This is a genomic window from Priestia endophytica DSM 13796, assembly GCF_900115845.1.
GTDB classification, from domain to species: Bacteria; Bacillota; Bacilli; order Bacillales; family Bacillaceae_H; genus Bacillus_I; species Bacillus_I endophytica.
The window spans coordinates 1-53908 of the sequence record NZ_FOXX01000015.1 but is presented as its reverse complement, the minus strand read 5'-3'; the positions used below and the strand labels follow the sequence as shown (position 1 = coordinate 53908).

Below are 53908 nucleotides of genomic sequence, written 5' to 3'. Positions count from 1 at the left end.
AGGCTCAAGCTCAGCAACAAGCCCAAGCTCAGCAACAAGCCCAAGCTCAGCAAGAGGCTCAAGCTCAGCAACAACAACAGCAACAACAACAGCAACAACAGCAGCAACAACAACAGCAACAACAGCAGCAACAACAACAGCAACAACAACAGCAACAACAGCAACAACAACAACAACAAGCAACTGCATCTAAAACAATTACAGCTACAGCTACAGCTTATACAGCTGACTGTTCTGGATGTTCAGGTGTAACAGCAACAGGAATTGATCTAAAAAGCAATCCTAATCAAAAAGTAATTGCTGTTGACCCAAGCATTATTCCATTAGGGTCTAGAGTATGGGTTCAAGGCTATGGTGAAGCAATCGCTGGAGATACAGGTGGCGCTATTAAAGGTAACCGTATTGATCTCTTTATGGCTGATCAACATCAAGCTAAAAACTGGGGTTCAAGAACTGTTCAAGTTAAAGTTTTAAACTAATAGAATAATAGAAAAAGAGAATATGAATATCATATTCTCTTTTTCATGTTTTATTTCCTTTGCATTCCAAAAATTCTCTTGAAAAATCCTTCTTTCCGGTTATCCTCTTGCACGGTTTTTATTACACCCTTTTTTTTGGCTGCTTTTAGCCACAAAGGAAACTCGTTTAATAATTGATCATAAAGTTCACGGTCTGAGGTGCTTTCAATATCTTCAATGTGTATGAAATTTGCATTATCTACAATGCGATCCTCTAGCTCATCTAGTTTTTTTAAGAAGTCAAAGTTTCCATTACCAATACCAACAAATTGCCAAAAAATTGGCTTTACTGCGCTTTTTTCAATAAGAGATTTAATATTTTTCTTACACCCTCCATCATTAATAAAGACAAGGAAAGTTGGATAATCACTTTTTTCCTCTTCTATGTATTTTTTAATAACATCTTCCATAACAGGTAATTCATTGTTTCGGCCAAATTTATGAATGAGGTCGTCTTCTAAAATCACTCGATTTACGTAATCTTCAAAGTCTAGTTCAGTAACAGACTTGAGTCTTGAGAATTCGTTATCATACACCCATACATCTAAAACCCCATCATCATCAAACTCGTGTGCTACAGCTAAGATACGTTCTACAACTTTCTGCACTGTTCCATTTTTATAAAGTGCTCTCATTGATCCTGTAATGTCTAATACAAGACCTACACGAGCTTTGACGCCTCTTATATTCTTTTTCTCTAAAACTTGTTTTACATTTTCTTTCTATAAATCAATTGTTACCATTTATACTCCCCTCTCCCTTTCCTTTTTTTTCATTATATCAAAACTTTATTTTTATTCATGTAAAAAAGCTGTTCTCCTAGGAGAACAGCTTTTGATAGATAGCTTATTTACTTAAAGCACTTTTTCTTGAGCCTTTTACAAAGATAGACATTAATAATGCTACGAAAGCAAGAACTGCGGTAACAAGGAATGCCATGTTGACCCCATGAATTTGAGCCATCATCTGATCAGCTGTCTCCGCATTTTTACTTGCACTACTCATCACTGTAATTAAGACAGCTGTTCCAATTGCTCCTGCAACTTGACGCATTGTGTTATTCATAGCTGTACCATGCGTGATAAGCTCTCTTGGCAGCTGATTTAAGCCAGCCGTTGTTAGAGGCATCATAACCATTGCCATCCCAAGCATTCTGACTGCATACATAATTGTAATAAGTGTAATTGATGTATGATCATCTAATATTACAAATGGGAGTGTACCAATCGTTAGAAGCGCTGTTCCCACAAGAGACAATCCTCTCGCTCCTACTTTATCAAAGATTCGTCCTGTAATTGGTGACATAATTCCCATTAGAATAGCTCCCGGGAGAAGGATAAGCCCTGATCTTAAAGCACTATAGTGCAGCATTCCTTGGATGTAAAGCGGTAAAATTGTTGCGCCACCAATCATCGCTGTGAAAACGATCATTGCAATAATTGTTGTAAGCGTGAAAATCGGATTTTTGAACACTCTAAATTCTAAAATTGGTTCTTTTAATTTAAACTGACGAACAATAAATAAAACAAGTGTTACGATTCCAACAATGAGCGGGGCTAAAACAGATAAACTTCCCCATCCATTTGATCCTGCATTACTAAATCCAAACAGCAAGCCTCCGAAACCAAGCGTAGATAAAATAATGGACAGAACATCAAGCGTTGGATTTTTACGCTCTGTCACATTTTTAAGCGCAAAGTACGCGAAAATAATATCTATAATTGCAATTGGGAAAATGAGATAAAATAAATAGCGCCATGAGTAGCTATCAACAATCCATCCAGATAGTGTTGGTCCAATAGCTGGCGCAAAGGCAATAACAAGTCCAACCATTCCCATTGCACTTCCGCGTTTTTCAATTGGAAACATTAAAAGTAAAATTGTTTGCATGAGTGGTAACATAATACCAGCTCCTGCGGCTTGTAATACACGTCCTACAAGCAATAAAGAAAATGTCGGGGAAATAGCAGCAACTCCCGTACCTATAGCAAATAGGCCCATTGCTGTTAAGAATAATCCTCTTGTTGAAAATTTCCCGATTAAAAATGCTGTAACAGGAATCATAATCCCGTTAACTAACATAAAAACTGTTGTTAGCCATTGTGCTTTTGTTGCATCAATTTTCAAATCAGCCATAATATGCGGCAATGCTGTTGCCAACAGCGTTTGATTCAAAATAGCGACAAAGGCGCCCGCAAGCAATACTGTCATAATCACTTTTACACTATATTCGTGATGTTTATGTGTTGAAGTTTGCTCCATGAATGTCTCCCTTTCTTTTTAAATTGTTAACATATTAGTTTTGCAAAGCTCTTTACCATTTATAAACTTTTCTATTTACTAAAATTTCATAAAGTGAAATTATGTACGTATGCGTACACTTATCCTCTTCCCGTTTCTTAACCTAATTATGCTAGGGAAAGACTTTCTATTTGTAATAGATAAATGTATGGTGCACTAATATATTCCGTCTTTTATCATAACATATATTGCTATGAATTTTATTATAATACGCTTAGAACTATGTATTTCATTTCTAAAATCTTTCTTATCATATGTGGTTAGAATCTTCCCTATGCAAGGAAGAAAACTTATATAAAAGAAGCCGGGGATTTAATTCCCCAGCTTCTTTTATTCACCCTTCAAATTTTCATAATGCTGTACAATTTCTTTCATAATAGGGCCATCTTCATTAAGTTCACTAATTTGTTCTAGTACTGCTACAATCCCTTGTTCCTTAAGCAGATTTTGCAACTTCATTGCTTCTTCATCTTCTTTTGGAGCAAAGAGTAATGCAGCTGCGATAGCCTTAGCAAGATGGGTATAAGAAAGACCCGCTTTCTTTGCTTCAACTGCAGGTCGCACTAACCGATCTTGAGGACCTAATTTACGAATTGGAGAACGTCCTACTCTTGTTACACTATCATTAAGGTATGGATTTTCAAAGCGACCAATAATCTTCTCGATGTATGCACTATGATCTTCTTTATCTAATCCATATGCTTTCACTAGATAAGCCCCTGTTTCTTGTAACGTTGCCTTCACTTCTTCATGTATAGTGCTGTCTTGTAATGTCTCATGAATCGTTTCTTTTCCTTTTAGATATCCTAGATAGGCAATGACAGCATGTCCTGTATTAACAGTAAACAGCTTTCTTTCAATGAAAGGAGCAAGCTCTGGGACAATTTTCATTCCTTCTACAGGAGGGATCTCTTCGCTTGTTTCTACAACCCACTCATAGTACGGTTCAACTAAAACATCTAAAGAACCTTGCTCTGTTTGGATAGGTACAATACGATCAACAGCTGAATTAAAGAAACTTACTTTTTGAATAACAGCTTCTTTTTCCTCATTTTCTAGTGCATTTAAAATATGCTCCTTCAGAATATCTGTTGCTGAAATTTGATTTTCACATGCAATAACATACACTTTTTCCTCATTAGACTTTACTCGCTCAGCAAGAGCTTTTGCAATAAGTGGAGCAATTCGTGGCAAGATATTTGGCCCTATTGCTGTTGTAATATATGTTGCTTCTTTAATTTCTTCTATAACTTCCTGTTCTTGCTGAAGATTATTTAAACCTGAAACATTCTCTACTGTGATAACTTCCTGCGGTTGTGCAGCCGTTTTTACTTGATAACTTTTATCCCTATTAAGTTGTTCAATAATTTGCTCGGCAATATCAACAAACGTAACATGGTATCCTGATTGAGCAAATAAAGCACCTATAAATCCTCTTCCAATATTTCCTGCACCAAAGTGAACTGCCTTTTTCATCTTTATCATTCCTTTATTAAATTATTTTGGAGATATTCATAAAATGTTTCTTCTAACTTTTGACGAATAATGTTTTCATTCGATGAAGAAAAAATCATCATTGCTTCTTTATCCTCAATAAGTGTTGTGCTAATAAGACTTAAGATTTCTTGCTGACGCGTACTTAAATTCTCTGGAGCTAACATGAATAACATGTTCCATACCTCCATGTCTTTACCATCCATCCCTTTAACAGTACATGCCTCTTCAAGATGAGCAATTTGAAAGCTTAGAGTAGCAATAGAAGAATGTTTAGTATGGAAAAGAGCCATTCCTGTTTCAGGAATACCAAGCCCACCTTTTTCTTCTCTCTCTTTTAGCTTTTTTACAACTTCATTCTTCTGAGATAGCAGGCCTTTATCTTCTTGCTGTTGAACAACCTTTTTTATAATTTCCTTATGATTAGAGAAGGGTGATTTAAAATGGAGTACTGTAAAATGATTAAGAATAGCTTCCATACTCCTATAAACATCTTCTAACTCTTTTAATACGTTACGAAAAGGTTTTTTCAAACGAGATGAAAAGTTTGCTTCATCATAATGAATAGTGGCATAGCTTTTATTTTTGGTTAAGTCCCCGATATGATTTTGCAAAAACTGATGAATTGATGAAACATCATCATCATTTAGAAGAGGGGTGACTAAAATATAATCAAGATTTGTGAACGGAAGTCGCACAGTTGAAATAATCACATCATACTGAGATAAATCTCGATTCTGAATCTCCATTAAAGATGAGATTTCAACAGACTGAATTTCAATGACTTCTTTCTTCACTCGACTTGCAAGCATCTTAGATGTACCTATCCCTGTTGGGCAAACAATTAAAGCTTTCAAAGCTATTGCTTCTTCACGCAGAACAAGTGCTGAGCCAAAATGGAGAACTAAGTACGCTACTTCGTCATCAGGAAATGATACTTCTTTAAAATGTTTTTCAAGGCTATTCCTTACAGCCATAAATAAAACGGGATATTTCCTGCGAATATCTTCTGTAAGAGGATTAAACAAAGCCATCTTTTGTTGAATTCTGAATAGTGATGGTTCCATATGAGCAAGCAAACCTTGAAAAAGTGAAAAATCATCTTCAAGATTTACATGAAGCTGATCCGAAACCTCTTCAATCATTTTTTTAATTAAGCTACTAAGGATAATACTGTCATTGTAAATATAATAGCCTTCTTGAAGTTTGGAGCCTTTAAAAATAATAGTTAAAAAGCAAAGATCCTTTTCAGTTAATGCTTCTTGATGATTATGAATGAAATCTGAGCAAATCTCCTCAATCAGTTTATATTCATGTGAAAATCGGATTGAATTGTCATATTCCTCTTCTAATAAAAAACCGTCACTTGTCCTTTGTATCGCAATACAAATATGAACGATTAGTCCAATATAATCACTATCTGCAAGTTTTGAAATGCTAAGCTGCATTGTTCTATTAACAGCTTCTTTTATTTTAATCAGATGTGGAACCTTAAGGTAGTGCAATACTTCTTTTTTATCATTTCCAAGGTTCTCAGTATGAAATAAATCTTGAATCAATTCTTCAGCAAAGTATATAAGCAAATAAGCGGCTAACATTTTACGCTTACTTTCTTCACTTCCATGGAGACTAACTCCTACACCTCGTTTTCTTAACAATGTAACTTTAAAATCTTTAAGCCATTCTGCTAATTCATCTAGATAAGAAGATAAAGTTGTCGTACTTACCCCTAGCTCTCGCGAAAGCACTTGAAGCTTAAGAGATTCTTCACCTCTTATTAAAGATAAAAGCAAAATTAACTTGCGCTGTTGTGGTGATTGATCAACAGGTTCAATGTGCATTAACGCTTGAACTAATTTAAAAACACGTTCATTCTTTCCAATAATCATTAGCCCATTATCGCTTGTTCGTTCAAGTGTTAAATCAAAGTTTTTCAGAACTCTCTCAATAGCTCTCAAATCTCTATGAACTGTTCTTACACTAACATTTAGAAATGTTGCAATTGAAAATGGCGTATGTTTACCTGATGTTTTAATAATCAGCTCAATAATTTCCTTTTCTCTTGAGGTTATAAACAAAATATCAGCTCATTTCTTATAACGTGAAATGTAGTACAGAAATGCATAAATAGAAAGGCACCTAGATGCCTTTCTATTTTATACATTAGCTTGAAGTCCCTTCACCGTTTAAAAGCTCCATTAGTTCTTCAGCTGTTTCAGCTTTTACCATTTTCTCGATGTTTGCCATATCAGAGCAAGTAATTGCTATCCCTGATAAAATTTCAAGGTGAGTTCCATCTTTCCCAGCAATACCAAAGATTAAGCGAACCTTTTCGCCATCAAAGTCCACTCCTTGTGGAACTTGAAGAACGGTGAAACCAGATTTTAATACTGCTTTCTTCGCTTCCTCTGTACCATGTGGAATAGCAACATCATTACCCATAAAAGTAGATGTCATATTGTCACGCTCAATCATAGCTTCAATGTAACTTTCTTCAACATATCCGCTATCAACTAAAACACGTCCTGCAAATCGAATAGCCTCTTCCTTATTAGCAAATTCCTGATTCAAGAACACATTTTCTTTTCTTAATAAGCTATCATCCTGCTCAACTGGAGCAGCTTCTTTTTCTACTTCTTCCACTAACTCTTCAGTTGGTGTATCATGATCATTTTTCAACTTATCAATGAGCTTATCATATTCTGGACTTGATAAGAAATTATCAACAGAGATGTGATAAGCATCTGGTAGTTTATTTTGAGCACGCGGTGTTAGTTCTTCTTGTGTAATAACAATTTGGGCATCATTCGGTAGATTGCTAATAGCTGTGTTTGTAACTGAAATAGACAATCCTGCTTCTTTTACTTTCTTGCGAAGTAGTGAAGCACCCATTGCGCTAGAACCCATACCAGCATCACATGCGAAAACAATCTTTTGAACGTTGTTTGGCATAGCTCCTTGGTTGGTTGTAAGGGTATTTGCTACAGAGCTCTTTTTCCCTTTCATCTCCTGCATTTTTTTAGATGCTTCTTCAATGTCTTCTGCTTTCTCTTTTCCAGTTTTTAAAATTAGTGATGCAACTGCAAATGAAACGATAGTAGCAACAAGGACACCTGCAATGTTTGCCATATAGGCGCCACCTGGTGTTGCTGCAAGAATTGCTAAAATGCTTCCTGGAGATGCAATAGCTTGTAACCCTCCACCAAGTAATACAAAGGTGAATACTCCACTCATGCCTCCTAAAATAGCTGCAACGATTAATAATGGACGCATTAAGATGTAAGGAAAATAGATTTCATGAATCCCACCAAAGAAATGAATAATAGCTGCCCCTGGTGCAGATTGTTTTGCTAATCCTCTGCTAAAGAATGCATAAGCAAGGAGAATTCCTAAACCAGGCCCTGGATTTGCTTCGAGAAGCAGTAGAATAGACTGGCCATCTGTACGAATTTGCTCAGCTCCAATTGGAGAGAGAATTCCATGGTTAATTGCATTATTCAAGAACAATACTTTTGCAGGTTCAATAAGAATACTTGTTAATGGTAAAAGACCGTGAGCAACCATCCAGTCTACACCAGCCATTAACCAGCCTGTAAAAGTATCAACAGCAGGTCCAACTCCTAGAAATGCTAAGATAGCTAAGATACCACCAAGAATCCCCGCTGAAAAGTTATTAACAAGCATTTCAAAACCAGTTTTAACTTTCCCTTCAATTGCACGGTCAAACTTTTTAATAACATAACCGCCAAGCGGTCCCATAATCATAGCACCGAGAAACATTGGGATACCAGAACCAACAATAACCCCCATTGTTGCAATAGCTCCCACAACTCCTCCACGCTGCTCGTGAACAAGCTTACCTCCTGTGTATCCAATTAATAAAGGAAGTAAATACGTGACCATTGGATCAACTAACTTGGCAAGGCTTTCATTCGGAAAGAAACCCTTTTCAATAAATAGTGCTGTAATAAGCCCCCAAGCAATAAATGCACCAATATTCGGCATTACCATTGAGCTTAGAAAGTTACCGAACTTCTGTACAGCAACTTTTATATTTGATTGAGCCATGTGCTCTCTTCCTTTCTTTGTGTATTAAGACTTATAATAACTACAGCTATAATGTTAGGATATGAATCGCTTTCATTCAACAAAGAAGAAAACTAACTTTGTCGCAGAGAAGAAGACAAAGCTTTTGTAATGGCTCTCAACTACATAATCTTCTTCAAATTCTATCTTTTAGGAGGAAAATTATGTTTAAATTAACAAAGTTAGATTTCTTAAAAATAATTCCCTTTTTAAATAAGAATCCTCTCTCACCAACATTTGCTTATGCTGTTGCACACGGTGTCATAGAAGGAGACATTTTTGTTAGTAGTTGTTCCACAATTGATATGTTCTTACTCAAAACTCGTTCAGGGCTTTATTTTGCGGATGGGGATTTAAATCATTCACTTTTTTGTTCGTGGTTTAAAGATTATCTCTCTCAAAAAGCCAAGGATAAAGTAAATCGGCTTACTTTCTTTTCTCCCAACAAAATTTCAGATCAAAAAATACGCGATACAATCGGAGGTCATTGTAAAGAAATACAGCGATGCTCTTTTGACTTTGACCCTTGTGCGTATAGTTTGGATTTTCCTTTTTGCCCTTCCTCTTCTTCCATTAAAGAAATAAATTACTACTACATCAGAGAGCACAAGGAGTTCCATGAAGCCTACTATAAGGAGTATTGGGGATCTGTTCATAACTTCTTGCATAACGGTTTTGGATATTGTGTAGTTGATCATCATCAAAATATTTTAAGCACTTGTACGACTATTTTTCGTGGAGGAAAATTTGCTGAAATAGATATTTCAACATCTCCGCAACATCAAGGAAAAGGGCTAGCAACTAAAGTGGCTCATTCCTTCATTAAGCACTGTTTAAAACAGAAACTCACGCCTCGTTGGGATTGTGATCTTAACAATGAAAACTCTAACCACCTCGCTAAAAAGCTTGGGTTTCACACGCCTAAAACTTATACGGTTTTTGCGAGAAAATAAAAACATGCTCAAATGTTTGAGCATGTTTCTATTTCTATGCTTGAACTTCAAACGGTAGTTTCTCCCCTTGTATTCCAGCAACTAAATTTTCTGCAGCCATCATAGCCATTTTCTTGCGAGTTGCAATACTCGCACTGCCAATGTGAGGCACTGCTGTTACATTAGGAAGAGAAAGAAGCGGATGAGAAGCAGAAATAGGCTCCTCTTCAAATACGTCGAGGCCAGCAGCCCAAATTCCCCCTTCTTTTAATGCCTTATACAAGGCTTGTTCATCTACGTTCGTTCCACGCGAAACATTAATAAACACAGCACTTTTTTTCATTAACTGAAACTGCTCTGTACCTATCATATGTCTTGTTTCTTCAGAGCCTGGAGCTAGCAATACAATGAAGTCGGACGTTTGAAGAAGATCTGTAAGCTCGCAGTATGTAATACCTATTTCCTCTTCAATATGAGGCTTTTGATTTCGGTTATAATACACAACATCCATATTAAATCCAAGAGCTCGACGGGCAACACCTTCACCAATTCTTCCCATACCAATGATACCAAGTCTCGCTCCATAAATGTCTTGTCCTGTTAACAGCATCGGTCCCCAGCTTTTCCACTTTTCTTCTTTTATATAGTCTGCTCCCTCAACAATGCGCCGACCTGCTGCCATAAGTAATGTAAAGGCTAAGTCTGCGGTTGTTTCATTCAAAACAGAAGGCGTATGACCAACAGCAATTCCTCGTTCTCTAGCATATTCCATATCAATGTTATCAAAACCAACAGCCATTGTGCTTATCACTTTCAAATGCGGCGCACTTTCTAAAAGCTCGCGATCAATCTTATCTCCTACATTTGTATAAAGAGCATGAGCATTACAGACTTCTTCTTTTAATCGTTCGTAAGGCATTGCTATTTCTTCTTCAGGCCATATATATAATTCTCCATACTTTTTCATAATGTCTAACGATTCATCAGGAATTTTTCGTGTGACAACAATTTTATATTCCCCCATATTTTCTCCTCCCCTATTCCCATTATTGTTTCTTCTTTTACTATACAGTGCCCTTTAAAAGTGATTCAACAAAATAGCGTCTTGAACCTTCCCTTACGTCACCCTTTACACTCAATAATAAAAGAGAAGAAAGGATGAAAAACAATGAACGTAAGAAGAAAAGAAAAAGTCATGGTACAATTAATGCTTGGAACTTCCCTTATTTTAGGGTTTATTCCACCACTTATTATGTTTCTTGCCTCTAGAAAAAAGAAGGCTTTTTATAGAGAAACAAGTCGTAAAGCTTTAAACTTCCACCTAACTATTTTCCCATTATTTTTAGTTAGCTATATTCTTCCCTCTTCATTTAAGTCATTTTCATATATCATTCTCATAATTGAATCATTTTTTATTTTAAATGCCATGATTTCCATATTAATTCATAAACCTTACAAGTATTGGGCTCTTCCATATTTAAAGTAAAGAAGGTGATAAAGATGTTAACAATTGGGGAACTTGCAGCTAAAACAGAGGTAACTATTCGAACATTACGCTACTATGATAAGATTGGTCTTCTTAATCCACGCCATTATAAGGAAGGCGGACATCGGCTCTATCAAAAAGAAGATGTCATGCGTTTACAGCAGATTCAATCTTTAAAATTAATAGGCTTTTCCTTAAAAGAAATTAAAAGTCTATTAGATAAGAGCTCTGTTGAACAAGAAACCTTGCATATAGCAATTGATTCTAAACTAGCTCACCTTAAAGAGGAACGAAATTCAATTGAGAAAACAATTTCTGCCTTGTATCATATTAAAACAGTAACATCCAATCATCAGAATATTGATCTTCGCTTATTTTGTTTTGTTCTATATTCTTTACTTTGGAATGAAAGAGAGAAACATAGTCAGAGTGAGCTTTTCATCCAAAGCTTTACAGAAGAAGAAAGAAAAAAGCTTGATCAGCAGTACTTTACTCTTTATACAGAACTAAAATACCTAGCAGCAAAAGATCTTTCTCCTTCTTCCTCACAAGCCAGACAGCTGTATTCTAATATACAAGACCTTATAAGTAGAACAATTATAGAAGATAAATTCTCTCCAACTTCTCTTGCCATTTCTAATGAAATTTTTAACCCTTTTACTGAAAAGGAGCTGAGATTTTTGAAGTCTTTGCCAGAACATCAAACAGACCAGTCTTAAAAGACTGGTCTTCTAAGCTTTCCTTATTAATAAATAAAGAAAATACGGTGCCCCAATTACCGCTACAACAAGGCCAACAGGGATTTCCGAAGGGGCCAAAATATTTCTTGCTAATGTATCTGAAACAAGCAGAAGTAATGCTCCTATCAAGGCTTTCACTGGTAAAAAACGCTCATGACGTGGACCTACTAATCTTCTTCCTAAATGAGGAGCTACAAGCCCAAGAAAAGCAATTCCTCCCCCAACTGAAACAGAACTTTCTCCTTGGGCAACCGCAACAATAAGCAAAGTTCTACGCTCTTTTTCAACTTTTGTACCAAGCCCTGTGGCTACTTGATCCCCTAAATTCAACACGTTTAAATAGCGTGATTTGTACAATGCGAAAGGTATGAGAAGAACAATACATGGCAAAATGGCCAATACAAATGTCCAACTTGTTCCCCAAATACTTCCTGATAGCCAAATATGAAAACCTATCAACAAATACAGAAAATTAAAAAAAGATGATATAATAGTGAAAACTTAGCGAAAAGGTCGTGATATCACACATCTATGATTTTCTACTCACCAAGATTTAGCTTTTTTTGCGTTTAATTTTCAAATGATATTGAAAGGTGCTAATTTTATGAACAATTTAAATCGCAATATGGGTACTTTTTCGCTTATCATGGTTGGGCTTGGCTCAATCATTGGTTCAGGTTGGCTTTTCGGAGCTTGGAGAGCTGCTCAAATAGCAGGCCCAGCCGCTATTTTCTCATGGATTATTGGTATGATTGTTATTGGTATGATTGCTCTTTCTTATAGTGAACTTGGTGCAATGTTTCCTGAAGCTGGGGGGATGGTCAAATATACACAATACTCACATGGCTCTTTCCTAGGATTTATCGCTGCTTGGGCAAACTGGATTGCTATTGTTTCTGTTATTCCTGTTGAAGCAGTTGCTTCAGTTCAATATATGAGTTCATGGCCTTGGGAATGGGCACAGTGGACAAGCGCTCTAGTAAAAGAAGGAACACTTACAGGTAAAGGATTACTTGTTGCAACAGCCCTTTTACTTGTGTACTTCTTCCTAAACTATTGGACAGTTGGTTTGTTCTCTAAAGCAAACTCAATTATTACCATTTTTAAAATTGTAATCCCAGGGCTAACAATTGGTGCTCTGTTGTTTGTTGGATTTAATAGTGGAAATTTCACAGCGGGAGACAGCATTGCACCTAGTGGATGGGCTAGTGTTCTAACGGCTGTTGCGACATCTGGAATTGTATTTGCTTTTAATGGTTTCCAAAGCCCTATTAATATGGCTGGCGAAGCTAAAAATCCAGGTAAATCTATTCCGATTGCTGTTATTAGCTCTATCTTAATTGCTACTGTAATTTATGTACTTCTTCAAGTAGCCTTTATCGGCGCTGTTGATCCTTCAGCAATTGTAAACGGATGGAGTCACTTGAACTTCAATTCACCGTTCGCCGATTTAGCAATTGCGCTGGGAATTAACTGGCTTGTTATTGTACTATATGCTGACGCTTTTGTGTCTCCTTCAGGTACAGGAATTACGTATACGGCGACAACAGCTCGTATGCTTTATGGAATGGAAAAGAACAAATACTTGCCAAGCTTCATTGGTAGATTACATCCCCTTTATGGAATTCCTCGTCAAGCGATGTTTGTGAACTTAGGCATATCTTTAATTTTCTTATTCTTATTCAGAGGATGGGGAGTGTTAGCTGAAATTATCTCAGTTGCAACCCTTATTTCATATCTGACAGGTCCAATTACTGTTATGACGTTGCGAAAAATCGGTAAAGATTTATACCGTCCCTTGCGTTTAAAAGGATTAAGCATTATTGCACCACTTGGTTTCATTTTTGCTTCCTTAACTCTTTATTGGGCACGTTGGCCGTTAACAGGACAAGTTTTGTTTATTATCTTAATCGGCTTTCCAATTTATTTTTATTATCAAGCCAAAAATAACTGGAAAGACTTTAAGAAGAATTTCAAAGCTGGAGCTTGGATGGTTGTTTATCTTCTCTCAATGGTAGTCATCTCTTGGCTGGGAAGCGAGAAGTTTGGTGGACTAAATGTTATTAAGTACGGATGGGACATGCTTCTAATTACTGTACTTTCTCTTTTCTTCTACGCTTGGGCACTTAAGAGCGGAATTGAAAGTGAATCTTTAGATGAAGGGCGCAAAGTGAATGACGCCTTACGTGCAGCTCAAAAAGAGCGTGTGAATGAAAAATAAATAGATAGTTCATCTTATTGATTATTATACTATTGAACTGTCAGGAGATTCGTTTTCTTCTTACCTTCTTTTCTCTAAGGGAGAAAAGAAGGTTTTTTATTAGGTTAATATTATTCTTCTCCTCTATATTTGTTATCACCAGAAAGACTTTTAATATGCTTCCAAGCTAAGATAGCGTCTTCTCTTCCCCTACCCTTATTTTTTGGATCGGCAAAATAGTCTCTAATAAACTGATTGTACTGAAACTGAGATCCAATCTTTGGTCGATAAGTTGGCTCTTTTTTACGCTTCTCCTCTTCCAACCAAGCTTCTATTACATCTTGATATGTCTTTCCTACATTATTTTTAAAGTAATTTTGTATGTAAGTAGAAAAGTGGAAGTTCGAAATGTGAAGCTTAAAAAATGCCCTCACTTTCTGACTACACCTATGATGTTCAGTAATGACCGTTTCAAGATATAACTCTTCATCTAATGAATGTATTGTTCTTCTCTTTCTTGGCTTTATAATTCTCCCTTCCCTCAGAAATATGCCTATACGCTCTGTTATCTCGTCTTTCGATCCTGATGTACTTAATCCATTATCACGGCAAAATGACTGTAGTTCTTTTTTAAGCCAATAAAAATCTCTAAATTTATGTTCTGGTAAACCTTTTACTAAAGGTGGCCTTTCCATGCTATCTCTCCTCTCTCTCTACCATTATAGAACAAATGTTCCCTTATGTCGGTTTTAATATGGAAAATTTATCTTTTCAAATCTATAATTTGTCTTATACACTATACTTTTTTAAATGGAGGGAAAATATGAAAATCACAAAAGAGAAACAAAAACTTTGGCAGCTTCTTGGTGATCTGCCTGAGAAAAGCAAAATCTCTGTTACAACCCTTTTTGAGCGAGAGATGGAGACCTATATTGTAGAGGAACTTTTACTCTCTATAAATAGCAGAGAAGACGTTCCTGCTTATTTTGTTAAACCCAAAAACAAGACCAAGAAAAGACCAACTGTGCTGTTTAATCATTCACACGGAGGCCTGTATGACATGGGAAAGAAAGAACTCCTGAAAAGTAGTCCATATTTATATGAAGAAGCATTTGCCAAAACATTAACAGACTTAGGCTACAATGTGCTTTGCCTTGATATGTGGGGATTTGGAGAAAGAGCGGGAAAAGCTCAAACTGAGATTTTTAAGGAGATGCTTTGGAATGGTGAATTCTTATGGGGAATGATGATCTATGACAGCATAAGAGGGATTGACTACTTATTCGAACGAGAGGATGTTGATTCTACTCGCATTGCAACAATGGGTATGTCAATGGGTGGATTAATGGCATGGTGGGTTGCTGCCTTAGATGAGCGTATTTCAGTTTGTATAGATATTACAGCACAAGTTGAGGCTAGAACACTAGTAAAACAGAGACGGCTTGATTCCCATGGCTTCTACTCCTATGTTCCTGGCCTTCTTAAACATTTTGAAACAGCTGAGATTCAATCTTTCATTGCACCTCGACCACACTTAAGTCTTGTAGGAGAACATGATCTGTTAACTCCTTATGATGGACTTTCTATTATTGACGAAGAGTTAAAAAAAATTTATGAAGAGATGGGGATAGCTCACCATTGGAAAATGAGTTGTTATCCCTGTGGTCACATTGAGACAGCTGGAATGCGTGCTGAAGCTTGCGACTTTTTAAAGACGTATTTGTAACAAAACGAAAGCAGCCTTATATAAGGCTGCTTTCGTTAAGCAAAGTCTTTATAAAGAGCAATAAAGGCCTCTCTCGAACGTTCAATCTGGTCAAGAGATACACTAAAAGATAAGCGGAAATACCCTTTTACCCCGAATCCGCTGCTTGGGACAACTAAGATTTTGTATTTTTCAGCTGCATGCTGACAAAATGCTACTTCATCTTCAATTGGCGATTTGGGGAAAACGAAGAAACCACCTTTTGGCATCATAAAGTCAAAGCCTGCTTCTTGCAGAATATCTACAATTAAATCACGACGTTTCTTATATTCGCTTGCATCTACTGTTAAGTTATCCATGCTTGCAATTGCCCGCTGCATTAAGACTGGAGCATTTACAAACCCAAGTGTACGGTTGCAGTATACAAATGCAGCAGTAAGAAGGTCTACATCAGGTGTATTGTTATCTAGAACAAGATAACCTAAACGTTCACCAGCAATTCCTAAATCTTTACTGAAAGAGCTGGCTAAAATGATATTGTGATATGCTTTAAATGGATCTGCAAGCTCTTCATCATAAATAAGCTGGCTATAAGGTTCGTCAAATAAAACGTAAATGCTTTGACTGTTTTCTTTTTCACACGACTTTAAAAGCTTGCCTAGCTCATTAACATTTTCTTGTGTCAGAGCTGTTCCTGTTGGATTATGCGGGGTATTTAAAATAAGCCCTTTTGTTTTTGGAGTAATGGCTTTTTGAACAGCTTCAATATCAATCTCAAATTTCTCTGTTAATGGACAGCTAACTACCTTTCCACCGTTGTTTTCAATGTATGCTTTGTACTCAGCAAAATAAGGAGCAAGAACAATGACTTCTTCACCTTCATTTAAAATACTTCGTAAAGCAACATTTAAAGCGCCTCCTGCTCCCACGGTCATCACAACGTGCTTTGATGAGAAGCTACCAGAGAAACGTGAACTGATAAACTCAGCTACTTTTGCTCTTGCTTCTACAAGTCCTTGGTTTGGTATGTATCCGTGTCCTCCTTTTTTCACTTCTTCACGTAGCGCTTCTGTAAATGATTTTGGTGGTTCAACAACTGGATTACCTAATGAGAAATCAAAAACTTGGTCTTCCCCAAACTCTTTCTTTAAACGATTTCCCTCATCAAAAAGCTTACGAATCCATGAGGAGTTTTCTAGATTTGCCACAATTCGTTTTGATAAATCTGCCACTCTAATCTTTCCCTTCTGCTTAAAATCGTTCTTACTTAAAAATAGCTTAAATTTCCTTTTTCCACAACAGACCCTGTAACTTTTTTGTAAAGCTAGCATCCCTCTATACTTCATTACGTTGAAAGGAAATAAGCCTACTTTGTCGATTAATAGACAAACAGAATGAGTACGTTAATAAATATTAAATAAGAAAGGAGCTGTCCACTTTGTTTACCCTTATTCTAAAGTTAACCATTTCCTTTTTTGCCGTTATGAATCCATTAGGAAACATGCCTATCTTTATCTCACTTACAAACGGCTATTCTCTTGAAGAAAAGCATCGTAATGCACGAAAAGCTGCTATTATTTCTTTCATCATTCTCACTGTATTTTTACTTCTTGGAAACTTTATTTTTTCAATGTTCGGCATCACAATCCATGCATTCCGTATCGCTGGAGGCATTTTGATTTTTGGAATTGCTTACAACCTTCTTCATGCTAAAACTTCTAATGCTCAAAGCCCTCACCAAACAGAGCAAAGGGAAGCTGAAGCTAAAAATGATATCTCAGTGACCCCTCTCGCGCTGCCAATTATGGCTGGTCCAGGGACAATTGCAACTGTGATGTCACAAAATTCACATTCACTCAAACAAATAGTGAGCGTCTTTATTAGCTACACATTAATTCTAGCTGTTACATTTTTCTTATTTTATTATTCTTCATCCACCATCAAGAAACTTGGACAAAATGGCGTCAATGTGATTTCAAGACTTATGGGGATTATTTTAGCTGTAATGGCTATTCAAATGATTGCAGAAGGAATCAAAGGACTTTTTCCTTCTCTTTAAAAAATAGAAAATTTATGATCTACTTCTTGAAATTTACTTAAATTTCAAGTAAGATAAAATAAAGTTTTCCTTAGGGCAACTTTTTAAAATGAAGCAAACATACTTTCCATTGTCAAAGTAATATATATGATCTATTTCCCCATAGCAATAAAAAAGGAGAAGCAGCCGGGAACTGCTTCTCCTTCTTTTTTATTTTACTTGAAGCTCAGCTATCATATCTTCCAACCGTTCTTTCTGAGCCTGAAGCTCTTCTACTGATGGTTGATAAGAGAGCTGTTGACTGCCGCCAAATGAATTCTTTGGCTGAACAAGGCGCTGCAATTGCCCGCCATTTTGCTCATAAAGACGGTATCCTACAGCTCCCACAACAGTTCCTGATACAAAACCCATTAGAAAATCACGGTTAATCATATGTTTATTCCCCCATTAATTTTTTATATATGAATTCATACAAAGAGTATGAATAAATATCTAACTTACGGTATACAACGGTCTTGTTTGCTTTTTCTGTTTTTCATGAAGAAGTTCAAGAACATTTACAATCCACGTAATCATGGCAACATAAAGCATGTTAGACGGACCTAGTGATAGCAGAGTGATGATTCCTGTTAAAATATCAGGGTGTCTAATCTTATTGCTTGTGCCATGTGATAAAACGGTATACCCTGTTGCTGCAACTGCCCCATACACAAGAGCATCAGGCTTATAAAAAGAAGATTTACGAATCCCTGCAAGCAGGAGCAATCCTCCTGAGAAAAGAGTGCGAAGCCAGTCATTTCGCATAGCAGGATCCATTTGAATCATAATATCGTCAAGTGGATCTAATCTTGTTTGTTGAAAGAAAACAGAGATATAGCGTAATAAGGTACTGCGAGATAGATAAGCAACTTCGTAATGAATAAGCATTGTTTGAATAGAAGGCTCAATCCTAACTGACGACACCCCTTTTAAGGAACAAAACATATGCTCAATTTCCTTGTAGTTTGTTTTATCTCGCAACGAGGGAATTTGCAGTCTCATTCTTCCTGGAATATCATGCAGCACGTAAAACTTTGCATTCATTCCACTCTCCTCCAATCCATAGAATGCGCGCACTGTTCATCACTACGCCAATTGTAGCTGCATTATGAATAGCTGCCCCTATAATTGGCGAAAAGATGCCACAGGCACCAAGCACAATAGCAAGCCCATTGATAAGGAACGTTGCTGCGAAGTTTTGTTTAATAATCCTCATTGTTCTTTTGGAAAGTCCAATGAGCTCTGATAACATTTCAGGATTATCTGAAGTAATGACAATATCACTTGCTTCTGAAGCAATATCCGTTCGTTTTGCTCCCATTGTTACTCCTACATTCGCATAGGCAAGAGCAGGCGCATCATTGATTCCATCTCCGACCATCATGACAGCTCCCCGCTTGCCATACCGCTCTACATAGCTTGCCTTCTCTTCTGGTAAGGCTTCTGCATGATACCAATTTAGCCTTAGTCTTTTAGCCATTTCTTTTGCTACATGACGTTTATCTCCTGTAAGCATAATAATGTCATCAATACCGTGCTCTCGAATGCTGTGAATGGCTCTATGCATACCTGCGCGAATCTTATCAAAGATGCTTACTACTCCAATAAGTGCTTGGTCATAGGCAACGTAAATCACGTTTTCGTCACTTTCTATATTCTTAAAGAATCCTTCTCCTTTTATCTTTAGTTCATTCATAAAGCGTAGACTTCCAACAACAACGCGTTTACCGTTCAAAACAGTGCTAATGCCTTTCCCTACCACTGTCTGTACTTCAGCTCCTTCATCACGTGAAGGAATTCTAATATTCCAGCGTTTTGCTTGATTCATAATGGCATCTGCAATTGGGTGTGAAGAACTTTTTTCTACCGCTGCAGCAAAGGTAATTACGTCTTCCTTGCTATAGCCATCACACGGTAAAACATGCTGAACAAGTGGTGCCCCTTCTGTAATTGTGCCTGTTTTATCAAGAATCAACGTACTGATGTTTGCCATCTCTTCAATATGATGACTTCCTTTTACAATAGCTCCCTCTCTTGCTGCTCTGCCAATTGCCGCATACAAAGCAGTAGCAGTAGAAAGCTTAATGCCACATATAAAATCAATAACAAGCATGTTCATTGCCCTATTTATACTTTTGGTAAGGAGAAAGGTTATAAAGGAGAGCGCAAATGACAGAGGTACCATTTTCTCAGCTAGCGCATCTGCCATATTTTGAATAGGAGCCTTCGTTTCTTGTGCCTTTTCAAGTAATTTCACAATTTTTGAGAGGGCTGTTTCACTCCCAACTTTGTCAACTTTCATAGCAAGATGACCATTTTGCAGGATGCTCCCAGCATAAACGATCTCTTTTTTACTTTTTTCTTTTGGCATATATTCTCCTGTAATAGAAGACTCATCAACAGTTCCATATCCTCTCATAACTGTTCCATCTACCGGAATTTTCTCTCCCGTAAAAACAAGTACCGTATCTCCTTTTTTAATTTCTTCTAAGGGTACTTTTACTTCTTCTCCCTTTTCGTTTACTCTCCATGCATAAGAAGTATCTAGCTCTAAAAGAGAATGAATGTATTCTTTTGTTTGCTCTGACGTATGGTCAGTTAACATCTCACTTATCGTAGACATCATTGTAATAACAAGAGCTGAGCCTGGATTTCTGATATATAGGGAAGCTAATATAGAAGCAGCTGTTAATGTATTTGCGTTTCCTTTTCGTTTCCGTACAATGTGTGAGATTCCATCTCTTATCACATCGAAAGATGTCGCAACAGCTGTTACCACTGCACCAAAGTGAAAGAGTTTCTTCCACAGTAAAGTAAAAGGAGACCTTTGCACATAAAAATTGGCTGTAAACATTGCAAGGCAGCCTGCAACAGGGACAAGCTCTTTCCATAATGTTTTTTTCTCTTGTTCTTCCTTCTTTAAGAAAGAAACAATAAAATGTTTTAATTGTGGAGCCGACATCTTTTGTTGATGATATACTAGCAAACTCCCTGTTGTTGATGTATAAAGAGCTGAAATCACACCTGGCAATGTTCGCACAAAAGTCTCAATTTTACAGGCATTCACTTTAGTTAATAGATATAAACGAGTTCGTCCAGGTAACTCATGTGCAACATGAACGATGTTCATCCATTTTATTCCCCCTTCCGTTTAATAATGCTGTATGACCAATAAAGTAAACTAGCTGAAAAAGCAGGTGCACTACTAAATGACTGCACGCCTTTCCCAAGCAAAAATAGGACAAATAAACTATCAAAATCAGCAAGACCATTTGTTTGTTTCTTAATACCTCTATCAACAAACCCAAGCGTATTTTTCATTCCATTCATTAATTGTGATTCCTTCTGTAGAATGGCCTCTGAAGCAATATTAACAATTGTAGTTATAATCTCATCAAGCTCTTCTTGACTAATATGGGATACAACAAATTGAAGGAGAAGACTTCCTGTAATTTCAGAAGCTTTTGCGGTCAAAATAAGAGGATGCTGTTTAACTTGAGCATTTAACATATCTGCTACAACTTTATGTTTCCAACTGCTGCATTGCAGGCGCAAGCGTCCAGGCAATGCATGAACAACTTTTACTTTTTGATCTCGAAACTGTCCCATTATTTTAGGTGCCAGGAACGAAGCTCCAAGCCCAACGAGAGTAGGTATCACTATTCATCGCTCCTTAGATGTAGAATCTCTGTTTATATAAAGCGTCCATTATATCAAACCATGACTGAAGTTCCTTCATATCCCCAACATGTGAAGCATCGTATGTAATAAGCAAACTGCCGGTTCCTTTTGTAAATTGAGCATCATAAACTAACACTTGCTCTTTTAATTCACAAACTAGTATATGAATTAGATCATCATCTTCCTTCCATAGAGAAGATTTAAGTCGGAGTCGTCCTGGAACAAAGTGCACAAGCTGAATGTTATACTTTCTAAGCCTCTTTTCAACATGACTTAGCATCACTTTTTCTGTTATCTTTCCAATCATAAAGCTCCCTCCTTTTTAAAAGCCAATATGTTACAGGCTTGTAAATAGCACACCTTGATTATTTACAGACCTATCATTTTCTTCACATGTACTTAATAATTCTCCTAATATATGCAAATACCTTCCAAACTAGAAGGTAATTTTTCTCAATTAAACAAGTATCTTTTTTCTTTCTCAGTTCATGAAAAAATGCTCATAACAAAATGTTATGAGCACCTTTTATACCTAAAGACAATCGCATGGTAAAGAAAAATGTATGAAAGGACATCCAACTTATACCTTATATTGTCTATTTTTTCTTTTAATATTTTCTCATGTTTTACATTACTTCCAGCATACTATGAATAAGGAATTTTTTTACGCGACTAATTGATAATGGATTGAGAAAGTGGACAAATTAGCACAATTTTATAGAAAGCGTTTTTATAAGCTATATAAGCGCTTTTTTCGCCCTTTTTTCAAACTCCTTTTCTTGACAATACTTGAATATAACATTAATATACCCGAGTAGTCTATAAAATTTTTTCAGCAAAAAACAGGGCTGTTTTTTTAGCTATTAGAACAATACAAGCACTATTTTTAGGTTACTTACTATTATAAAAAGGAGCGAGGAAATATGATAGCAAGGGAAGAAAATCTCGTTACAACAGAACAACGAACTTCTTGGACGATCCTAAAGCAGACAGTGAAAACTGGAATTATTAAATCAAATTTAATTACAATGCTTGCTGGACTTACATTAGCTCTCTCTACGTACAATCTCACGTTAATTGATAAGTTACCAGAGCTTTTGTTTGCTTTGATAGGATCCATCTTTGTTATGGGTGCTGCGGGGGCTTTAAACAACCTCTATGACCGCGATATTGACTCTTTAATGAAACGTACTCAAGATAGACCAACTGTAACAGGTGAAATTAAGACAGGCACAGTATTATGGCTCGGCATTTCTTTAGCTGTACTTGGATTAATAGCTTTAGCGTTAGCAACACCAATGGCTGCTCTTTTCGGCTTTCTTGGACTGTTTTTCTATCTTGTACCTTATACAATGTGGAGCAAGCGCAGAACAATTTACAACACAGAGATCGGTAGTATTTCAGGTGCAACTCCTCCATTAATTGGTTGGGCTGCAATTAGTCAGGACGTAACAAATCCAGCCATTATTGGACTTTTTGTGATTACACTTATTTGGCAAATGCCTCACTTCTATGCGATTGCGATACGTAAGCATGATGATTATAAAGCAGCAAATGTTCCAATGCTTCCAGTTGTAAAAGGATTCAAAAGAACATATGTGCAAACAAACGTATATCTTGTTGTCCTTATAGCAACAAGCTTTCTCTTCCTGCCATTAAGCTTAGGGCTTACAATTGTCTCTCTCATTTTAGGACTTTTATGGCTAGGACTAAGCTTGTTTGGTTATAAGAAAATGAACGGAGAAAAATGGGCAACATCAATGTTTATTTTCTCTCTTGTTCATATGACATTGTTATTCTCAACAGTTATTGTTTACTCATTAATTGGAATGTTTGTCTAATACATCTTCCTACCTTTAGATATGTTTTCTAACAAGTAAGCTCCTCCTTATCTTCCTAGGAAGATAAGGAGGAGCTTACTTGTTTTTTCATATACAGGAACTTCCATATCGTGTAAAAACAGAGCGCCCAGACCCACTTTTTGTGAAACAGCTTCAAGAAGTTTTAGGGAGATTCCATTGCCCTTCAGTATTTGTTTCAAGGTTGGAGTATACGAAGAAATGGAAAATATAAAGATTTACGACCAAATACTGTGTAAATAAAAAAGCGTGGAAAACATTGTTGTTTTCCACGCTTTTTTACTTTCCTATTATGTCTAATGCAACTTCTTCCCCAACATTAATGACCGAGTAATCGGTTTGAAACTTGTTTATTGTTACTGAGTATGATGAATTTCCTTTTTGAACAAGAAGTGCTTCGCCTTTGACAATAGAATAGCCATGCTCTTCTAAGAGAGTAAAGAAAGGAGTAAGATTATCTCCTTCTACAAGAAATTCTGTATCGTTATTAATATTTTTCATAGCACTAATTTCCTTTCCCTTTAACTCTAGTTCATACAGGGAATAAAGAGCTTCAAGCGGCCTTTTATTGCCAAAAACCTCATTCCAGTTGAACCAAACTAGAAGAGTAAACACAGGGATAAGGATGATAAGTAATGTTGTTGCTAAAATGCTTAGCTTAGCTATTCTTTTCACTTATATTCTCCTTTAACATTTCTTTGAATTCTATAATATTGTCTACTTTAATAGCTACTCTTTTATAGTTTTTTTTCATTCCTAAAAATAATGTTGCTTGAACTGGCACAGCCAACTCTAACACAAGGTTTGGATAAACTTTTTCAAAATCATTCGCAATAAATTCAATGGTGTCTTTGGTCACTTTCTTCTCTAACTGTTCTCTTTCTTCTATTACACGAACAATAGTGTGAAGAGGAACCTTCATTCTTCTCATAAGACCAAGTGAAAGGTAGATGTTATCTTTTCCAATGTGTACAGGGTTAAATCTTATAGCTTGCAAATCACCTATAAAAAAGACGAGGGAGTAAATATTTAAAAGCAGAAGAATAACAGAGAGCATAACGGACTTTTCATGAAGCCACCAATGAATACCAAGGGTCTCAATTACAATTGCGTGAATCATCATAATTCGAAAAGGAATCAAACTGGACTTTCTATAGATCGTAAATTGATTTTCTGTATATGTGGGTGTTTTTCTCCAAAAGAAGAAGGCATAATAAAACATAAGCAATTCAGAGAAAAGGATGTGAACAATTGGATTTCTTCCTCCACTTCTCTTTATTTCATAATCAAAGGAAGCAAGAAATGGAAGTACATGTTTAGACGCTGATGAGAAAATTCTAGGGGTGTTTTTTAAAAGTTTTGCAATCAAAAAGAATTCAAAGAGAATCAAAAGAATTTCTATTCCTAAACCTATTTCAGTTACTCGCCCGAAGGAACCTAAGTACTGAACTGGAATCAGGAGACGGGCTACAATTAATCCTAGTGGAATAACAATTAAAAGATGTTTAATATGTCTTTTCTTGATTAAGAAGAAAACTAACAATGGAGCGATAATGGTGAGATCAATTAGAGAGCCAAGAACTGCTCCATTAATATTATGCTGTAACACAGACAAACCGAATTGTGACTGATATAACAAAAGATTTGATGTGATAACAAGCAGTAATAAGCTAAGTAAAGCTTTACGCCTCAATGGCGATTGAATAACCATAAAGCATGCCTCTTTTCTACATGTAAAGTTAGGGGATTAACGGTTTCTTACTACTATGCCATACGTCATTTGAACAGCAATAAGGATAATGGTCATTAAGACGATAGAAAAAATTTGTGAGTGCCCTGAGACAGCGGTATAAAACACAGAAGCCATAATGCACATATACAAAAAAGGAATAAGTAGTTGATATACCTTATGCAACCCTTCCAATACAACAAATTTCTCTCCATCATCTAACACATCCAACATGTCTTCAGAAGTACTTGGGGGCTCACGATCAGGATATACTTTTCTTCCGCTCGAAAAAGCTAAGTTAGCTACAACAAAACTTCCAATAAGTAAGAAAAATGCGTTTAAAGCTAACCACGGATCTGAATCTCTAAACCATATAAATCCTAATCCAAAAGCAAGAACAGATAAAGATATGGAAACATTAGAGCACACTATCATATCAGAGAAAACACGATATTTCTTCACTTCTCTTTCATCCTCTTGCTCTTCATTTAGTGAAACTACAGGTAAGTTCTTCATTTTTATAAACTGAAAAATAACCACACCAATAAGAACTAGATTTAGTGCTAGAAGGGTATACATTACATTTTCTTCAGAGCTCCATAGCCTTTCTACAATATGTTCGTTATCCGTAAAGTATAGAACAAAAAAAGCAACAAGCCCAATAGGAAAAATGCTAGATGCAATCATACTGATTCCTTTCACAACTCATCCTCCTCAAATATAAAAATATTTTCAATTGGCTCTCTAAAAAGACGAGATAATCGAACGGCAATAAGCAAAGACGGCATATATTCTTCACGTTCAATAAGACTTACAGTTTGGCGTGAAATTTTAGCTCTCTTTGCAAGCTCCGTTTGATTCCACCCTTCTCGTGCCCGAAGTTCCTTTAAACGACTTTTCAATTGTATCTTCCTCCTCAAACTCAATATATAACATATTTTTCCTTTTGACAAGTATAATAGTCAAAATTATAAATATCATAGTCAAAATTCATAATAAAAAATCCTGTATAAAACTTTATACAGGATTGACTATGGTATTAATTTTTCCAATATCCCTGAACTCTTCTTTATTTTCAATCACATGTGTTAGCTCATGACACTTTATAATTTTTCCATTAATTAGTGTAAAGATAGCAATAACTTCTACCTTTCCTTTTTCACCCGTTTTCTTCTCTACGTTAACGTCGTATCTTAATGTTGCAGCTTCTTCTTCTTCATCATATAAAAAGTGATAAAAAGGTGATTGAGAAAGAGATTTCACAATGCTTTTTAACGTAAGTAAGTGGTTTAAAAACTCATTTAAGTTGGACTGTAATCCATCTGTTACTTGGATATAATCTGGTGAGAAATACTGGGAAACTTTATTAACATTTAAATCTAACAAGACGTCTTTATACATGTTCGACAAAAACGTATATACTTCATTTTTATTCATTTTCTATTCTCCTCACTAATTGTTTCTGTCCACCTTTTTAAGAACTTTGTAATCACAGTAAGCTCTTCTTTATTGAATTCCTCAAACAAATCATAATATCTTTGTTTTGCTTTCATATGTAGCTCTTCATGTAAAAGAGCTAGCTTTTTTCCTTCATCTGTTAAATAATAATAAACAGATTTCCGATCGCCTTCTTTATGCTCTCGAATAATCATCTTTTTATCTAGTAACGGTTTTACTGCTTTTGTGACTGCAGGCTTTGTAATATGAAGATTTTTAGAAAGAAAGGTGTTGTTTGCTTCTGTTGGATAAGATGAAATAAGTGCTAAAATATGAAGCTGAGTGAGTGTCCATTTTCCTTTTAATTCATCTATTCCAGTTGAAGACTTCGCTGCTTTTTCTTTCTGGATAATAAATTGTTCAATGGCTTTTAATGATTCTTGTTTTTCTGTAGAATTCATTTTTCTCCCCCTAAAATAATTAACTGGTTAATAATTTTAGTTTACTGGTTAACTTTAATGAAGTCAATTTTAATATGAAAAACCAACTCCTTATTTGGGGATTGGCCGTTTGTCTCATATTACTTATAATTATATTATTGTTATTTCTTCTAATAAAAAAAGACGCCTACTGTAAAAGTAGACGTCTTTTCTCTCTAATTATGAAGTAAATGCAGACAAAAATCTAAGTCCTTTTGCAAGTGACTCCTCATCAGTTCTGCTGCTTTATCCATTTCTCGATTCCTAATTGCTTGATAAATCTCTTCATGTTCCTCAATAAGGAACGGTCTGTCATAAGAAACAACCGTTCGGCGGAAAAGATAGATGATAGACTGCATCCGATCAATTGTATCAATTATGACCTCATTTCCACTTTTTTGAACGATAATTTGATGGAAACGTTCATTTGCTTCCATAATTTCTTCATATGAACCGTTCTTTCCTGTTTCGACGCATCGAAGCAAAGCATCTAGGTCTTCTTGTGAGGCATATGTTGCTGCATTTTTAGCTGCATGACTCTCTAGGAGCATGCGTACCTGAAAAATATCGCGTAAGTTCTTTTCCGTCGGTTTTAGAACTTTTTTCTTCACAATAAGCCCTTCATATTCTAATCTTCTAATGGATTCTCGAATGGGGGTACGGCTAAATCCTAAATCATTAGCCAGTTTTTCTTCGGTGATCTTTGTACCGCTCGCTAATTCACCACTCAATATCTTATCTCGAATAAGTTCATATGATTGATGATTTGCTTTCTTCTTTTCATTCATCAATGTTAATCCACCTTTTGTTTATAAGAAATTCCCTTCACTCATGGAATGGCTAGTTTCCTTAATCATACCAAAAATAAAGTAAAAGACAATCATATCCCTTCCTTCAACACCAAAAAAGAATACGAAATAAAAATAAATGTATACATTTTTAATAAAATTGTATACGAAAACAAAGTTTTATGATTAAATAATTATTGAAAACGGATACAACAAAATGAACTAAGTTCGGAGGTTGTTAAAATGAAAAAGCAAATTGGGTTTATCGGTTTAGGCATCATGGGAAAACCGATGGCACTTAACTTATTAAAAGCAGGACAAACGGTTATTGCCTACGATATAAATAAAGAAGCAGTCCAAGAAGTTGTTAGCTTAGGCGGAGTAGACGCTACATCTCTTGAGGAAGTGGCAAAACAAAGTGATGTAATTATTACAATGCTTCCAAGTGCCAAACACGTTAAGGAAGTTGTACTCGGGGAAGCGGGACTTATTCATTATGCAAAAGCAGGAACAATTGTGATTGATATGAGCTCTCTATCTCCCGTAGACAGTCTTGAAATTGCGACAGCTCTTGAGCAGAAAGAGATGGCTATGCTTGATGCACCTGTTAGCGGTGGAGAACCAAAAGCAATTGATGGAACACTTTCTATCATGATCGGTGGAAAGCCAGAGCATTTTGAAAGCGTTAAACCTATTTTTGATGCACTAGGTGAAAATACAATCCTAGTTGGAGACAATGGAAGCGGTGCTACAGCAAAGCTTGCAAATCAGGTTATCGTAAACTTGAACATTGCTGCTATGTCTGAAGCACTTGTGCTAGCTACAAAAGCAGGAATTGACGTTAGAAAAATGTATGAAGCTATTCGCGGCGGTCTTGCAGGAAGTGCTGTTCTTGATGCTAAAGTTCCGCTTATTTTAGAACGAAATTTCGTACCAGGTGGACGAATTGATATCAACATGAAAGACATTACAAATGTAATGGATACTGCTCATAGTATTGGTGTCCCCCTCCCACTTACAAGTCAGCTTCTTGAGATTTTCCATGCCTTAAAAGTAGATGGAAAATCAAGAGATGATCATGGGGGCATTGTTCAATATTATGAAAAGCTAGCAAATGTAGAAGTTGGAGGGAAGAACGTTGAAAGTACAAAACTCTAAACAATTAAGAGAAGTAAAATCTACTTTGAACAATATTCCATCTCTTGAAACATCCAAAGTACAAGAATGGCTTCAAGACGAGCTTTCTACATTAAACAAGAAAATCATTGTCCTTGATGATGACCCAACAGGTGTTCAAACAGTAAACAATATTTCTGTCTACACAGATTGGTCAGTAGAAAGCATTAAAAAAGGTTTTTTAGAAAAAAACAGCATGTTTTTTATCCTTACAAATTCACGAGCTTTTTCCGCTTCTAAAACAGAAGAGGAACATCAAAAGATTGCTGAACATATCGCAACAGTTGCGCAGGAATTAAATAAGGAGTTCATCATTATAAGCCGTGGTGATTCAACCCTTCGTGGTCATTACCCACTTGAAACTGAAATATTAAAAGAAACAGTTGAAAACAAAACAAACCTGACGTTTGATGGTGAAGTTATTTTCCCTTTCTTTAAGGAAGGCGGCCGCTACACTATCGACAATATTCACTATGTTCAAGATGGAGAAACTCTTGTACCTGCTGGTGAAACTGAATTTGCTAAAGACCGCACATTTGGCTATAAAAGCTCTCATCTAGGAGAGTGGATTGAAGAAAAAACGGAGGGCAGATTTATGGCAGAAAACGCAACATATTTAACATTAGAACATATTCGAGCATTGGACATTGACTATCTTACAGAACAGCTCCTCGAAGTAAAAGACTTCAATAAAGTTATTGTAAATGCTGTAGATTATGTTGATGTAATGGTCGTAACAATTGCCCTTATTAAAGCTATGAAAAACAGCAAAAATTATATGTTCCGCACTGCTGCTGCCATTACAAAAATTATTGGTGGTGTAGCTGACCGTGGTTTACTGACGAAAAGTGAACTTGTTGAATCATCTGAACATGGTGGCCTTATTTTAATCGGTTCTCATGTACAAAAAACAACTCAGCAACTTGAGCAGTTAAAACAATGTGAGTTCATCGACTTCATCCAATTTGATACACATCTTGTCTTACATCCTGAAGAATTTGAAAAAGAACGAGACCGTGTTTTACATCAATGTGAACAGCTCATTGCTGATGGAAAGACAGTAGCTGTTTATACACGAAGAGAACGACTTGATCTTGGAGAGAACAAAAAAGAAGAGGAGCTTGAGCTTTCTGTTAAAATTTCAGAAGCTGTCACAAGCATTGTCAAACTCTTGAAAGTGAAGCCTCGATTTATCATTGCTAAAGGTGGAATAACGTCTAGTGACATTGGAGTTAATGGTCTTTCTGTACAGCGTGCTACTGTTGCAGGTCAAATTAAACCAGGTATCCCTGTTTGGTTAACAGGTGAAGAAAGTAAATTCCCACACATGGCTTATATTATCTTCCCTGGAAATGTTGGAGAAGTTTCTACATTAAGGGAAGTTGTCGAAATGCTTTCATAATGATAAAAGGCGTCTATTAGGCTGCTAGTTTAATTGATGCCATATCTTACAACTTAGGAGGTACAACATGCCTATTGTTATCATCTGTATTGGAGTAGCTTTACTTCTACTTCTTATCACAGTTTTCAGATTAAATGCGTTTATCTCCCTTATCATTGTTTCCATTCTGGTTGGAATCATGGAGGGAATGGCTCCTCTTGAAGCACTAGAATCTGTAAAAGATGGATTAGGGGCAACGCTTGGGGATTTAGCCCTTGTGCTCGGCTTTGGAACAATGCTTGGGAAGTTAATGGCTGATTCTGGTGGGGCTCAGTGTATTGCAGATACGTTGATCGCTAAGTTTGGGGAAAATAGAGTTCAGCTTGCGACCGTTATTACTGCATTTGTTGTTGGTATCGCTTTATTTTATGAAACCGGATTCATCGTGCTCATTCCACTTGTTTTTACAGTTGCTATTAGCGCTGGATTACCTGTTTTATATATTGGGATGCCAGTTGTAGCTGCTCTCATTACGGTGCACGGATTTGTTCCTCCACACCCAGGACCGACAGCTATTGCAGTCATTTTCCACGCAAACATTGGCAAAATGTTGCTCGTTGGCATTCTGACAGCCATTCCTGCTGTGTTAATTGGTGGCGTTTTATATACAAAAATGTTCAAAAAGGAAAATCTACACTGTAATATTCCAAAAGAGCTTTTCAATCCCAAAAAGCTTACTGATAAAGAAATGCCTGGATTTGGAGTTAGCGTTTTCACCTCTCTAATCCCTGTTATTTTAATGTTTATCCATGCATTTGTTGAGATCTTTTTCCCAAAATCTCCTTTATTACACTATGTCGGTTTTATCGGAGATCCAGCTATTGCTTTATTAATTGCTGTTCTTCTTGGAATCTTTACCTTTGGACTTCATAAAGGGAAAACAATGGACTCTGTCATGAAAACGGTAACAGAATCTATCACATCCATTGCCATGATTCTGCTTATTATCGGTGGAGGTGGAGCCTTTAAACAAATTTTAATTGATAGTAAAGTTGATCAATATATTGCTCATCTTATGGAAGGAACGAACCTTTCTCCTCTCCTGCTTACATGGTTAATCGCAGCCATTCTTCGTGTTTCTCTTGGTTCCGCGACGGTAGCAGGCCTAACTGCAGCAGGAATTGCGGCTCCACTTGTAAATGTTTCAGGAGTTAGCCCTGAACTTATGGCATTAGCTGCTGGAGCCGGTAGCATTACTTTTTCACATGTAAATGATGCAGGCTTTTGGATTTATAAAGAGTACTTTAACTTATCCATTGGACAAACGATTAAAACATGGTCTGTTATGGTTACGATCATTTCACTCGTTGGATTAGGGTGTGTGCTCCTGCTAAATATATTTATGTAACTTCATAATAAAAAGGCAGCTATCAAGCTGCCTTTTTATTTTATCCAATAAACCAGACTCCTCCTGCTCCTAATATAAGGAGCAGACCAAATAGAAAGGCCACTGACCTAAAAACCATCTGGTAGCTTCTTGATTTAAAGACTTTTTTACAACACCAGAGGAGAGCAACGGATGGTAAAGTTAAAAGAGTTAATGCTCCCCCCTCCCATAATAGAGTATTGAAAAACTTATCATCAAATCGTTTGGAAAGAGCATCCGAAAAAGCTGGGTAACTTAAAGCAAGCAGTAAAAGGCAAATGACTAATTTTACAAACATCAACAAATCTTTCTCTTCTCAATTAACGTTCTATTTGTGAATCAAAAGACACTTCCGCTGCTTCTTTTGGCGTGCGAAAGGCGATGAAAAACCACATAAAGTTAACCATAAAAGATAAGATACATGTTGCAATAATTTCAATTAAATACGGAAAAGGAGAAGTTCCTAAGCTCATCACAAGTACAGAGGCAATAACGACAATATGAATTAGGATTCCAATGCTACAGAGAATAGCCATAACAATGGTCATTCCTTTAATATTTATGATATATAACAAAAGAGGAACAAGATATAAAGCAAGAATCATACCAATAGCTGACCACATTCCTGCTGTTCCGAATTCATTAGCATGCTCTCCAGTATCAGATAAAGGTGACAGTGAAGTAAAAACGATGAGGAGACAATACAAAACGGCAGAAAGGATTGTTGTAATAATAACTCCATTTTTTGAAGACTTTTCGATCATTAAAAGCTTCTCCTTTTCTATTATTAATTTTAAATATCGACTTATTTTCTTCTTACTATTACTTACGAATGAAAGGCAAAGTTGTTTCAATAAATATCCTTTTTATCCAAACAACTGTAAATAAGTTGAATTTTTAAAAGAAGATAGAAAAAGAGCTGTCTTTTTACAAAAAGACAGCTTAACTTACGACAGTGCTACAATGACCTGCAACAACTTGAAGTGACCCATTTTGCTCTTTCCAAATTCTTGAATAACTCATCTCGTGATTGATTTCTTCCTCTCCTACTGTTACTTGAAGGAATGCTTTGGTAGAGGTAACAGCGACATCTCCTAAAAGCTTGATCACTTGCTCTCCAATCTCAATATTTGAGAATTTTAGGATTTTAGAACGGTGAGCAGTCAGGTCATCTTATTTTGTTAAAAATTGTCTAAAATGATTTACAAATACTAATTCGTCAGCAAGAAGAGCCTCAAGACTTCCTACATCCCCTTCAACCATAGCTACTCGTAGTTTTCTTCATACTGCCCAGCTCTAGCCTTGTTCATTATTTCTTTCGTCATAAACATACTATAGGGATCTTCTGTATACTGTGCAAAAGGAGCACAGTAACGAAACCCAAAGTTTTCATAAAGCTTTCTGGCTGGAGTAAAGGCCTCCATTGCTCCTGTTTCCAAACTGACTCTACTATAGCCTCTTTTACTTGCTTCCGCTAGAATATGCTGAAGCATTCTCTTTCCTGCACCTTTTCTTCGATGAACAGCTGCTGTTCGCATTGATTTAATCTCTCCATGAGTCTCATCAAGCTCTTTTAATGCTCCACACCCAAGCAACTCCCCATTTTCCCAGATGCTCCAGAATGTAATATCGTTTGTTTTTAATTTCGCGACATCTAAAGCATGGATACTTTCGGGTGGAGAATGCTCTGTCATATTGTTCAGATGTTCTGAAATAAGCTCTTTGACCCTAACATCTTCTAAATCATCTTTCTTGATATCCAATTCCTCACTCCTTACCGCACAGAAGGACTCGTTAAAAGTAGATTATATAACTCATCAAGCTTTGCGATTTCGTATGTTGGAACAATTCCTTTATTATGTTTTCCATCCCGATTAAACCAACATGTATCAATCCCGGCTGCAAGCCCGCCTTTAATATCTGCACTCAGTGAATCACCAATAATTAACGTCTGCGCTAAATTATGTCCTTGTATTCTTTTAAATACATAGTTAAAGTATTCTTTCATTGGCTTCTGAAATCCTGTATCTTCAGAAACAAAAATATCTTTAAAAAATGGATAAAGCTTCGAGTCCTTGAGCCGTTTATACTGGGTTGAAGAAATGCCATTCGTAACAACGTACAAATCGTAGTAATTGGAGAGTTTTTCAATTAAAGAAAAAGCTCCATCAATCAGGTCGTGTCCTTGTTCTAAATAACTTTTGTAACTCTCTTGTAGACGTGCTCCATCAGCTTCTTTTCCGTACTCCTTTAACAAAAGTGAGAACCTTGTGTTGACAACTTCATCACGTGCTAATTCTCCGCTCTCATATGCTTGCCAAAGGCGGTCATTAATCTCCTTATAGCGAACTTTTACGTCTTCTGTTAAAGGAAAGCCTTGTTCTTTGAAAAGAAGAGATAGCGCCTGTTTTTCAGCTGCTTTAAAGTCTAACAGTGTTTCATCTACATCAAATAAAAGTGTTTTATATGCCTTCATGTTCCCATCTCCAGTTTGTTTATTATGTACTCTCTTATTAGAACAGAAGATAAAAGTTTTGAAAACTATAATACCCCTCCCTTTAGAAAAGAGGGGTATTATAGTTTCTTATTAATATGGAAAATAAGCTGGAATAGGTGTATTTAACATCGGAATTGGGGTTTTAAGTAAATCCCTATACCCAATATGATCATTCTCTTTTAATTCATTTACTTTTAATAAATCTTCTCTTAAGATGCCACTCGATGAACTTCTCTCAATTTTAAAGGCTGACTATTTAAATGTGGATTATGTTGAGAGAAGGCCTGTAAAAAAACAGACTAGACGCTTTTGTCTAGTCTGTTTTTCCCTTATTCAAATCCCTTTGTTAATGTGTCTGGATGTGATCCAGCACGACTGTCTTGGTTTAAGCGATCAATCTTCTCTACTTCCTCTTGAGAAAGCTCAAAATCAAAAACATCAGCGTTCTCAATAATTCGATGCTCTTTTGTGGACTTTGGAATAGTAATAACTCCATGTTGAAGATCCCAGCGCAAAATAACTTGTGCAACAGACTTGTTGTACTTCTCTGCAATTTCTTTTAATAAAGGCTCATCAAGAAGCTGTCCCTGTTTTAAAGGTGACCATGCTTCAAGGGCAATTCCTTGTTCTTTACAAAAAGATAGAAGCTCTTTTTGAGTCAAATGTGGATGAAATTCAACTTGATTAACCATTGGTTTCACTTCTGCTTCACTCATTAAATCTTCTAAATGGTGAACTTGAAAGTTACTTACACCAATAGCGCGAATTTTTCCGTCTTTATAAAGTTTCTCAAAAGCTTTCCATGTGTCTTTATATTTATCTTTTCCAGGCCAGTGAATCAAATAAAGATCAAGATAATCAAGACCAAGTTTTTTCATACTTGTCTCAAAAGCTTTTAATGTCTTCTCATACCCTTGCTCACTGTTCCAGAGCTTTGTTGTTATAAAAAGATCTTCACGAGGAATTCCAGATTCCTTAATGGCTTTTCCGACTCCTTCTTCGTTTCCATAGATAGCTGCTGTATCAATGCTAATATATCCATTCTTTAGCGCCGCTTTTACAGATTCTACAACTTCTTCTCCTTCTTCTACTTTGAAAACTCCAAGTCCCATCCACGGCATTTTCACACCGTTATGTAGTGTTGTTGTGTCTTTTAAGCTATTTGGCATCTTTTATTCCTCCTAGATTTTTATATTTTTCTTTACCCCAAATTCTTACAAGTTAACATATTCCACACTTCTGAATCTCCTCACCTCCTATAATAAAATTTACAAAGTTATTTCCATACTTTATCATAAAGGAAAGAATAGCTTGAAACATCATAAGACTAGAACTAGCAAGTACAATACCAACTATAAAAGAGGTAGAATACAATGCCAAATGTTCAATCCGTTGAACGAGCTCTGACTATTTTAAATAAACTTTCTGAATATCCAGAAGGAATTCAAATCACTCGCCTAGCTGAACAAGTGGGATTAACTAAAAGTACGCTTCACCGCCTTCTGGCAACCTTATCTAACTTGAACTACGTTGTGAAAGATGAAGAAACAGATAAGTATAAGCTTGGACTTCAAGTACTCTTTCTTTCTCGAAATTTACTGAACGATTCAAGCATTGTGAACGTTGCAAGACCTTATCTAAGAAAACTCGGTCAGGAAGTAAATGAGACCATTCATTTATGTATAGAAGATAACGGAGAAGTTCTTTATATTGATAAAATTGAAAGCAATCAGGCTGTGCAAATGTATTCTCGTATTGGCAGTAGAGCACCTGTTTACTGCACAGGTGTTGGAAAAGTACTCTTATCTGATATGAATGAAGAGCGCATAAATGAGATTCTTGCTCATACTGAATTCATCCCCAAAACGCCTACAACTATCACTTCAAAAGAAGCTTTGCTAGCTGAAATTAAACAAGTGAACAAGCAAGGTTATGCGTTAGACAATGCTGAAAATGAAGCTGTTATAAGATGTATTGCAGCTCCCATCTATGATCATACAGGACATATTGTTGCAAGCTTCAGCATCTCAGGCCCAAGCAATAGAGTGACAGAGGAAGCTATCCAAAGCAACCTTATTGATAAAGTGAAACAATATACAAAGGACATTTCAAAAAGTTTAGGTTATCAAGGCACTTATAAATAAAAAGGCATTCTCAAAAGGCGAGAATGCCTTTTTATCTAGGAAGCTATGACTGAGCTAGCGAATCTTTCATTACTTTATCAAGCTCTCCCCTATAAGGAAGCCCTTCATTATCTCCCGACGACATAACAGCAAGCGCTCCTGTTACGGTTCCTCGCTTTATAGCTTCATCTAAAGGTTGCTCTTCTAACAAAGCACTTACAACTCCTACAGCAAAAGCATCTCCTGCTCCTACTGTATCTACCACTTCTTTAACAGGAAAACCATCTATATAAAAAGATTTACCTTGAGAACTTGTAAAAGCTCCCTTCGGTCCAAGCTTAATAACAACTGTTTGTACTCCTTCCTGGTGATAGAAGTTAGCAATATCTTGTTCATTTTCTTTTCCTGTCAAAATTCTTCCTTCCTCAATTCCCGGGAAGATAATATCAGCCTGAAAAGCAAGCTCGTTAATGATTTTAATCATTTCATCCTGACTGTCCCAAAGACCATAACGCAAATTTGTGTCATATGAAATTTGAACTCCTTTTGCCTTAGCTGATTTAATAAGCTCAAAAACCATCTCTCGACATCCTAAAGATAAAGCAGGAGGAATCCCTGTTAAATGAAGATGATCAAAACTTGCTAAGTCTAAATTTTTAAGAGTATCAGTATCCATATGAGAAGCAGCAGAATTTTTTCGAGCTGAGAAAACATCAGGATCGCCACTTTTTACTTTCTGCTTCCACTGCATGCCTGTTGAATACTGTTGTTCATATTGAATAAGTGATGTATTAATTCCATTATGTTTAAGAAACTTCTCGATATATGTTCCAAATGGATCTTTCCCTAGCTTCGTAATATATGTCACACTGTGATCTAAACGAGCCATCCCAATTGAGAAGTTTACTTCAGCACCTGCTACATGCCGACTAAAATACTCAACATCTTCTAGTGGCCCTTCCTTCTCTGCAACAAATAAAGCCATTGGCTCTCCTACTGTTAAGATTCTACTCATCTTCATTAAAACCTCCCTTTAACTGAAAGACCTAATATTGCTTATAGAGCGCTTGTATTGTTTGTTTGCTCTCCAACAGATGCTCCTTTTTTCTTATTCATATATTTCGCCCAATATGCGGTGATAATAGGAACTAGAATGGATGTAACAATAACGGAAGCGGCAACAAGAGCTGTAGCAGATTGAGCTACGGGCATAAATTCTGGTTTAATACTTGCGATAATCATCGGATTTGCAACAGCTGCTCCTGCCGTACTTGATGCCGCAACTCCTGCTGTACCGTTTCCTCCTCCGATAAACTTGTCTGCCAGCATGAGTGGAACTCCTGTCACAACAATAACAAGCAGTCCCATCACAATCCCAAGAAGTCCTGTTTCTACAATTACGCCAAGATCTATCGTATTTCCTAGGGCAAAACCGAAGAATGGAATCATTGTATGTGTCGCTTTACTAAAAAAGGTTCGAAAATCATTGTCTATATTTCCAAGCACAAAACCAATTAAGAAAGGTAAAACAGCTCCAACAAACGTCTGTGGTTCAAATGCAGCCAGTCCTGTTGTACCAAGAATAAGCATTGTAACAAGAGGACCTGACTCAAGCGACATTAATACAAATGCACCTGCTTCTTCTTTCGTCCCGTATTGTTGCATAATTGATGCATAAAGCCCCCCGTTTGTCATATCCATCATCGAAACTAAAGCAAGCACGGAAAGCCCTGTAAAGAAGCCTGATTGAACTCCTCCATCTGGAATAAGCAAAGCGGCAATCACCGCTACAACCCAAGCAACAGCAATTTTTGTGAGAACGAGTGTACCAGATTTTCTAAGAACTATCCCTGTAGCCTTTATATTGATTCCCGCTCCCATGCAGAAGAACCAAACAGCTAAGATTGGAACAGTACCTGTCATTAATCCATTTGTAAAGGACCCAAAATATTCACCAGATTTCGGTGCAAATGTGTGGATAACAGCTCCAAGAAAAAGCGGCACAAGCATAAGACCACCAGGAATCTTTTCAATCGTCTTCATCATTTTCATCATCATTTACCTCACTCTTCTTTTTAATAGGGGTAAACATTAGGAAATTAAGATTTTAGACGTGATGCTTTTCTAGGGAGAATGTTCGTATAAGGTTTCTTTTAGATAAATGACGGTTTCTACAACTTCGGATGAACGAATCTTTAATTTCCTTGTTATAACAACATATGATTATGATTGCCCGTAACAAATGTAGGGTCATCACTCTTTTCTACTAGCAAAACATCTATTAAGGCTCTATCATTTTTCTCCTCTCCTTACTTCTAGTGATTTCTTGAATATAGAAGTGAATTGCAAGATACATTTTATAAAGCGCTTTCAAAAAAATAATATCCAAACACAATTTTTGTTCCGCATTATGATACGTCGTTCCATAATACAATTATAGCGCTTTCATTTTTAAATATCTAGCTTATAGTTAAAATTATTAGAAGATTCAATATAAAAAAAGCCAGGGCTTTTTTGCACTGACTTTTTTTTATATTCAACGTTTACCAAGATGAATTATCTTCAATCCATGTTTCATAATCATATGCATCGTCTTGATTTAGTTTCTTCCCATCAATATAAATATCCTTCCATTCATATAACTGTTTATCTAAGTAAACGTTAAATGTAATAAGGACATTTTCTTTTTCAGCATAATCATACCCCGAGAATTCAACAACATAATGACGTCCTCTTTTTTCTACATACGTCCACTTTGAATCATCATTATAAGCTTCAAGCGTTATCCCTTCGTCACTAGAACTGACAATTGATTTTACATTCGCTTTTGTTGGTACATAAGACAGACAAGTACCTGTCCCTAGAAACATAGCAATAGCCAGAGCTGTTAGCCCAAGAGCAACTCCAATATGTGTACCACCTTTTGTTTGAAAATAAGCTTCTCTTCTTATTTCAGGCAGTTCTTCTGCTTTTGATAAAATGTTCATCACTTGTTTGTAATACCAACCATTAGCACACATGCCAATAACAAGTGAGCAAATCAGATAAAATACAACATCTGACCATAGTGGGATTTCAACTAAAAAAGATAAAGAAAACCAAATAAGTTCAAGGCCACAAAAGATGTAGAATTGTTTGTACATTTTTCGATATGCAAACCATAATGTATTTAGAAAAAAAGCCGCCCAGTTCCATGAAAAACCGCTTGCTGGGTCAAACTTTTTAGCCCATTTCAAGTCGTAGAATCCTGTGTTTCTACGAACCACTTGATGCTGCTCTTCAAATGACACAGGCTCTTTTATGATATCTTCATCCAACATTATTTCCATTTCTCCTCTTCCATCTAATAGAAAATCATAGCCCTATCATTATACATGAATATTACTGTTTTGATAGCATTTCCTCCTAAAGAAACCCTCCTTATTTTCAGGTGGAATAACGGGGTCAAACGCCTGGACTAAAGAATAACTTATAAAGTTTTTTCCCTATGTCTGGGTTTTTTGTTATCAAAGACGTTTCTCTTTGAAGATGAAAATCCTCAATTGGAAGAGCCTTAATATTTGAACGTCCAATATCTTTCGTGAAAATTTCCGGGAGGATAGAAATGCCTAAGTTTGCAGAAATAAAACCGATAATGCTCTGAGCAAACTCGATTTCACTGCTAATTCTAAGATTGATGCCATGATGCTCATATTCTTTCTCCACAAGCGTTCTTACATCACATCCTGAAGGGAGAACAACAATCTTCTCTTGCTGAAATTCGGAAAAAGACACGCTCTTTTTCCCAGCAAGCGGATGTTGTTCATTCACAAAAAGATAAAAGGGCTCCTTTAGTAATCCCTTACTCCAATGCGAATGTTGAATTGCTCGGTCATCAAAAAGAGCAGCATCAATTTCATTATGGTCTAGCTGCGTTAGCAGATCTTTATAGTGATGCCCAATCTTAATATCAATGTGAGACTTTTCATCGTTAGCTAGTGCTAGCTTATATGGTAAATAAAAAGCCGCCATGCTTTGCCATGTTCCAATAGTAATGTTCCTTTGCTCTTCAGAAGCTCTAATGCTTCTTTCAACGGCATGCACTTTAGACAAGATGTCCTCACTTTCCCGAAACAAAATTTCTCCTGCTTTCGTGAGCTCAACTCCTGAAGCTGAGCGAATAAATAAGGTTGCACCTAAATCATTTTCTAGTTTTTTCATTTGCTTGCTAAGTGCAGGCTGTGTCATATGCAAAGCCTCGCTTGCTTTGCTTAAGCTTTTTTTTTTAGCTGTTTCTATAAAAGATTGAAGCCATTCTGTTCTCATTTTTATCACCTATAACATTTGGTTATACCCTTAGTATATAAGGGAAGTTCCCCCAAAGCAAAAATGGTGCTAGTGTAGATAATGTAGATAACAACAAGACTTATTCATACTTAGGAGGATGTACAATGTATCCAAATAAATTATATATTGATGGAAAATGGTCAACAGTAGAAAAAACAATAGATGTTATTAACCCTGCTACAAATGAAGTTATTGGGAATATTCCAAATGCAGGAGCGCAGGAGGCAAAAGCTGCTGCTGATGCTGCTCATAAAGCTTTTAAAACATGGTCTAAAAAAACAGCAAAAGAACGTAGTGCAATTTTAATGAAATGGCATGAATTAATTGAGAAAGATACGGACAACCTTGCTAAAATTATGACAACAGAACAAGGGAAACCATTAGCTCAAGCAAAAGGTGAAATTGCCTATGGAAATGATTATATCGCTTGGTTTGCTGCTGAGGGTCAACGTCTTTACGGTGAAACAATTCCAGCAAGTCATCCTAACAAACGTATTACGGTAAAAAGACAACCTGTTGGTGTTGTTGCAGCGATTACTCCTTGGAACTTCCCAGCTGCTATGATTACACGCAAAATTGCTCCAGCTCTTGCAGCAGGATGCACAATTGTTGTAAAACCGTCTGAAGAAACACCATTTACAGCGTTCCGTCTCGCAGAACTTGCAGAAGAAGCTGGTGTTCCAAACGGCGTTATTAACGTTGTAACAGGTGATGCAGCTGCGATCGGTGATACATGGCAAAAAGATGGCCGTATTCGCAAGTTAACATTCACAGGTTCAACAGCTGTTGGTAAACATTTAATGCGTGGTGCTGCTGATACAGTGAAAAAACTTTCTCTTGAACTTGGTGGACATGCTCCATTTATCGTAACGGAGAATGCTGATATTGATGCTGCTGTACAAGGATTAGCTACTGCTAAATTCTCTAATGCAGGTCAAATTTGCATTTGTCCAAACCGTATTTTTGTGCACGAAAACATTGCAGAAGAATTCATAGAGAAATTCGTTGCAAAAGTGAAAGAAATTAAAGTTGGAAACGGCCTTGAAAAAGATACAAATGTGGGGCCACTTATTAATCAAAAAGCTGTTGATAAAGTAATTGCTCAAATTAAAGACGCAACTGAAAAAGGAGCTAAGGTGCTTGTAGGTGGAAATGCTATTACAGATAAAGGCGGCTCTTTTATGGAACCGACTGTTATCACAAACGTAACAGAAGATATGAAATGTATGTTTGAAGAAACTTTTGGGCCACTTGCACCAATCGTAACATTTAAAACAGCAGAAGAAGCTGTTGAACGTGCAAATAACAGCCCATATGGCTTAGCAGGCTATGTGTTTACTCAAGATTTAAAAGAAGCAACATATATTTCTGAAGAACTTGAATATGGAATTGTTGGTGTAAATGATGGTTCACCGTCTACTGCACAAGCTCCATTCGGAGGCTTTAAAGAAAGTGGACTTGGACGTGAAGGAAGTCATTACGGTATTGAAGACTATCTTGAAGTAAAATATATTTCAACAGGTCTTTAATTCATATAAAAGGGTAAGAAGCAGCTAGCTTCTTACCCTTTTTCTTATTCTTTGATTATATTGTACTTCTTCAATACTTCTTCTGTAATCTGCTTAGCTTCTGCAGATGTACCGTTAAGATTAACGGCAAATGCATAGTCATGTCCTTCTCTTTCAACATACCCAACATACCATCCTAGTTCATTTCCTTGACCTGTTTTCGCATGGATGGTGTAATTTCTTCCTTCTTTTTGAACCATCATTCGTTTTACAGTTCTCATTACATCTAAATCAAATGGAAGCTCTTCTTTGTACAGTTTTTCTATAAAATTCACTTGCTCTAGTGGTGAGATTCTAAGGGAGCTACTTAACCAAAACTGATCAATTCCGCCGCTAATATCCTTATTCCCATAAGATATTTTCTCTATCCACTCTTTCATTCGGTCGTTTCCAATATCACGAGCCATCTCTTGATAATACCAAACAACTGAATAACGCAAAGCAGATCCAAGCGTATGGTCTCGGTTCCACTCTTCAATCTCACGCTTTTCTCCATCCCAATATTTAATATCATATTCATCCCTTACAGCTCCAACTTGCAGGCCGATAAGTGAATTTGGAATTTTGAATGTAGATTGCGGGGCAAATCTTGTTTGAGCTCTCTCTTTGTTATAAAAAAGTGTTTTTCCAGTTTTCATATCTCGGAGTACAAATGTACCGTTTTTATCATTAAAAAACTCTTCAACATTAAACTCTTTTACATTTGAATTCTTTGCCGCATGTACCCTTTGAGAAGGTTGTCCAAGAAAAACTGTCACAGTACTACAAACAAGCAAGAAAACAGTAACATAACTAATTAGTTTCTTCATCTCCACTCCACCTCACTAAAATTAATTCCACACTCATCTTACCAATTTTTCTCTATTATGAAGATGACAAAACCCTATTAAGTTCATAACATTACCATAATAAATCTTTGAAATTGTTTCAATTGTCCAAAAAGTGTTAAAGTAAATGTAAAAGGAGTGATTCATAATGAGGAAATCCATTCCAGAAGTTACGCTTAATGATGGTACAACAATCCCTGCTATTGGTTTTGGTACATACGCTCTTAATGGAAATGTGGGATCTAATGCGATTAAGGGTGCTATTGACATTGGATACCGCCTAATTGATACTGCTTATAACTATGAGAATGAAGGAACTGTTGGGGAAGCAATTCGCCGTAGCTCCATTCCAAGAGAACAGTTAAGAATTACATCCAAACTTCCTGGTCGTTATCATGAATATGATAAAGCTGTTACAACAATTCAAGAGTCCCTATACAGAGCTAACTTGGATTACTATGATTTATATCTTATTCACTGGCCAAATCCAAAACAAGATCACTATGTAGAAGCATGGCAAGCACTAATTGAAGCTAAAAAATGGGGCCTTATCCGCTCAATCGGGGTTTGCAATTTCTTACCTGAACATATTGAACGACTTGAACGTGAAACAGGTGTGAAGCCAAGTATAAATCAAATTGAACTTCATCCTGCTTTTAATCAGGAATACCAACATAAATGGCATGAAGAACAGAATATAAAAACAGAATCATGGAGTCCTTTATCTCGTGCGAGTGATGTGCTTCATAACGATCAACTTGCCCACATTGCCGAGAAGCACAACAAAACGATCTCTCAAGTTATTTTGCGCTGGCACTATCAGCTAGGAGCAATTCCTATTCCGAAGTCAGCCTCTCCCGAGCGCCAGCTTGAGAATATTTCTATCTTTGACTTTTCTCTTGATGAAAAAGATATGAAACAAATTGCTTCCCTTTCTCGTCCAGATGGAAGAATTAACGATCAAGATCCTGCTGTATATGAGGAATTTTAATATCGAAAAACCTTGCTTTGTGAGAAGCAAGGTTTTTTAATGAAAACTGACGATGTTTCTTATAATAAGCAGCCCAAACAAACAGTATCAATAAAAGCAAAGCACCCTATACACCCATAAAAGCTGAAAAACTAAGTCCAACAATAACAGATAAGGTCCTATAATATATAAGTTCTCTAAATGAAAATATATAAGATGAAACAGTGTAAAAGATAAAGAAGAATCCAAGCAACTGCACGATGCTAATAAGTGTATACATACTATTTCCTTAACTACTAACTTTAGAGTCAGCTAAAAACCTCTCACAACTTACCCTCTATAGTAAATAAAAAGAATCCACTTTAAAAAAGATTTTTCAAAATGGATTCTGATTAAATAGCCCTAAATTTATAAATGTGTCTGCTCTTTTTCTATTTATTGGACTAGATATTCGTGCTTTCTTGAATACCTAATATATTTAGGAGAACGTTTTGTAATCTTCAAATGCATATGAATCTTAAATAAACAATCATTACTATTTTCTAATGTAAAATTGTATTATTTCCACTGTGTAATTTTATCAATAGGGAAACGATATGAAGCGTATCCTTCATCAACTGACTTTCCAATTGATAAAAGCATAACAGGTACATAGCGCTCTTTTTCTATTCCAAAAACTTCAGCAATATTTTCTTTTTCATAGCCTCCAATTGGATTTGTATCGTATCCATGGGCACGAGCTGTTAGCATTAACTGCATTGAAACAAGTCCTGCGTCAATTAGAATTGTTTCACGGTTGTCTTGTGCTGGCAGCTTCTCAAAATGCGCAGTTAAAGCTTGTACCTGTCTTTCTTTAACTTCTTGTGGCATATATCCAAGCTCAACGGCTTTTGAGTAAATCTCTTCGATATAGTCAGCATTTTGCATGTCTGCAAATACTGCGATAACTGCAGATGAAGTAGTAACTTGTGATTGATTAAATTTGGCTAGCTTCGCAAGCTTTTCTTTTCCTTCTTCACTTTCAATAACAAGAAAACGCCATGGCTGCGCGTTAACTGAAGAAGGTGCTGTAGTTGCTTCTTCTAATATTTCAGTCATTTCTTCTTTGCTGATTTTAACTGTTGGATCATAGTTACGTATAGATCGGCGTTCTTTCATAATTTTCATAAAATTGTTCGTTTTTACTGTAGTTCCCATCTGTAAAACTCCTCTATGCTTTAATATTTTCTATATTTTTTTTCATTTGTGATAGTAAATGAAGAAGCACATTACGTTCTTCTGTGCTAATATTAACAAGCATTTCCTCCATGAAACGCTCTTTCTCTTTCTTGTAAGACTCGATTCGTTCTCGTCCTTGGTTCGATAACTTAACAAGCGTTATCCGGTTATCTTCAGGTTTTCTTCTTCTTGATACCATTCCTTTGGTCTCAAGCTGTTTGACGTGTCTTGTAATAGCAGCCCCATCAATATTCACCTTTTTTTGAAGGTCACTTTGACTGATTTCATCCACTTGATAAAGCAATGTTAGCAATTCTAATCGAGATTGGCTAACACCAGTACACTCTTCAAACTTCAGGCCAATCACTTTGCTCAAATAGTGTAGTTGATATAAAATTTCCCCTTCTTGTGAACACCTTGTTGTCAAAAATTATCCCTTCTTTCTTCCAAATGAATTTATTGATACATCAATTATTGATGCATCAATAATATACACCTTACTTTTCTTTTTGGCAAGTGTTTTGTTTATGGTAGTTTTTATTTTGTTCTATCTCCTTTATCTCAATTCGTAAAAAACTGAATCATGAGATCAGAGACCGCAGATATAGTGGGCTTAGTTGATAATAGTATAATTTTAAATATCTTCGGCAATAAAAAAAGCCGAGACTGAATTCAGCCTCGGCTTTTATGTTTTTATTTATAAAACTGTCTTACTCAACTGTAACAGATTTTGCTAAGTTACGTGGCTTATCAACATCACAATCGCGGTGTAATGCTGCATAGTACGCAATAAGCTGAAGAGGAATAACTGCTACAAGCGGTGCAAGTGTTTCATGTACAGCAGGAAGAACATAACGGTCTTCTTCTGTTTGCAAGCCTTCCATAGAAATGATACAAGGATTAGCACCACGAGCTGCTACTTCTTGCACGTTACCACGGATACTTAAATTTACATGTGCTTGCGTTGCTAGAGCAATAACAGGTGTACCGTTCTCAATAAGAGCGATTGTACCATGTTTAAGTTCTCCACCAGCAAAACCTTCTGCTTGAATATAAGAAATTTCTTTAAGTTTTAGTGATCCTTCAAGACCTACATAGTAGTCAACTGCACGGCCGATAAAGAAAGCATTACGAGTTGTTGATAGGAATTCACGTGCGATTTTTTCCATTTCTTCTTTATCATCGCAAAGTGTTTCGATTGCGTTTGCTGCAATAGCAAGTTCTTGTAAGAAATCAAAACCAAGCTCAATTCCTTTTGATTTAGCTGTAACAGCTGAAAGAATAGATAGAACAGCTAGTTGTGCTGTGTATGCTTTTGTAGAAGCTACAGCAATCTCAGGACCTGCATGAAGAAGAAGCGTGTAATCTGCCTCACGAGAAAGTGTTGAACCTTGTACGTTTGTAATAGTAAGAGCTTTATGGCCCATTTCTTTTACTTGAACAAGTACTGAACGGCTGTCTGCTGTTTCTCCACTTTGAGAGATAAAGACAAATAACGGCTTTTCAGAAAGAAGCGGCATATTGTATGAGAACTCACTTGCCACGTGAACTTCTACAGGAACTTTGGCCCATTGCTCAATGAACTGCTTACCAACAAGACCTGCATGGTAGCTTGTTCCGCATGCAACGATGTAAAGACGATCTGCTTCGTTCATTGCTTTTAAGATATCTTCATCAATTTTAAGCTCGTTGTTAGCATCTTGGTATTCGCTAATAATTTTACGAATAACACCAGGCTGCTCATCAACTTCTTTTAGCATATAGTGAGGATATGTTCCTTTTTCAATGTCACTTGCGTCAATTAGAGCTGTGTAAGGCTTACGTTCCATGATTTCGCCTTCTAACGTTTCAATTGTTACATTATCACGACGAACAATAACAACTTCCTTATCCATAAGCTCTAAATATTGGTCTGTTACTTGTAACATTGCCATTGCATCACTTGCTACAACATTAAATCCATCACCAAGACCAACAAGAAGTGGGCTTTTGTTTTTTGCTACAAAAATAGTATCAGGGTCTTTTTCATCGATAAGAGCTAAACCATATGAACCATGTAAAAGACCTACTGTCTTACGGAAAGCTGCATCAACATCTAATCCTTCGTTTGCAAATTTTTCAACAAGTTGCACGATAACTTCTGTATCTGTATCACTTACAAATGTTACATCTTGTAAGTATTCATTTTTTAATAGTGAATAGTTCTCGATAACGCCGTTATGCACTAATGTAAAACGACCTGAAGTACTTTTATGAGGGTGAGCATTTAATTTACTTGGCTCTCCGTGTGTTGCCCAACGTGTATGACCAATTCCAGCTGGTGCTACTACGTCATAATCAACTGCGTCACGTAATTTCGCAATACGTCCTTTTTCTTTAAAAAGTTGAACACCGTTGTCTCCGATTACAGCAATACCTGCTGAATCATAGCCACGATATTCAAGTTTTTCTAATCCACGTAATAAAATTTCTTTTGAATCTTGAGTTCCAATATAGCCGACAATTCCACACATAAACTTTTTCCTCCTTAAGTTAAACCGAACAAGTTTAAATACAAAAGAAACCACTTTTCTGTCGTTGTCCAACGAGTCACCTCGCTGATTTAGACAAGAAAATTACGGCTGTGGTCACATTCAGCCGGGAGGCATCCGCCGAAATATCGATAAACCTCCTCCTCGTCAACTAAGCAACAGTTCCGTCTCTTTGCTTAGTTCAGGCGCTTTTATAAATACGTTAAATGTAGCGTTGCCTCTTTTTCCATATTTAAGAGACGAACAGCTTTATATTACAATAGTCCAAAAAAACCGTCAATTAAAATTTTGTGAACAATTTTTCAAAATTGTTTTTTTACAGGTTAAAACCCTTTACTCATCCCTCCTGTTAAGCATTTTATGACGATATTTACAACTGTATAACAGGCTTGTCATCTACCATAAAGTATCAGACATTAATAAAAATATGCATAAGAAGTGAAAACGTTCCACTTCCTATGCATAAAGGATTAAGCGTCTAGACCCATTTCGTCTACAACAACTTTTACAATGCGATCTACGTATTCTTTACATTCTTTATCTGTAGGAGCTTCTACCATTACGCGCACTAATGGTTCTGTACCAGAAGGTCTTACAAGTACACGGCCATTGTCTCCCATTTCTTGCTCTACTTCTTCAATAATATTTTTTACTTTTTCATTAGATGTTACATTATGCTTATCTGTTACACGAACATTTTGTAGGATTTGCGGGAATTTCTTCATTTCACTAGCAAGCTCTGAAAGTGACTTTTTGGTTACCTTCATAATATTCACAAGCTGGATAGCAGAAAGCATTCCATCTCCTGTTGAAATGTAGTCAAGGAAAATAATATGTCCTGACTGCTCTCCTCCTAAGTTGTATCCATTCTTCTTCATCTCTTCGACAACATAGCGATCTCCTACCGCAGTTTTTACACTTTTTACGCTATGCTCTTCAAGTGCTTTATAGAAGCCAAGGTTACTCATTACTGTGGATACAACAGTACCTTCGTTCAGCATGCCTTGCTCATTTAAATATTTTGCACAGATATACATGATTTGGTCTCCATCAACAATCTGCCCTTTTTCGTCAACAGCAATTAAACGATCTCCGTCTCCATCAAAAGCAAGTCCCACGTCAGCACCTTTTTCTTTTACGAATTCAGCAAGCACTTCAGGATGTGTAGATCCAACTCCATCATTAATGTTCGTACCGTTCGGAGAAGCTCCCATTGTTGAAATTTCTGCTTCTAGATCTGCGAAAAGATGAGCAGCTAGAGAAGACGTTGCTCCATGTGCACAGTCAAGTGCAACATGAATATCAGAGAAGTCCTCATCAACACTCTGCTTCAAGTATTGAAGATATTTTTGACCACCTTCAAAGTAATCATTCACTTGACCAAGGTCCGCTCCTGTTGGACGTGGTAATGTATCTTCAGTACTATTTAAAAGGGCTTCAATTTCCTCTTCCTGCTCATCTGAAAGTTTAAAACCATCAGAACCAAAGAACTTGATGCCATTATCCTGAACAGGGTTATGTGAAGCAGAAATCATCACTCCTGCTTGTGCACCTGTTGCTTTTGTTAAATATGCTACTCCTGGTGTTGAGATAACGCCTAAACGCATAACCTCCGCTCCAATTGAAAGAAGACCTGCTACAAGGGCCCCTTCTAACATATGACCAGAAACACGTGTATCACGGCCAATTAGGACTTTTGGTCGCTCCATATCTTTTGTTAGGACATATCCCCCAAAGCGTCCTACCCGAAAGGCTAATTCAGGTGTTAATTCACTGTTCGCTACCCCACGAACTCCATCTGTACCAAAATATTTACCCATTTCATATTCTCTCCTTTATTCACTGTTTGCTGGATTTTGTTCTTGTTGCTGTTCGTAATTTGTTGTTTGTTCACCTTGCTGCTCTTCTTCTTCTGGTGTTGGTTCTTCTTCTTCTTCTTGTTCTTTAGCTGTTATCTCTACTTTGGCAGTGCTCGTGTTCGGGGTGATTTGCACTCCACTTGGCCCGCTTACGCTAATAGGCAATGTATATGTACCTGCTTCGTACCCGCTTGCACTCACACTTGCGCTAATATCTCCTGCACTTAGAGATTGAATTGTATCTTTAGGTCCTGTTGCACTTATGCTAATTGTCCCATTTGATGGAGTTAACATTTGATAAAGAAAAGAGTCCGATTGACCTCCAATTGAGAGACTGACACCACTAATAGTTCTCGTTGAATTCGTCTCTTCTTCATCTTCCTTCTCCTGTTCTTTCTCTTCCTCTTCTGTTGTAGTCTCTTCTGGTTTCGTTGTTTCTTTTTCTGCTGTTTCTTTTTCGTCTTCCTTAACTTCTTCTTCCTTTGTACTACCTTCAGAAGTGTTAACTTTGACTTTTACACTTTCAGGACTTACTCGCTTGATGCCTTCTGGTAAAGGAACGTTCACCTCTATGGTCTCCGTACCTCTAATATCGCTAACATCAACAGGAATTTCTGAAATTTCACTCACACTCTTTAAAGCATCTTCATCTCCATAAATAACAGCTTCTTTTGTCTGTGGTTCGATGCTTGTTACCTCCACTCCCTCACTGGGAGTTCCAGATGCTTCAAACTTCAATGGGACACTTTTGCTTTCCCTTTTGATTGGTATATTAACTTGTACAAACTCTGGATTTATATCAACGTTAAGTTTATTTAAGTTGCGATCAAAAGCTACAACTTTGGCTTGTTGCTTTATTGTGCTATCTGCATCATCTTCTTCAACTAATGCCTTCACAGAAGAAATAGATTCAATCTGTGACTTTCCACCTGTTACAACAACGCTTTTAGGTGAAACAGAAGGAGTGCCTGCCACATATCCAGATTTAATCTGGTCTGAGGCTAAGCTAACCTCAAGTGGGAACTTTTTTGACACTTTTCCCTCTATTGTAACTTGCACAGTTTTTGGATCAATTTCAACACTTAATCCATCGTCAATATTATGATGAAGTTTAACTTGATGATTACCTGGCTTTAAGTTTTCTAAGTTAGCATATACTTTCACATCTCGCTGAAGTTTAATGTTACTCTTTGATCCTTTCAAGGTAATATCTACTGTTTCAGGCAGTCCTGATACAATGTATTTATCATCATCAAAATAAGCTGTAACAGGAACATCTTGAATGGTTTGGGTTTCTTCATTGCTTGTACTTCCACTTCTACTTGAAGAGTTAAAAGGAGAGCTGCTGCTTCCTGTTTCTTCTAATGTGACGGATAGATACAGCATAAAAGCTAATAGTAAAGCGATGATTTTCATAAACCAATGATTATTCATAAGTTTATCCATCTCTTTTCCCCCTCCACTGCCAGCGAGCTCCAGAGGATGATCTCGTTTGGCCAATAAGTGTGCTTGTCAGCATTTCACCAAGAGAATCTGGAGTTAATTCACGATGAAGCTCACCGTTCTTAGTCACAGAAATACCGCCTGTTTCCTCAGAAACAATTACCGTAATACTATCTGTCACTTCACTTATTCCAACAGCTGCACGATGTCGTGTTCCTAGTTCTTTAGAAATAAAAGGACTTTCTGAAAGTGGAAGATAACAAGCTGCTGCTGCTACTTCATTGCGCTGTAAAATAACCGCACCATCGTGCAGCGGGGTATTCGGAATGAATAAGTTAATTAGTAATTCAGATGATACCTTTGCTTTTAGATCTATTCCTGTTTCAATATAATCTCCCATTCCTGTTTCACGTTCAATAGAAATAAGAGCACCAATACGTCTTTTCGCCATATAACTTGTTGCTTTTACAACTGCTTCAATTACTTTTGTTTGTTCATCTTCTTCAGGAACCGAGCCTCGAGAAAAGAGCTTCCCGCGTCCCAATTGTTCTAAAGCACGTCTTAGCTCTGGTTGGAAGATGATAATAATTGCTAAGAATCCCCATGTAAGTGCCTGGTCCATAATCCATTCGAGCGTTCTCAATCCTAAAAATTTACTTAAGAACTGGACAACAATAATTACCGTAATCCCTTTCAAAAGTTGAACGGCTTTTGTACCTCGAATTACCATAATGATTTTATAAATAACGAACCAGACTAGGAGAACATCGATAACATTTCCTACATAATTCAAAACCGGTAGCTCTCCAAAGAGCATGATCTCACTTCCTCTTTACATAATCATTACCCTATTTTTTATACCGTCTAATTATTATTCGTTTATTTAGTTTTGTGAATACTTTAATATGCTTTACCATAGTGATTTCAAAAGCTTCATAACTTTTTTATTATATCATAAAACGTATTAATATGAGCGTTGTTAACAAGTTGAAAAAAAGATGATATAAAAAAGGCAAAGTAGTAAAATAACTGCCTTTTTATATCATCTTCCCTAATTTCTAAAAAGCATGCACAATGTTATCTGTTGTCGACTTCATTTTGTACCATAACCATTCAAACATTTGATCTAACTCTCTAATCTCGCCAGTTACTTCCCCTGCTGATGCAAGATAATTAGAACCGTTAATGACGGTCACACTTCCATTTACTTTACCTTCTATACGAGTATTACCGTTCCTCACAACAAGATCTCCTTGGACAGTCTTTCCTTCTGGGACAATTGCCGTATGTCCTTTCACTTCAACGTTGTCCTGTTTTGACACAGAGAACTCACTGTTATTCGACCAGCTAGAAAGTGCTCCTCCAAGCATGAGAACGAAAAAAACAGCTGCTGCGGTTAGAAGGGGATGGCCTTGTAACCATCTTCTTGCTTTTGCTCGTTTACGCTCTACAGGTAAACGTTTCATGACTCCTTCCGTGAAGTTTGCTGGAGCACTACCATGTGAAGTACTTTGAATAAAAGCAATTGTTCGTTTCAGCTCACGAAAATGCTCACTACACTCCTCACACTCTTGGAGATGTTTTCTTAGCTTCTGTTCATCAGCTGCCTCTATATCTCCATCAAGATATTCATGCATAAATAGTGAAACATTTTTACATTCCATAGCAATCACCCCTTACATATGACGGAGCTTCTTTCTTAAAGCCTCTCGTCCACGATGAATCCTTGTTTTCACTGTCCCAATTGGTAACTCCATAATATCGCTAATCTCTTTTAAAGGAAGTTCATCTACATACTTTAAAATAATAACTGTTCGATATTTTTCAGGCAACTGGGCAATTTGTTGCTGCACATATTCGTGAAGCTCAAGTTTTTCTACACTTTCTTCTGGGAGCTCTCCATCTGCAGCAATTTGAGAGTACATGTTCAGTCCTTCAGTCCCAGCAACCTCAGCATCAAGAAAGTAATCAGGTTTCTTTTTTCGAATGCGGTCAATGCAGAGGTTTGTAGCAATTCGATAAAGCCATGTTGAGAACTTACGCTTAATATCATAGCTATCAATATTAACATATGCGCGTAAGAAGGCTTCCTGTGCCATATCTTCTGCTTCATGAGCATTTCCTAACATCCTGTAGCAAAGCTGATAGATTTTATCTTTATAATACTCTACAACCTCAGCAAAAGCGTTCTGATCCCCTTTTTTCACTTTCTTTATCTTGCTTTTTATAAACAAATCCATCTCCTGAGTACCTCCGCCCATTGCGGGATAATTGTAGTACGATTCTTTTTCTAAAAGGTTTCATTTCTCCGCAAATATTTTTCATTCTAATGATACATTTTAACATTTTTTATATTACAAAAGAGACAAAATTTAATTTTTTCCCATTTCTACTTTTATATGTATAAAAAAAGGAAACCAAAGAAAGAACAAAAGAATATCCACCTTTAAATAAGAGGGAAAATAGAATCAAGAAGATATGATTAGTTAATATAGAAAGCCTTCGTTTTCAATATATAAAAAACCGTGAAGATTTTCACAAAATATGAAAATCTTCACGGTTTTAAGTTCCAATGAATCAAGATGAGCCATGAAGGACTCGAACCTTCGACCCTCTGATTAAAAGTCAGATGCTCTACCAACTGAGCTAATGGCTCATTGGCTGGGCTAGCTGGATTCGAACCAACGCATGACGGAGTCAAAGTCCGTTGCCTTACCGCTTGGCTATAGCCCAATATTATTCTATATGTAGTTTACCCAATTTCTTTTGTTTTAAACAAAAATGGTGGAGGGGGACGGATTCGAACCGCCGAACCCAGAGGGAGCAGATTTACAGTCTGCCGCGTTTAGCCACTTCGCTACCCCTCCAAGAAATAAGGATGCCGGCAAGAGGACTTGAACCCCCAACCTACTGATTACAAGTCAGTTGCTCTACCAATTGAGCTACACCGGCATAGGTTACTATATTCTTTTAAATGGTGGAGGATGACGGGCTCGAACCGCCGACCCTCTGCTTGTAAGGCAGATGCTCTCCCAGCTGAGCTAATCCTCC

The 53908-nt window shown here is 36.7% G+C and carries 53 protein-coding genes, 5 tRNA genes and 2 pseudogenes; 15 read left to right on the top strand and 45 right to left on the bottom strand.

Translation table 11 applies throughout. The features are described 5' to 3' along the window. The coding region (locus tag BM012_RS25970) for a 3D domain-containing protein (protein WP_208608088.1) at positions 1-479 on the top strand (479 nt) is incomplete at its 5' end. Between the two features lie 50 nt (positions 480-529). Here the strand turns inward: BM012_RS25970 and BM012_RS21220 are convergent. The 5 genes from BM012_RS21220 to BM012_RS21200 form a co-directional block, all read right to left on the bottom strand. Next, positions 530-1204: a vWA domain-containing protein gene (locus tag BM012_RS21220; RefSeq protein WP_235606108.1), complete on the bottom strand. Its 675-nt coding sequence runs from the start codon at positions 1202-1204 to the stop codon at positions 530-532. 160 nt (positions 1205-1364) lie between these two features. Further along, positions 1365-2780, bottom strand: a complete 1416-nt coding sequence (locus BM012_RS21215; RefSeq protein WP_061802724.1) for an MDR family MFS transporter — start codon at positions 2778-2780, stop codon at positions 1365-1367. 369 nt (positions 2781-3149) lie between these two features. Next, a complete protein-coding gene (locus BM012_RS21210; RefSeq protein WP_061802723.1) occupies positions 3150-4295 on the bottom strand; it encodes a mannitol-1-phosphate 5-dehydrogenase in 1146 nt (381 codons plus the stop codon). A gap of 5 nt (positions 4296-4300) precedes the next feature. Then, positions 4301-6391, bottom strand: a complete 2091-nt coding sequence (locus BM012_RS21205; RefSeq protein WP_061802722.1) for a BglG family transcription antiterminator — start codon at positions 6389-6391, stop codon at positions 4301-4303. Between the two features lie 85 nt (positions 6392-6476). Further along, on the bottom strand, positions 6477-8381 hold the full coding sequence (locus BM012_RS21200; RefSeq protein ID WP_061802721.1) for a PTS mannitol transporter subunit IICBA: 1905 nt from the start codon (positions 8379-8381) through the stop codon (positions 6477-6479). A gap of 182 nt (positions 8382-8563) precedes the next feature. On the opposite strand from BM012_RS21200, the gene BM012_RS21195 reads away from it, so the two are divergent. Next, entirely contained in the window at positions 8564-9352 is a 789-nt protein-coding gene (locus tag BM012_RS21195) for a GNAT family N-acetyltransferase (RefSeq protein WP_061802720.1), read from the top strand. A gap of 34 nt (positions 9353-9386) precedes the next feature. Here the strand turns inward: BM012_RS21195 and BM012_RS21190 are convergent, their stop codons facing one another. After that, a complete protein-coding gene (locus BM012_RS21190; protein WP_061802719.1) occupies positions 9387-10355 on the bottom strand; it encodes a 2-hydroxyacid dehydrogenase in 969 nt (322 codons plus the stop codon). Positions 10356-10499: 144 nt separating this feature from the next. Between BM012_RS21190 and BM012_RS21185 the strand changes: the two genes are divergently transcribed. Beyond that, positions 10500-10817: a magnetosome magnetite crystal formation protein family gene (locus tag BM012_RS21185; RefSeq protein ID WP_061802718.1), complete on the top strand. Its 318-nt coding sequence runs from the start codon at positions 10500-10502 to the stop codon at positions 10815-10817. 14 nt (positions 10818-10831) lie between these two features. Then, positions 10832-11536 (top strand): MerR family transcriptional regulator, encoded by a 705-nt coding sequence (locus BM012_RS21180; protein ID WP_061802717.1) that lies wholly within the window; start codon positions 10832-10834, stop codon positions 11534-11536. A 12-nt stretch (positions 11537-11548) separates the two neighbouring features. Here the strand turns inward: BM012_RS21180 and BM012_RS21175 are convergent. Continuing rightward, positions 11549-12001: pseudogene (locus tag BM012_RS21175) on the bottom strand (FecCD family ABC transporter permease); the annotation flags it as partial. A gap of 160 nt (positions 12002-12161) precedes the next feature. Here BM012_RS21175 and BM012_RS21170 point away from each other — a divergent pair. Further along, positions 12162-13778, top strand: coding sequence for a glutamate/serine transporter AimA (locus BM012_RS21170; protein WP_061802716.1), 1617 nt, complete (start codon positions 12162-12164; stop codon positions 13776-13778). A 110-nt stretch (positions 13779-13888) separates the two neighbouring features. Here the strand turns inward: BM012_RS21170 and BM012_RS21165 are convergent, their stop codons facing one another. Next, positions 13889-14452 (bottom strand): DUF6434 domain-containing protein, encoded by a 564-nt coding sequence (locus BM012_RS21165; protein ID WP_061802715.1) that lies wholly within the window; start codon positions 14450-14452, stop codon positions 13889-13891. A gap of 128 nt (positions 14453-14580) precedes the next feature. On the opposite strand from BM012_RS21165, the gene BM012_RS21160 reads away from it, so the two are divergent. Further along, on the top strand, positions 14581-15483 hold the full coding sequence (locus BM012_RS21160; protein ID WP_061802714.1) for a dienelactone hydrolase family protein: 903 nt from the start codon (positions 14581-14583) through the stop codon (positions 15481-15483). Positions 15484-15518: 35 nt separating this feature from the next. Here the strand turns inward: BM012_RS21160 and BM012_RS21155 are convergent, their stop codons facing one another. Then, a complete protein-coding gene (locus BM012_RS21155) occupies positions 15519-16700 on the bottom strand; it encodes a pyridoxal phosphate-dependent aminotransferase (protein WP_061802757.1) in 1182 nt (393 codons plus the stop codon). Between the two features lie 200 nt (positions 16701-16900). On the opposite strand from BM012_RS21155, the gene BM012_RS21150 reads away from it, so the two are divergent. Beyond that, entirely contained in the window at positions 16901-17521 is a 621-nt protein-coding gene (locus BM012_RS21150) for a MarC family protein (RefSeq protein WP_061802713.1), read from the top strand. A gap of 189 nt (positions 17522-17710) precedes the next feature. On the opposite strand, the gene BM012_RS21145 is transcribed toward BM012_RS21150, so the two are convergent. From BM012_RS21145 to BM012_RS21125, 5 genes are read right to left on the bottom strand one after another with little or no spacing between them, the layout of a single operon-like run. Continuing rightward, on the bottom strand, positions 17711-17932 hold the full coding sequence (locus tag BM012_RS21145) for a hypothetical protein (protein WP_061802712.1): 222 nt from the start codon (positions 17930-17932) through the stop codon (positions 17711-17713). A 60-nt stretch (positions 17933-17992) separates the two neighbouring features. After that, positions 17993-18583 carry an HMA2 domain-containing protein gene (locus tag BM012_RS21140; RefSeq protein ID WP_061802711.1) on the bottom strand — a complete coding sequence of 197 codons (591 nt, stop codon included), beginning with the start codon at positions 18581-18583 and terminating at the stop codon, positions 17993-17995. Further along, positions 18555-20669, bottom strand: a complete 2115-nt coding sequence (locus BM012_RS21135; protein ID WP_061802710.1) for a heavy metal translocating P-type ATPase — start codon at positions 20667-20669, stop codon at positions 18555-18557. The genes BM012_RS21140 and BM012_RS21135 overlap by 29 nt, the downstream gene beginning before the upstream one ends. A 5-nt stretch (positions 20670-20674) precedes the next feature. Further along, positions 20675-21199, bottom strand: coding sequence for an HMA2 domain-containing protein (locus BM012_RS21130; RefSeq protein WP_061802709.1), 525 nt, complete (start codon positions 21197-21199; stop codon positions 20675-20677). A 13-nt stretch (positions 21200-21212) separates the two neighbouring features. Continuing rightward, positions 21213-21527, bottom strand: a complete 315-nt coding sequence (locus tag BM012_RS21125; protein WP_061802708.1) for an HMA2 domain-containing protein — start codon at positions 21525-21527, stop codon at positions 21213-21215. 616 nt (positions 21528-22143) lie between these two features. Here BM012_RS21125 and cyoE point away from each other — a divergent pair. Continuing rightward, entirely contained in the window at positions 22144-23061 is a 918-nt protein-coding gene (gene cyoE / locus BM012_RS21120) for a heme o synthase (RefSeq protein ID WP_113715249.1), read from the top strand. Between the two features lie 79 nt (positions 23062-23140). Then, positions 23141-23312: pseudogene (locus BM012_RS25965) on the top strand (manganese catalase family protein); the annotation flags it as partial. Positions 23313-23358: 46 nt separating this feature from the next. On the opposite strand, the gene BM012_RS21115 reads toward BM012_RS25965, so the two are convergent. From BM012_RS21115 to BM012_RS21085, 7 genes are all read right to left on the bottom strand, one after another. Further along, on the bottom strand, positions 23359-23754 hold the full coding sequence (locus tag BM012_RS21115; protein WP_061802707.1) for a hypothetical protein: 396 nt from the start codon (positions 23752-23754) through the stop codon (positions 23359-23361). Continuing rightward, a complete protein-coding gene (locus BM012_RS21110; protein WP_061802706.1) occupies positions 23738-24790 on the bottom strand; it encodes a hypothetical protein in 1053 nt (350 codons plus the stop codon). Before BM012_RS21110 ends, BM012_RS21115 begins: the two co-directional genes overlap by 17 nt. A gap of 36 nt (positions 24791-24826) precedes the next feature. Further along, on the bottom strand, positions 24827-25510 hold the full coding sequence (locus BM012_RS21105) for a DUF3169 family protein (protein ID WP_061802705.1): 684 nt from the start codon (positions 25508-25510) through the stop codon (positions 24827-24829). After that, the gene (locus tag BM012_RS21100; RefSeq protein WP_061802704.1) at positions 25507-25710 is read right to left on the bottom strand and encodes a helix-turn-helix transcriptional regulator; all 204 of its coding nucleotides are present in this window, start codon (positions 25708-25710) and stop codon (positions 25507-25509) included. The genes BM012_RS21105 and BM012_RS21100 overlap by 4 nt, the downstream gene beginning before the upstream one ends. Before the next feature lie 115 nt (positions 25711-25825). Next, the gene (locus BM012_RS21095) at positions 25826-26245 is read right to left on the bottom strand and encodes a hypothetical protein (protein ID WP_061802703.1); all 420 of its coding nucleotides are present in this window, start codon (positions 26243-26245) and stop codon (positions 25826-25828) included. Beyond that, positions 26242-26706: a MarR family transcriptional regulator gene (locus BM012_RS21090; protein WP_061802702.1), complete on the bottom strand. Its 465-nt coding sequence runs from the start codon at positions 26704-26706 to the stop codon at positions 26242-26244. The genes BM012_RS21095 and BM012_RS21090 overlap by 4 nt, the downstream gene beginning before the upstream one ends. Before the next feature lie 194 nt (positions 26707-26900). Then, on the bottom strand, positions 26901-27512 hold the full coding sequence (locus BM012_RS21085; RefSeq protein WP_061802701.1) for a GntR family transcriptional regulator: 612 nt from the start codon (positions 27510-27512) through the stop codon (positions 26901-26903). A gap of 243 nt (positions 27513-27755) precedes the next feature. Here BM012_RS21085 and garR point away from each other — a divergent pair, with 243 nt between their 5' ends. The 3 genes from garR (at position 27756) to BM012_RS21070 (ending at position 31477) form a co-directional block, all read left to right on the top strand. Beyond that, entirely contained in the window at positions 27756-28670 is a 915-nt protein-coding gene (gene garR / locus BM012_RS21080; RefSeq protein WP_061802700.1) for a 2-hydroxy-3-oxopropionate reductase, read from the top strand. Further along, positions 28651-30090, top strand: coding sequence for a four-carbon acid sugar kinase family protein (locus tag BM012_RS21075; RefSeq protein ID WP_061802699.1), 1440 nt, complete (start codon positions 28651-28653; stop codon positions 30088-30090). The genes garR and BM012_RS21075 overlap by 20 nt, the downstream gene beginning before the upstream one ends. Positions 30091-30157: 67 nt before the next feature. Then, a complete protein-coding gene (locus BM012_RS21070; RefSeq protein ID WP_061802698.1) occupies positions 30158-31477 on the top strand; it encodes a gluconate:H+ symporter in 1320 nt (439 codons plus the stop codon). Positions 31478-31517: 40 nt separating this feature from the next. On the opposite strand, the gene BM012_RS21065 is transcribed toward BM012_RS21070, so the two are convergent. The 6 genes from BM012_RS21065 to BM012_RS21040 all read right to left on the bottom strand — a co-directional run bounded on the left by BM012_RS21065 (position 31518) and on the right by BM012_RS21040 (position 35161). Next, a complete protein-coding gene (locus tag BM012_RS21065) occupies positions 31518-31793 on the bottom strand; it encodes a hypothetical protein (protein WP_061802697.1) in 276 nt (91 codons plus the stop codon). 22 nt (positions 31794-31815) lie between these two features. After that, a complete protein-coding gene (locus BM012_RS21060) occupies positions 31816-32259 on the bottom strand; it encodes a DUF5391 domain-containing protein (protein WP_061802696.1) in 444 nt (147 codons plus the stop codon). A 178-nt stretch (positions 32260-32437) separates the two neighbouring features. Then, positions 32438-32662, bottom strand: coding sequence for a nuclear transport factor 2 family protein (locus BM012_RS26185; RefSeq protein ID WP_113715260.1), 225 nt, complete (start codon positions 32660-32662; stop codon positions 32438-32440). A gap of 98 nt (positions 32663-32760) precedes the next feature. Next, complete coding sequence (locus tag BM012_RS21050) at positions 32761-33258, bottom strand: GNAT family N-acetyltransferase (RefSeq protein ID WP_061802695.1); 498 nt, start codon at positions 33256-33258, stop codon at positions 32761-32763. Positions 33259-33269: 11 nt separating this feature from the next. Further along, positions 33270-33971 carry a YjjG family noncanonical pyrimidine nucleotidase gene (locus tag BM012_RS21045; RefSeq protein ID WP_061802694.1) on the bottom strand — a complete coding sequence of 234 codons (702 nt, stop codon included), beginning with the start codon at positions 33969-33971 and terminating at the stop codon, positions 33270-33272. 350 nt (positions 33972-34321) lie between these two features. Continuing rightward, entirely contained in the window at positions 34322-35161 is an 840-nt protein-coding gene (locus BM012_RS21040; protein WP_061802693.1) for an aldo/keto reductase, read from the bottom strand. Between the two features lie 204 nt (positions 35162-35365). Here BM012_RS21040 and BM012_RS21035 point away from each other — a divergent pair, with 204 nt between their 5' ends. Next, on the top strand, positions 35366-36136 hold the full coding sequence (locus tag BM012_RS21035) for an IclR family transcriptional regulator (protein WP_061802692.1): 771 nt from the start codon (positions 35366-35368) through the stop codon (positions 36134-36136). Positions 36137-36179: 43 nt separating this feature from the next. On the opposite strand, the gene BM012_RS21030 is transcribed toward BM012_RS21035, so the two are convergent. The 4 genes from BM012_RS21030 to BM012_RS21015 form a co-directional block, all read right to left on the bottom strand. Then, the gene (locus BM012_RS21030; RefSeq protein ID WP_061802755.1) at positions 36180-37130 is read right to left on the bottom strand and encodes a sugar kinase; all 951 of its coding nucleotides are present in this window, start codon (positions 37128-37130) and stop codon (positions 36180-36182) included. A 41-nt stretch (positions 37131-37171) separates the two neighbouring features. Next, a complete protein-coding gene (gene kdgT / locus BM012_RS21025) occupies positions 37172-38167 on the bottom strand; it encodes a 2-keto-3-deoxygluconate transporter (RefSeq protein ID WP_061802754.1) in 996 nt (331 codons plus the stop codon). 491 nt (positions 38168-38658) lie between these two features. Continuing rightward, positions 38659-39444, bottom strand: a complete 786-nt coding sequence (locus BM012_RS21020) for a DUF2628 domain-containing protein (RefSeq protein ID WP_235606105.1) — start codon at positions 39442-39444, stop codon at positions 38659-38661. A gap of 115 nt (positions 39445-39559) precedes the next feature. Then, positions 39560-40420: a LysR family transcriptional regulator gene (locus BM012_RS21015; RefSeq protein WP_061802691.1), complete on the bottom strand. Its 861-nt coding sequence runs from the start codon at positions 40418-40420 to the stop codon at positions 39560-39562. 125 nt (positions 40421-40545) lie between these two features. On the opposite strand from BM012_RS21015, the gene BM012_RS21010 reads away from it, so the two are divergent. After that, a complete protein-coding gene (locus BM012_RS21010) occupies positions 40546-41970 on the top strand; it encodes an NAD-dependent succinate-semialdehyde dehydrogenase (RefSeq protein WP_061802690.1) in 1425 nt (474 codons plus the stop codon). Positions 41971-42014: 44 nt separating this feature from the next. Here the strand turns inward: BM012_RS21010 and blaOXA are convergent, their stop codons facing one another. Then, the gene (gene blaOXA, locus BM012_RS21005) at positions 42015-42818 is read right to left on the bottom strand and encodes a class D beta-lactamase (protein ID WP_061802689.1); all 804 of its coding nucleotides are present in this window, start codon (positions 42816-42818) and stop codon (positions 42015-42017) included. Positions 42819-42984: 166 nt separating this feature from the next. Between blaOXA and BM012_RS21000 the strand changes: the two genes are divergently transcribed. Beyond that, positions 42985-43827, top strand: a complete 843-nt coding sequence (locus BM012_RS21000; RefSeq protein WP_061802688.1) for an aldo/keto reductase — start codon at positions 42985-42987, stop codon at positions 43825-43827. Positions 43828-44364: 537 nt separating this feature from the next. Here BM012_RS21000 and BM012_RS20995 read toward each other — a convergent pair. The 13 genes from BM012_RS20995 to BM012_RS20935 all read right to left on the bottom strand — a co-directional run bounded on the left by BM012_RS20995 (position 44365) and on the right by BM012_RS20935 (position 53908). Further along, a complete protein-coding gene (locus BM012_RS20995; RefSeq protein WP_061802687.1) occupies positions 44365-45003 on the bottom strand; it encodes a nitroreductase family protein in 639 nt (212 codons plus the stop codon). Between the two features lie 13 nt (positions 45004-45016). Then, the gene (locus BM012_RS20990) at positions 45017-45451 is read right to left on the bottom strand and encodes a MarR family winged helix-turn-helix transcriptional regulator (protein ID WP_061802686.1); all 435 of its coding nucleotides are present in this window, start codon (positions 45449-45451) and stop codon (positions 45017-45019) included. Positions 45452-45734: 283 nt separating this feature from the next. Continuing rightward, on the bottom strand, positions 45735-47537 hold the full coding sequence (gene glmS / locus BM012_RS20985) for a glutamine--fructose-6-phosphate transaminase (isomerizing) (protein ID WP_061802685.1): 1803 nt from the start codon (positions 47535-47537) through the stop codon (positions 45735-45737). Positions 47538-48025: 488 nt separating this feature from the next. Next, positions 48026-49375, bottom strand: coding sequence for a phosphoglucosamine mutase (gene glmM / locus BM012_RS20980; protein WP_061802684.1), 1350 nt, complete (start codon positions 49373-49375; stop codon positions 48026-48028). A gap of 15 nt (positions 49376-49390) precedes the next feature. Further along, positions 49391-50860, bottom strand: a complete 1470-nt coding sequence (locus BM012_RS20975; protein WP_061802683.1) for a CdaR family protein — start codon at positions 50858-50860, stop codon at positions 49391-49393. Continuing rightward, positions 50853-51674 carry a diadenylate cyclase CdaA gene (gene cdaA, locus BM012_RS20970; RefSeq protein ID WP_061802682.1) on the bottom strand — a complete coding sequence of 274 codons (822 nt, stop codon included), beginning with the start codon at positions 51672-51674 and terminating at the stop codon, positions 50853-50855. The genes BM012_RS20975 and cdaA overlap by 8 nt, the downstream gene beginning before the upstream one ends. Positions 51675-51915: 241 nt before the next feature. Beyond that, on the bottom strand, positions 51916-52521 hold the full coding sequence (locus BM012_RS20965; protein WP_061802681.1) for an anti-sigma factor family protein: 606 nt from the start codon (positions 52519-52521) through the stop codon (positions 51916-51918). Between the two features lie 12 nt (positions 52522-52533). After that, positions 52534-53097, bottom strand: coding sequence for an RNA polymerase sigma factor SigW (gene sigW / locus BM012_RS20960; protein ID WP_019395607.1), 564 nt, complete (start codon positions 53095-53097; stop codon positions 52534-52536). 343 nt (positions 53098-53440) lie between these two features. Beyond that, positions 53441-53513, bottom strand: a tRNA-Lys gene (locus BM012_RS20955). Between the two features lie 2 nt (positions 53514-53515). Beyond that, a tRNA-Gln gene (locus BM012_RS20950) sits at positions 53516-53590 on the bottom strand. A gap of 49 nt (positions 53591-53639) precedes the next feature. Then, positions 53640-53724 (bottom strand) — tRNA-Tyr (locus tag BM012_RS20945). Between the two features lie 12 nt (positions 53725-53736). Next, positions 53737-53809: transfer RNA gene (locus BM012_RS20940), tRNA-Thr, on the bottom strand. A gap of 23 nt (positions 53810-53832) precedes the next feature. Continuing rightward, a tRNA-Val gene (locus tag BM012_RS20935) sits at positions 53833-53908 on the bottom strand.

Bases quoted from the DNA above. Each gene is read 5' to 3' on its own strand.
- BM012_RS20995 (WP_061802687.1), bottom strand. From the start codon at position 45,003: ATGGGAACTACAGTAAAAACGAACAATTTTATGAAAATTATGAAAGAA.
- BM012_RS21135 (WP_061802710.1), bottom strand. From the start codon at position 20,669: ATGAACATCGTTCATGTTGCACATGAGTTACCTGGACGAACTCGTTTA.
- BM012_RS21065 (WP_061802697.1), bottom strand. From the start codon at position 31,793: ATGTTTGTAAAATTAGTCATTTGCCTTTTACTGCTTGCTTTAAGTTAC.
- cyoE (WP_113715249.1), top strand. From the start codon at position 22,144: ATGATAGCAAGGGAAGAAAATCTCGTTACAACAGAACAACGAACTTCT.
- BM012_RS21000 (WP_061802688.1), top strand. From the start codon at position 42,985: ATGAGGAAATCCATTCCAGAAGTTACGCTTAATGATGGTACAACAATC.
- BM012_RS21095 (WP_061802703.1), bottom strand. From the start codon at position 26,245: ATGAATAAAAATGAAGTATATACGTTTTTGTCGAACATGTATAAAGAC.
- BM012_RS21210 (WP_061802723.1), bottom strand. From the start codon at position 4,295: ATGAAAAAGGCAGTTCACTTTGGTGCAGGAAATATTGGAAGAGGATTT.
- BM012_RS21125 (WP_061802708.1), bottom strand. From the start codon at position 21,527: ATGATTGGAAAGATAACAGAAAAAGTGATGCTAAGTCATGTTGAAAAG.
- BM012_RS21010 (WP_061802690.1), top strand. From the start codon at position 40,546: ATGTATCCAAATAAATTATATATTGATGGAAAATGGTCAACAGTAGAA.
- BM012_RS21200 (WP_061802721.1), bottom strand. From the start codon at position 8,381: ATGGCTCAATCAAATATAAAAGTTGCTGTACAGAAGTTCGGTAACTTT.
- BM012_RS21140 (WP_061802711.1), bottom strand. From the start codon at position 18,583: ATGAATGCAAAGTTTTACGTGCTGCATGATATTCCAGGAAGAATGAGA.
- BM012_RS21180 (WP_061802717.1), top strand. From the start codon at position 10,832: ATGTTAACAATTGGGGAACTTGCAGCTAAAACAGAGGTAACTATTCGA.
- glmM (WP_061802684.1), bottom strand. From the start codon at position 49,375: ATGGGTAAATATTTTGGTACAGATGGAGTTCGTGGGGTAGCGAACAGT.
- BM012_RS21215 (WP_061802724.1), bottom strand. From the start codon at position 2,780: ATGGAGCAAACTTCAACACATAAACATCACGAATATAGTGTAAAAGTG.
- BM012_RS21190 (WP_061802719.1), bottom strand. From the start codon at position 10,355: ATGGGGGAATATAAAATTGTTGTCACACGAAAAATTCCTGATGAATCG.
- BM012_RS21085 (WP_061802701.1), bottom strand. From the start codon at position 27,512: ATGAATGAAAAGAAGAAAGCAAATCATCAATCATATGAACTTATTCGA.
- BM012_RS21195 (WP_061802720.1), top strand. From the start codon at position 8,564: ATGTTTAAATTAACAAAGTTAGATTTCTTAAAAATAATTCCCTTTTTA.
- BM012_RS21160 (WP_061802714.1), top strand. From the start codon at position 14,581: ATGAAAATCACAAAAGAGAAACAAAAACTTTGGCAGCTTCTTGGTGAT.
- kdgT (WP_061802754.1), bottom strand. From the start codon at position 38,167: ATGAAAATGATGAAGACGATTGAAAAGATTCCTGGTGGTCTTATGCTT.
- BM012_RS21040 (WP_061802693.1), bottom strand. From the start codon at position 35,161: ATGCCAAATAGCTTAAAAGACACAACAACACTACATAACGGTGTGAAA.
- glmS (WP_061802685.1), bottom strand. From the start codon at position 47,537: ATGTGTGGAATTGTCGGCTATATTGGAACTCAAGATTCAAAAGAAATT.
- BM012_RS21045 (WP_061802694.1), bottom strand. From the start codon at position 33,971: ATGAAGGCATATAAAACACTTTTATTTGATGTAGATGAAACACTGTTA.
- blaOXA (WP_061802689.1), bottom strand. From the start codon at position 42,818: ATGAAGAAACTAATTAGTTATGTTACTGTTTTCTTGCTTGTTTGTAGT.
- BM012_RS21145 (WP_061802712.1), bottom strand. From the start codon at position 17,932: ATGATTAACCGTGATTTTCTAATGGGTTTTGTATCAGGAACTGTTGTG.
- BM012_RS21020 (WP_235606105.1), bottom strand. From the start codon at position 39,444: ATGGAAATAATGTTGGATGAAGATATCATAAAAGAGCCTGTGTCATTT.
- sigW (WP_019395607.1), bottom strand. From the start codon at position 53,097: ATGGATTTGTTTATAAAAAGCAAGATAAAGAAAGTGAAAAAAGGGGAT.
- BM012_RS21090 (WP_061802702.1), bottom strand. From the start codon at position 26,706: ATGAATTCTACAGAAAAACAAGAATCATTAAAAGCCATTGAACAATTT.
- cdaA (WP_061802682.1), bottom strand. From the start codon at position 51,674: ATGCTCTTTGGAGAGCTACCGGTTTTGAATTATGTAGGAAATGTTATC.
- BM012_RS21070 (WP_061802698.1), top strand. From the start codon at position 30,158: ATGCCTATTGTTATCATCTGTATTGGAGTAGCTTTACTTCTACTTCTT.
- BM012_RS21185 (WP_061802718.1), top strand. From the start codon at position 10,500: ATGAACGTAAGAAGAAAAGAAAAAGTCATGGTACAATTAATGCTTGGA.
- BM012_RS21170 (WP_061802716.1), top strand. From the start codon at position 12,162: ATGAACAATTTAAATCGCAATATGGGTACTTTTTCGCTTATCATGGTT.
- BM012_RS21030 (WP_061802755.1), bottom strand. From the start codon at position 37,130: ATGAGTAGAATCTTAACAGTAGGAGAGCCAATGGCTTTATTTGTTGCA.
- BM012_RS20965 (WP_061802681.1), bottom strand. From the start codon at position 52,521: ATGGAATGTAAAAATGTTTCACTATTTATGCATGAATATCTTGATGGA.
- BM012_RS21015 (WP_061802691.1), bottom strand. From the start codon at position 40,420: ATGAGAACAGAATGGCTTCAATCTTTTATAGAAACAGCTAAAAAAAAA.
- BM012_RS20975 (WP_061802683.1), bottom strand. From the start codon at position 50,860: ATGGATAAACTTATGAATAATCATTGGTTTATGAAAATCATCGCTTTA.
- BM012_RS21110 (WP_061802706.1), bottom strand. From the start codon at position 24,790: ATGGTTATTCAATCGCCATTGAGGCGTAAAGCTTTACTTAGCTTATTA.
- BM012_RS21060 (WP_061802696.1), bottom strand. From the start codon at position 32,259: ATGATCGAAAAGTCTTCAAAAAATGGAGTTATTATTACAACAATCCTT.
- garR (WP_061802700.1), top strand. From the start codon at position 27,756: ATGAAAAAGCAAATTGGGTTTATCGGTTTAGGCATCATGGGAAAACCG.
- BM012_RS21165 (WP_061802715.1), bottom strand. From the start codon at position 14,452: ATGGAAAGGCCACCTTTAGTAAAAGGTTTACCAGAACATAAATTTAGA.
- BM012_RS21035 (WP_061802692.1), top strand. From the start codon at position 35,366: ATGCCAAATGTTCAATCCGTTGAACGAGCTCTGACTATTTTAAATAAA.